This window comes from Rhizobium lentis (assembly GCF_017352135.1).
Lineage (GTDB): Bacteria > Pseudomonadota > Alphaproteobacteria > Rhizobiales > Rhizobiaceae > Rhizobium > Rhizobium lentis.
This window is the reverse complement of record NZ_CP071454.1, coordinates 620450-676527: the sequence shown is the minus strand read 5'-3', so window position 1 is coordinate 676527 and position 56078 is coordinate 620450. Positions and strand designations below refer to the sequence as shown.

Below are 56078 nucleotides of genomic sequence, written 5' to 3'. Positions count from 1 at the left end.
GGTCGCTCCGCAGAGGCTGCGCAAAATGTGAGCAGATGATTGCTTTTTACGCGGTCAAGCGGTTTGAGGGTGCATACGCTTCCTCCCTCTCGCCACCCGACCATCAGCGAAATTTCAAATAAGCATCAGTGCTTCGCCTTTGACTGTGACCGCCGGATGCCGCTATCAGCACGGCGAACTCTTTCCGCCGAGCAGCTCCATGTCCATCGATCGTTTTGCCCCCGCCGTCTTCGTTTTCCTTTGGTCCACGGGCTGGGTGGTGGCGAAATATGCAGCGCTGCATTCCGAACCATTCACCTTTCTGTCGATCCGCTACGCCCTGTCGGCGGTCGCCTTCCTGGCACTCTGTGTGGTGATGCGGGCGCAATGGCCGAAGAGCCGGGCGACGTGGCTCCGGGCCGTCTATTCCGGCTTCTTCCTGCATGGCTTCTATCTCGCTGGTCTGTGGTGGGCGATCGCCAATGGCGTGCCGGCCGGCATATCGGGCATCATCGCGGCGCTGCAGCCGCTGCTGACGGCAATGGCGGCTCCATTTTTCGTCGGCGAGCGGTTGCAGAAGGCACAGCAACTCGGTCTCGCTCTTGGCTTCACGGGCATTGCCGTCGCCATTTCGCCAAAGCTGCTCGATCCGGCGACGGCCGATCTCGCGCATGCCGCCCTGCCGCTGGCGATCAACCTCATTGCCATGGGATCCGTCACCTACGGGACGCTTTATCAGAAGAAACACCTGCAGTCGGGCGATCTCAGAACCATTGCGACGCTGCAATATATCGGCGCGCTGATCCTCACCCTGCCGCTTTCGCTCATTTTTGAGCGCCAGCATTTTGACGGCTCCGCGCAGGCCTATGGCGCTCTCATCTGGTCGGTCTTCGGCCTGTCGATGGGCGGCGTCGGGCTGCTGCTTCATCTCATTCGCCGCGGGCAAGTCTCGCGCGCAGCTTCGCTCATCTACTTGATGCCGCCGACGGTGGCGTTCGAGGCCTTCGTCGCCTTCGGGGAACCGCTGACGCTGCCGTTAGTCATCGGCACGGTAATTGTTGTCGTGGGCGTATATTTGACAAACCGAAGGGTCGTTCAGCAGGCCCAGGCAAGCGTCTAGGCTGAAGCCTGGACCTGCTGAACGACCGAGGTTGCTGAACCCATTTTGGCGGGAACATCCGCTACGTCCTGACAGCCGATCGGGCAGCGCTGCGAAGGACGAAAGGGGTGCCGTCACCTCGCAGTGGGGATTTGCAGACCGATGTAAGGTCGCCGACGATTGTCGGCGGCCTCATTTGCTGGCGCTTAGAGATTCCCACAGGCACTGCGCATTCTTCAATCCGGCTGCTGGAACCAACGATCAGCCGCGGGGCTGCAGCAGCGCCAAGGCAACCGTCGACGCCGCCAGGAGAGCGGTAAGCGTCAATGGTCCCACAGCGCCGTGGTGGTCGACGATATAGCCGCCAAGAACCGCGCCGATACTGATGGCCACCTGAAAAGAGACGACCATCAGGCTGCCCGCCGCCTCCAAAGCATCCGGCGCCGCGCGGGAGAGATTGGTCGGCAGCACTACGGGCGCCATGCCGAAGGCAAGGCCCCAAAGCGCGACGAGCGCAAACGCGGCGCCGATATGAGCGCCCCAAAGCACCAGAGCAAGTGCGGCAAACGCCATCAATACCGCCGTGACAGCCAGCGCGATGCGGATGCTCGCATCGGCCATCCGGCCGCCGGCTACATTGCCGATCACGGAGGCGATGCCAAAGCCGAGCAGCGCCAGGGCAATCGATCTGGTTTCAAGGAGTGTCACTTGTTCGAGGAACGGGCGCACATAAACCGACCCGGCAAAATGACCGGTCATCAGCAAAAGGATGGCAAGCATTCCCAGTTGAACGCCGCCCCGTCGTGTCAGCCGGAAAACATCAGCGAGACTATTGCTTGTGCTTGCGGGAAGCGTCGGCAGGCTGAGAAACTGCAGCAGCATGGCAAGCGCGGCAAGCCCGGCTGTCATTGCCATGGCGATGCGCCATCCCAGCCAATCGCTGATCAAAGCACCCATTGATGGTGCCGCTATCGTGGCGAGCGAAACGCCGAGGGTGACGATAGCCATGCCGCGACCTGTCGCGTTGGCGCCGACCAGCCTCGCCACGACGGCCACTGAAAGCGCCCAAAAGCCGCTGAGCGCGATGCCCAACCCGGCCCTGCCCAACAACAACAGCCAGAAATCGGTGGCCAACGATGCGAGAATATTGGAGCCGACCGCCAAAGCACTGAGACCGACCAGCACCGCCTTGCGGTTCAGCCTGCCGATGAGAACATTGCTCAGAAGGGCCGTGACAGCGCCGACGGAAGCGGTGGCGGTGACGACTTGTCCCGCCGTTCCCTCTGAAATGCCGAGATCGCTCGCCATTGGCGTCAACAAGCCTGCCGGTAGGAACTCAGCAGATACGAGTGCGAAGCTGGTGGCCGCCATCGAAACCACGGCAAACCAAGTCGCCCCGCTCCACGCGGATGGTTCAACCGTCTCCAGACCAATTGCGGCTTCGTCGAACTGTGATGTCGTGTCCGTCATTGAAGGATCTCCTATGTTCGGAGATTTCATAGACGAAGTTCGCAGGATGATATGTGTCCTAAAATCCGAAATCCATGTCCGTTCGTCCGGAACTTGTGCGGCGCACAATTCCGGGGGAGACGCTGGTAACGCGCTTGAACGCCCGCGAGAAAGACGCCTCGGACTCATAGCCCAGCCGGGAAGCAACCTCGGCGACCGACATGCCGCCTTGCGCCAGCAAATCGCGGGCAAGCTGCATACGCAGACGGGCGAGATAATGTGCCGCGCCTTCTCCCAAGATGGCGCTGAAGCGCTCGGCGAAGATTGAACGCGACTGGCCTGCCACTCCAGCAAGGCTTTCGAGGGTCCAGTTAAGGCCGGGATCCCGATGCATGGCCGCCAATACACGACCGATGTGGGGATCGCGGATGGCCGCGAGCCAGCCGGTGGTCGAGCCTCCGCTGCAGTTGACCCAGCAGCGGATAAGCCGCGCAGCGAGCAAGTCCGCCATGCGCGACAAGATCGTCGCGCTTCCCATCCGGGGCTGTGTCGCCTCCGCTGACATAGCGGCCAGCAGGGGTCCGACAATCGGGTCGTTACCGGCCACGTCGCAGCCCTTGATGATTGGCGGCATCAGGGCGATCAAGGGGTTAAGTGCATGGGCGCCCAAGGTCATGGAGCCACAGAACAGGGTGCTGGTGGCGCCCGTTCCCTCACGCAAGACTTCGCAGACGTTGCTCCCCAACCTCTTTATCTGACAGCTCTTAAGCGAGTCGCCCTCAACATCAGGCGCGCTCGCCAATCGGTGTGCAATGCCTTGCGGCAGCAGCACCAGATCGCCATCGTTCAACTCCTGCCACCCTTGGGCTTCGCTATGGATCCAGCACGGACCTTGGCTGACGAAGTGAAAACGAAGCAGTTGTTGTTGCGGAAAGGCAATGCTCCATGGATGCCTGAGTTCGCAGCGTCCATAATTGACTCCACTCAAGCGAAAGTCCTGCAGGACTTCACTGAGGGCATCCATTGGGATGGTTGAAGGCGGCAACGGTCGGGACGGATGGTCAAGCATGGAGCCAATTTAGGTCTTAAGGGTCCGGCATTCAAGCGGGTTGGCTTCGCGACTCCTCCGGGTGCGTAGCGGTCTGTTCAACCAAATAAGATCGATGGGCAGGCGCAACGCGATCGGCATGGCTTGCGATGTCGCTGATGAGGTGCCGGTCGCGCCGTCGCCGACCGCGCGGTCGACGAATATGGCTGCCGTCGCAGAGTTCGCCGCTGCTGTGCTCTGGCTATGCAGCCCAGCGGCGAGCTTCATCATCGGCGTCGCGATGCCCGTCGGCGGCGCCTTCACATCGCGCTGATTTGGCCAGACTTCCGTCGCCGCTGCGAAGGAGGCTTCGATTTTCTCAAGGATGCGTACAGAAACCGGGAACTGTGACCGTGTACGGCTGATGCGGTGATGCCATGACAAAACGAGAAAAAGGCCGGGCATCCCAACAGATGCTCCGGCCTCCCAATATTCAAGGCCAAAGGTCCGGCCTTTTCTCCTTTAAATCAATCGGCGTTCAGGCGCGTTCGCGGCGCTGGCCGCCGCCATTGCGAGAGCCCGAGCCGCCGCGGCGGTTGCCGCCGTTGCCGTCGCGCCGCTGTTCGCCGCCCTGGGCCTGGTGCTGGCCGCGGTCTTCGCCGTGCTTGCGAGCCGGGCGGCCGTGGGCATGACGGCCGTTACCGCGGTGATGACCGCTCGGCTCGCCATTGGCATGATGGCCATTGGGGCCGCCATGCGCGGGGCGCTGCTTCGCCGGGCGGAAATCGGAGGTCGAGACTAGATCATTGTCGGCGCCGAGATCCGGAGCCGCTTCGCTGCGGTGCTGACCGCGGAAATCCTCGTTGCGGCCGGTGCGCTCAGGGCGTGGGCGGCGTTCCTGACGGCTGCCGCGATGTTCCGAGCGGTTCTGGTCGCCACGGCCTTCGCCGCGACCATTGTTTTCGCGACCTTGACCGCCGCCGCGGTTGCGGTTGTTGCCATTGCCGCGACGCGGGCCACCGGCGCTGATATGGGCCGGCGGTTCACCGCTGGCTACCGCAATGTCGATGCCCATCAGGCGCTCGATATCACGCAGCAGCTTGGCTTCATCGGGGGCGCAGAAAGCGATGGCAATGCCATCGCGGCCGGCGCGCGCCGTGCGGCCGATGCGATGGACATAGGCGTCGGGCACTTCCGGCAGGTCGTAGTTGTAGACATGGCTGACGGCCGGGATGTCGATGCCGCGGGCGGCGACGTCGGTGGCAATCAGCGTCTTGATGCTGCCGTCGCGGAAGGCCTTCAGCGCCCGCTCGCGCTGACCCTGGCTCTTGTTGCCGTGGATCGAGGCGACGGAGTAACCGATATTGTCGAGATGCTTCATCAGCTTCTCCGCACCGTGCTTGGTGCGCAGGAAGACGATGGCGCGGCCGTCAGGGTTTTCTGTCAGCGATTTGCGCAGCAGTTCGGTCTTGTCGTTCTTGCCGCCGACGAAATGGACATATTGCTCGACCTTGTCAGCAGCCTTGCCGGGAGGCGTGACTTCGACCTTGACGGGATCGACGAGATATTCGCCGGCGAGATCGGCGATAGCCTTCGGCATGGTGGCCGAAAACAGCATCGTCTGACGCTTCTTCGGCACCAGCTTGGCGATCTTGCGCAGATCGTGGACGAAGCCGAGATCGAGCATCTGGTCGGCCTCGTCGAGCACGAGATAGCGCACCGTCGTCAGCGTAATGGCACGGCGGTTGACGAGATCGAGCAGGCGGCCCGGAGTGGCGACCAGGATGTCGGTGCCCTTTTCGAGCTGAAGCTGCTGCTTGTTGATCGAAACACCGCCGACAACGACGTTGATGCGCAGCGGTGACTTGCGGATGAACTTCTTCAGGTTCTCGGCGATCTGGTTCACCAGTTCGCGCGTCGGGGCAAGGATCAGCGTCCGCGTCGTGCGGTTATCGGGGCGGCGCTCGTCGGCAAGCAGCCTCTCGATGAGCGGCAGGCCGAAGGCGGCGGTCTTGCCGGTTCCGGTCTGGGCGAGGCCGATCAGATCGCGGCCTGAAATAAGGAGGGGAATGGCCTGTTCCTGGATCGGCGTCGGCGTTTCGATGCCGAGCTGGAACAAGGTGGCGACGATCGGCTTGGAGACACCAAGCGATTCAAAATTGGTCAAGTCATAACCTTTCGGGGCGCCACAACGAATATCGCCGGAACGCACCATGCGATCCGGTTTCATTCTGGCGTCAAGAACCCCGCGTGAAGTGGGAACTTGCAAGTTGGAAAAAAGCTTTCCAGCGCTTCTGGCCGCTCTTAGGAGTGCGGCGCTCTATCGAAATGCGCTTTTGTCCCTTCTTCCTGCGTTTCGTATTTTCGAGCAGGGGCACGCTCACGCGGCGGCCGGAAGGGTGAAAGCTGAGCCGCATTTGGGCTAGTTCTCAGGGAAAGTCAAGTGCAGCGCACAAAAAGCCTCAGCGCGGGGCGGGCGACGGCATCCTGAGGACGAAGCTTTGCGAGGCGCTTTCTACGCCGTTGACGAGGATGGCGATTCGGTGTTCGCCGGGATAATAGCGCCGCGTCGTGATCGGCCGCATGGCGTGGCGGCGCTCAATCGCGTGGCTTTGGCCGGGCGCGAGTGTGACGGTCTTGCATTTGAAAACCTTCGGCGAGAGTGACCCGTCGGCCTTCACGTGGTGGATGGCATAATCGATCATCAGCGCGTGCGTGGTTTCGCCTGAATTCGTCACGCGGATTTCGAAATCCAGCCCGTCGCCGAAGATGACCTCGTTGCTTGCGAGCCGCAATTCGCAGTCGAGGGAGGCCGCCGCGCCGAAGCCGAAATTGGCGAGCGCCTGCGCGTGGCCCTTCTTGAGCAGCGTGCGCGAGGCATGTTTCAGCAGCCAGCGGCGCTCGGCCGAGGCGCCCTCGATATGGCCGGCGATGAAGGCGGCGACCATATCCGGATGATCCTTTGCGATATCGTTCAAACTGTTGGCGACGGAGCGGCGCACGTAATCCTCCGGATCGTCCATCAGCGCGGTCAGGATGGGCAGGATCGGCGCCGGTTCCTTGACGAGCTGCGGCAGCCGCATCGCCCACGGTAGGCGCGGCCGCGTTCCCTCGCTTGCGAGACGGCGCACATGCTGATCGGGATCGCCGACCCAGCCGGAGATGATGGCGAGCGCGCGCTGCTGGTCACGATGGATAAAGGGGCGGATGCCATACTCGGCTGTGAAATGCCGCGTGAGCGCCTTCAAGAGATCGAGCCCGAGATCGAAATGATCAGGGCCGCGCGCGGCGATGAACTGGTTGACCGGCAGCAGCATCCAGCCTGAGAGTCCGGATCTGCCAGCTACAGGCAGACTCGCCTTCAGGATGGCGGCGGCTTCAGGAAAATCGCGGGGCATTGTCGCAAACAATGCGTCGCGGATCAGCGCCGAGCGTTCCATCAGTTCCAGAGCTGCGAGGCCATCGGTCGCCAGTGCCACAAAACGGTCCCGGTCGAAGGCGGGCGCGTGGGCGGCGATGCGATCGGACATGTCGCGGGCCAGCCCTTCATGCAACAGGTTCTTGAGCGGTTCCGGCATACTGATCCTCCTATCGGAGGATTGGACCGGCGCCGCCGGGAGGTCAAGCGGCGCCGGATGCGGTTTTCTATTCCGGGCAGACTTTCACGCGGTAGGGCTCGCCCCAGCGATCGTGCCGCCATTCGATATGGCAATAGGACGGCCGGTAATAGGTCCGGTAGACGGGATAGGGGCGATAGACGGGGTAGGCTGGATAAACAGGGTAGGCGGGGCGGGCGGCTTCCGAGAGCAGAGCGCCGCCGACGACGCCGGCGGCAAGGCCGCCCCAGAAGGCATCGCGCGGATGGGCATCGGCGGTGGTGGCAGTGGCGAGCGAGGCGCCGGCAAAGGTCAGCGCCATCAGGCCCGTTGCCATGGTCTTATGAAAAACGGACATAGTATCATCCTTATCTAGACTGGCTTCCATAAAGCCACGGCCAGACTCCGCCCCGATCGCGGCAGTGCGATGACCGCGCAAGCGGTTACCGCATTAAATTTTCGTCATGATTTCAATGGCCAACCAAGAATAAAAGCGCATCGCCGCCGATCGGATTTGCTGCCGATGACGGCATGCTTTGGGTCTCGTGCCGAAAACGGGGGCCGCTCCAGCTGGTAAGCCGGCTTGTAAAATTCCGCCCTCGAAATTTATGGTTAAAACCTTGTTAAAAGCCTTGGCGTTATAGTCTTTGTAGTTGATATTTCACTCATTGCGGGAGCGATAACTTCTTGAAATCAGCCGGGGACATACTGGAATTGGCCTGCCGCCGGATCGCCGATCTGGATACCCCGGCCTATGTCAAGAACAGCGAGTTGCGCTATGTCGCCGTCAACAAGGCCTATGCCGACTTCTTCGGCCGCGAGATTTCCGATTTCATCGGCAGGCGCAGCCGCGAACTGTTTGACCGCCCCGAGGAAGAGGATCGCGAAGACAGGGAACGTCGGGCGCTGGTGTTCGGCACTGAGGAAAGCGCCATCTGCTTCGACGCGGATAGCCGCCGTCACGAGCGCGTCCAGATCGAAAGTTTCTCGCCGTCGTCGGAGCGGATCTATGTGCTCGGCATTTTTGAAGCCCGCGAGCGCAGCGCCATTGCCGACAGGGGGGTTACCGGCAACTCTAAGACTGTAAACGATTCCGGAATTGCCGCCGATTTCGCTGAGGTGCGCGAAGCGCTGGAAAAGCTCGAGCATCCGATCGGCATCTTTGCGGCAGACGGCCGTCCGCTGGTCGTCAACGCCGCCTATCACAAGGGCGCGAAGCCTGCGGCCGCCGGCGAATCGGCCTGGGGGGAGAGCGTCAACGAACTCGACGTTCTGCGCACCGTCCTGGAGGACTTGCCGGTTGCCGTCTTCGTCCGCGACGACAAGCACCACCTGGTCTATGCCAATAAGTATTATGAGACCTTCAGCGGCCGCTCCCGCTCCGAGTATCTGGGAATGACCGAACACGAAATGTTCGGGCCGGAAGGCGCTGAGGCGATCTACCAGGAAAACCTGCTGGCGCTCAGGGACGGCATTTCGGTGGAGCTCGAGAGCGAGATGCCGAGCCAGAGCGGCCATGTCTATCCAGTCATCTCGCGCGTCAACCGCGTCGTGACGGCGGATGGGCGAACTTATGTTGTCGGCTCCTTTTCCGATATCTCGCCGCTCAAGGAACGCGAGAAGGCGTTGATTGAGTCACGCAAGCAGGAAGAAATACTGCATCGGGACATCGAGAGCATTCTGCGTTCGCTGCCGGTCGGCGTGCTGATCCTCGATAACGACCATCGGATTCTCTACGTCAACGACGAGTTCTACAGCATCTGGGAACTGCCGCTCGACGATCGCTTCGACGGTCGCCCTTTCCTCGACGTCATCCGCCGCAACAACGAGCTCGGCCGCTACGACGGAACGCAGGCGCCGGAGGAAATCTACGCCTTCCGCAAGCACCTGTTCGAAGCCGAAGTGCCGGAACCGATCGAACTCGGCTGGGCGGGCGGCAAATCCGTCATCTTCGACAGCCGCCGCATCTCCAACGACCGCATCCTGCTCACCTATTCCGATATTTCGGCGGTGCGCGAACGGGAAAAGGAGATCCACGAGACGCGGGCCGCGCTCGAGCGGCTCGGCGAAATGATGCGCGATGCGACGCATGCCATGTCCCAAGGCCTTGCCATCGTCCAGGACAGCATCATCAAGATGTCCAACGAGGCGATGGCCGACATCCTGCAGATCCCGCCCCATTATATTGAGGCTGGTCAGGGCTGGCTCGGCATGTTCGAATTCTGCGCGGCGCGCGGTGATTTCCACGATGCTGCAGACGAAATCCTGCAGGAGTGGCGCGCCAATATCGCGACCGGGCAGCCGATTTCCACCGTTTTCCATGTCGGCGGCGAGCGCTGGGTGAACATGGATGCGACGGTCAGCCGGGGACAGCATTGGGTCGCGCTTTTCACCGATGTCACCGAGCTCAAGAGCCGCGAGGCGGAATTGCGCGAGCTCCTGTCGCGCGCAGAAGCCGCCGACCGCGCCAAATCCGAGTTCCTTGCCAATATGAGCCACGAAATCCGGACGCCGATGAACGGCGTGCTGGGCATGGCGGAATTGCTTGCCAAGACCAATCTCGATACGCGCCAGAAGACCTTCATCGATATCATCGTCAAATCGGGCAATGCGCTGCTGACCATTATCAACGACATCCTCGACTTCTCGAAGATCGATGCCGGGCAGATGAAACTGCGGAAAGCCGCCTTCGATATCACCGAAGCGGTGGAGGACGTGGCGACGCTCCTGTCCTCGCATGCTGCCGAGAAGAATATCGAGCTCCTGGTGCGGGCAGCTCCGGATCTGCCTGCCGCCGTGATCGGAGACGCCGGGCGGTTCCGCCAGATCGTGACCAATCTGGTCGGCAATGCCGTCAAATTCACCGAACGCGGCCATGTCTTCGTCGATGTCGGCTTCGAGACGATCGCCGGCGGCGAGATCATGGCGAGCATCCGCATCGAAGATACGGGCATCGGCATTCCAAGCGAAAAGCTCGCATCCGTCTTCGACAAGTTCTCGCAGGTCGACGCCTCCTCGACCCGGCGGCATGAGGGAACGGGGCTCGGCCTTGCGATAACCGCTGGCCTCGTCGATCTCTTCGGCGGCTATATCAATGTCGAGAGCGAATGGGGCAAGGGTTCGATCTTCACCATCAACCTCCCCTTTGCGGTGGCGGCCGCCCGCCTCGAGCCGAAGCCGCTGCCGATCAATGTGCAGGGCGCGCGCATTCTCGTCGTCGACGACAATGAGGTGAACCGGCGCATCCTCACCGAGCAGCTTTCACTCTGGGGCTTCGACGGTGTGGCCGCCGAGGGCGGCGGCACCGGTCTTGCGATCCTGGAAGCGGCGGCCGATCTCGGCGTCACCGTCGATGCCGTCGTGCTCGACTATCACATGCCCGACATGAACGGCGCCGATGTCGCGCGTCGGCTGCGCGCCGATCCCCGCTTCGTCGAGCTGCCGATCATCTTCCTGACGTCGATGGATATTTCCGGCACGGAAAAGGAATTTGCAGCGCTGAACGGCCACGCGCATCTGATGAAGCCGGCACGCGCCAACGTGCTGCGCAACACCGTCGTTGAAGTGGTGCGCGCCCGACGTGTGAAACAGGCTTCGGAAGCCGAGATCGCCCGGCTGCAGGCGGAATCGGCCGTGCCGGCGCCCGCACCTGCGCCCGAGCCGCAGAAGCGGTCGGCCGAATTCGTCGACGTGCTCGTCGCCGAGGACAATGAGGTCAACCAGATCGTCTTTACCCAAATCCTGCAGTCGACGGGCCTTTCCTTCCTGGTCGTTGCCAATGGCAAGCAGGCGGTCGCCGCCTGGGAGCGGCACACGCCGCGCATCATCATGATGGACGTCTCGATGCCCGTCATGAACGGCCATGAGGCGACGCGGACGATCCGGGAACGGGAACAGGGACAGGGCCACCGGGTGCCGATCATCGGCGTCACCGCCCATGCGCTTGAAAGCGATCGCGAACTCTGCCTCGATGCCGGTATGGACGACTATATGTCGAAGCCGATCAGCCCGGAACTGCTGGAAGAGAAGATCCGGCAATGGCTCGGCAAGGACGAGTTCCAGCCGGAGCGCACCAGCTACTAATCTTTTATGCGCAGGAAGTCTTGATACCGCAGAGCATTTCGCGCTTGCCGGCGAAGCCTTTGCGGCGTTCGACTGTAAAACCGGCCGCGATGAGGTTGCGGCGCACGAAGCCGGCCGCGGCATAAGTTGCGAAGGTGCCTTCGGCAACGGTCTTTTCGTTGACCTCACGCATCAGTTCTTCCGACCACATGTCGCCGTTGCGCGAGGGCGCGAAGCCGTCGAGATACCAGGCGTCGAAGCTGGGCTTTGCTGCGGCAACGCCGTCCAGCGCTGGCCCGCAGACGACGCTGAGCTGCGTCTGGGCATCGACATCGAGTGAGACGGTACCATCAGGCATCTGCGGCCAGGCCGCGGTCAGGGCCTCGCGCTCGGCATCGATCTCCGACCAGTGCGAGAGTGCCCTGCCGATTTCTTCGCTGCGCATCGGATGGAGTTCGAAGGAGATGAAATGCAGATGCTGGCCACTCTCACGGTGCAGCTTCCATTGCCGCCAGGTTTCGGCAAAGTTCAGGCCGGTGCCGAAGCCGAGTTCGCCGATCACGAATTCCTGCCGCCCACTCCAGCGCTCGGGCAGGCCGTTGCCGGCGAGGAAGACATGGCCGCATTCCAGCCGTCCATCGGTCTGACAATAAAAATGATCGCCAAAGGCGGTGGAATAGGGCATATCGCCGTCGCGCCATTCGAGCGGCTGCGGCGCGCCCGCGCCAATCTGATCTGGATTCATCTCTGCCATGGAACAAGCCGATAGTCCTGCGCCGGCGTCCGGTCAATCTTCTTGCGACTTGCTGATCGTCGGCGGCGGCATCATGGGTCTCTGGGCGGCCGTCCACGCCGAGCGTCGCGGCATAAACACCATTCTCGCCGACGCCGGCAGCCTGGGCAGCGGGGCAAGTGGCGGCCTGCTCGGCGCGCTGATGCCGCATATGCCGGACCGGTGGTCGGAGAAGAAGCAATTCCAGTTCGACGCCCTGGTATCGCTCGAAACCGAGATCGCAGCGCTCGAAGCCGCGACCGGGCTTTCAGCCGGTTACAACAGGTCCGGACGGCTGATCCCGCTGCCGAAACCGCATCTCAACCGCATCGCCCATGGCCATTTTGAGGATGCCGAACGCCACTGGCGGGCAGGCGAGCGGCGCTTCCACTGGCACGTGCTCGACAGGCCTAATGTCGATGGTTGGATCGAGGCGTCCGCCGGCGAGAGCGGGTTCGTGCATGACACGCTTGCCGCCCGCGTCGCCCCCCGCTCGTTGATTTCGGCGCTGATCGCCTTTCTGCAGCGGACAAAATATGTGCGCATCATGAAAAATGCTCCGGTCGCCGATCTCGATCCGGATCGAGGCACGGCTGAGATAGGCAGCGAAACCGTTGCGTTCGGCCGCTGCATTCTGGCCGCGGGCTATCAGTCCTTTCCTCTGCTGCAGGGGCTGACGCCCGGCTTGACGCAGCCGCTCGGCCAGCCGGTCAAAGGGCAGGCGGCGCTGTTGAAAGCGGGTGTTGACCCGGCGCTGCCGACGATCTTCCTCGACGGGCTCTATGTCGTCGCGCATGAGGCTGGGCATGCGGCGATCGGCAGCACCAGCGAGAACCGCTTCGACGATCCCTTTTCGACAGATGCCCAGCTCGATGCGCTGATCGAGGCGGCGCGGGCCATCGTGCCGGCGCTCCGCAACGCGCCCGTCGTCGAACGCTGGGCAGGGCTTCGCCCGAAGGCGATCGACCGCGATCCGATGATCGGCCGCCATCCCGACCATCCCCGACTTGTCGCATTGACCGGTGGCTTCAAGGTCAGTTTCGGGCTGGCCCACCGGCTGGCGGAGGCGGCGGTCTGTATCGCGGCCGATACAGCGTGTGAATTTTTGCTGCCGGAAAGCTTCGCAATTTCAAGCCATATTGCTGTCGCTTCACGTTAAACGTGAATTAGATACAGCTGCGTTTCGTTATTCTGTCATGCAAATCACCTATCAGCTTGCGCATCGGCAGCGCCTGAAGTTACCGGCGCTCACTTCCTTGATGGAGGAAATTGCATGCGCTATGCCATTTGCTTCACGCCTCCGGCGAGTGACCCCCTTTCGCTCGTGGCTGCTAACTGGCTTGGCCGAAACGTGTTTTCGGGCGAGATGGTCGAGCCTCCGGCCGTCCGCGGCCTCGGCATTCACGAGTTCGCCTTTCATACGGCCGTGCCGCGGCGCTATGGTTTTCACGGCGTCCTGAAAGCGCCTTTTCACCTGTCCCCCGACATGTCGGAAGCGCAACTTCTGCGCGACCTGATGCGTTTTTCCGGGACTGTCCCTCCCTTCCGGCTGCCGCGCCTCGAAATCGCCCGGCTCGGCAATTTCTATAGCCTGCAGCCGAGCGCTCCCTGCGAACAGATCCAGTATCTCGCCTCGGCGATCGTGCAGGAATTCGACCGTTTCCGTGCGCCGCTCAGCGAAGCCGAGATCGAGCGGAGCGACCCGGACGGGCTGTCGGCCGCGCAGTTCGCCAATCTCCATCGCTGGGGCAATCCTTACGTGATGGAGGAGTTCCGCTTCCACATGCCGGTAACGGGTCCGGTCAACGCGGTCGACATACCCCGCATCGAGCCGGCGCTGCGGACGATCTTCGGGCCTGTGATCGGCGAGCTGGTCATGGTCGCCAATGTGGCGCTGATGATCGAAGAGGGTGCCGGCGGTCCGTTCCGCGTTCACTCGCTGCATCCGATGGGCAAGGTCAGCGCACGCAGGATCGCCTGAACAGGCCTCAAGCTAAGTAATTGTGCAGCAAGGGTAAATTCTTCTGCTCAGTTTCCGTCTCGACATTCCAGCTGCGGATGATACCGTTCGCCGTCTTTTCAGAAGGTGATTTAATGGTATCTGAGACCTATCCGCGCAATCTCGTCGGCTACGGGCGCCAGACGCCCGATCCGAAATGGCCGGGCGAGGCATGCGTTGCCGTGCAGTTCGTCATCAATTACGAGGAGGGCGGCGAAAGCTCGATCCTCGACGGCGATCCGGCGTCCGAAAACCTGCTGTCGGAGATCGTCGGCGCGGCAGCCTGGCCCGGGCAGCGCAACCTCAACATGGAATCGATCTATGAATATGGATCGCGCGCCGGTTTCTGGCGGCTCTGGCGGATGTTCACCGATTTCAAGGTGCAGGCGACCGTTTACGGCGTGACGCTGGCGATGGCGCGCAACCCGGAAGCCGTCGCCGCCATGAAGGAGGCCGGCTGGGAGATCGCCAGCCATGGCTACCGTTGGCTGGAATACAAGGATTTCCCCGAGGATCTCGAGCGCAAGCATATTCTAGAGGCCGTGCGCCTGCACACCGAACTGACCGGCGAGCGGCCCTACGGCATGTATCAGGGCAAGCCTTCCGACAACACGCTGCGACTGGTGCAGGAAGAGGGCGGTTTCCTCTATTCCTCCGATTCCTATGCCGACGACCTGCCTTACTGGGTGAAGGGCGTCGACGGGAAACCCTTCCTGATCATTCCCTATACGCTCGAAACCAACGACATGCGTTTTGCCACGCCGCAGGGTTTCAACGCCGGTGATCAGTTCTTCACCTATCTGAAGGATGCTTTCGACACGCTTTATGAAGAAGGCAAGGCCGGCAAGCCGAAGATGATGTCGGTCGGGCTGCATTGCCGTCTCGTCGGACGCCCGGGCCGGGCGGCGGCGCTGAAGCGATTCATCGAATATGTGCTGAAGCACGACAAGGTCTGGATACCGCGCCGCATCGAGATCGCCGAGCATTGGCACAAGCACCATCAGCCGGATGCACTCTGATGTTGTCGCGCCAGGATTTCGTTTCCCGCTTCGGCGGTGTCTTCGAACATTCGCCTTTTATCGCAGAGCGCGCCCATGACGCAGGCCGCGTGACGGAGCCGCTGACGGCGGCCGGCGTGCACGCGGCGCTCGTCGCCGCCTTCCGCGCGGCAAGCCATGAGGAGCGCCTCGGCGTGCTGCGTGCCCATCCGGATCTTGCCGGTCGTCTTGCGATATCGGGCGAACTGACCGAGGACAGCCGGAAGGAGCAGGCCGGCGCCGGCCTTGATCGCCTGAGTGTGGCTGAACATGCCCGCTTCACGGAACTTAATTCGGCCTATGTCGAAAAATTCGGCTTTCCCTTCATCATCGCCGTCAAGGGACTCGGCAAGGACGACGTCCTGTCGGCCTTCGAGAAACGGATCGGCAATGGTCGAGACGAGGAATTTGCGACGGCGGCCGCGCAGGTCGAGCGGATTGCGCTACTGCGCCTGACATCAATGCTGCCGGAGGCTGAATGAAAGAGTGGCGTGCGATCGACTATCTCAATGAGATGTATGAGGCGGCGTCGGAAGCGCTGTCTTTCGCCGGCGGAATGGATGGGGCAGCCTTCGCCGGAGACAAGCTTACCTTCAAGGCGGTTGCCTTTTGCCACTTCACCATTGGTGCTGCGGCGTCCCGCCTGCTGGTGTCGCATCCGGAATTTGCGACCGAGCATCCCGATCTGCCCTGGACGAAAATCTGCGGCACGGGCAACCGTATCCTCGAGGACGTCTTCGATCTCGATCCGGTCGAGCTCTGGGAGGCGACTTATCGCACGCTGCCGGAGCTTCTTTCAGCGATCGATGCCATCCGTAACTGGCATGCCCAAGGCGAGTGAAGCCATGTCCGAATTTCTCGACATCCGCCCGCTCACTCAATCCGCCTTCGCCCGCTTCGGCGAGGTGATCGAGGCCGATCCGGCCTCGATGCGGCTCATCAATGGCGGCACGACGGAGCGCTTCCATGCCTTGGCCGTAGCGGAAGCGGCAGGCGAGGGCGCGCGTGTCATCATCAATCTCTTCCGCGGTCAGCCGCGCAGCTTTCCCTATGCGGTTGACATGATGGAGCGCCATCCCTTCGGCAGCCAGAGTTTCTCGCCGGTTTCCGGCCGTCCCTTCCTCGTCGTCGTCTCCGAGGACGAGAACGGGCGTCCCGCCAGGCCTGAGGTGTTTCTTGCGCGCGGGGATCAGGGGGTGAACTACCGCCGCAACGTATGGCATCATCCGCTGATGGCGCTCGGCGAACCCTCGGAATTCCTGGTCGTCGACCGCAACGGACCAGGCAACAATCTGGAGGAGTTCTTCTTCGAGACCCCCTTCATCATCAAAGAGCCAGCCCTATGACCGGACTGACAACCCATGTTCTCGATACCGCCTTGGGCAAACCGGCCGAAGGCTTGAGGATCGATCTCTTCCGGATCGACGGCGAGATGCGAAGGCATCTGACGACTGTTATGACCAATGCCGATGGAAGGGTCGACGGCGGCCCGATTCTCGTCGGCGAGAACTTCCACGTCGGCACCTACGAATTGGTCTTCCACGCCGGCGATTATCTCAGAGCCTGCGGCACGCCGCTGCCGCATCCGGCGTTCCTCGATCTCGTGCCGATCCGCTTCGGCATTGCCGATGTCAACGCGCACTACCATGTGCCGCTGCTGATCTCGCCCTACGGCTATTCCACCTATCGAGGCAGTTGAATGAGGTTCGCCGCGATCGCCGATATCCATGGCAACCATCTGGCGCTTGCGGCGGTGCTTGCGGATATTCAGGCACAGGGCATCGAGGAGATCGTCAATCTCGGCGATTTCTTCAGTGGCCCGCTGGAGGCCGGCCGGACGGCTGATATGCTGATGCCGCTCGGCCTGACCTCGGTTCGGGGCAATCATGACCGCTATCTGATCGAGCAGGACCCGGCCGCGATGCATGCCTCGGATGCCGCCGCCCATCGGAAACTGACGCCAACCCATCTCGACTGGCTGCGCAGCCTGCCCTTCGATACCGTCTATCGCGGCGAGGTCTATCTCTGCCATGCCACGCCCAAGGACGACAATCTCTACTGGCTGGAGTCCGTCTCGCCGGAGGGGCACGTCTTCCTGAAGCCGATCGAAACGATCGAGGCGCTCGCCGAAGGCATCGACCTGCCGCTCATCCTTTGCGGCCACAGCCACCTCCCGCGCGCCGTCCGGCTGTCCGACGGCCGCCTCATCGTCAATCCCGGCAGCGTCGGCTGCGCGGCCTATGACGACGAGCTGCCCTATTACCATAAGGTGGAAGTCGGCCATCCGCTGGCGAGCTACGCCATTCTGGAAAAAACGGCTGCCGGATGGATATGGCAATTCCGAACCGTCGCCTATGACCATATGGCGATGTCGGCACTGGCCGCCGAGAGGGGCCGTGCCGACTGGGCGAGCGCACTGGCGACGGGCTGGGTGAGATAGCCAGCCCGCCGACGTTGTCGTTATTCCTTCTTCGGCGCCTGAGGGGCGATCGTCTTTGCCGGACCTGCGGCCGGTGCAGCAGGCTTCACCGGGGCGGCGGCCGGCATTGCCGGCTTTGGCGCGGCGGCCTGCTTTGCCGGTAGTGGGCTATCGAGATTTCCAAGGAGGGATGCGATGGCGTCGTCGCCGTCGAAGCCGGCCTCCTTCAATAGTTTGTCCAGGATCGGCTTGTTGGCCTGATAGGAGAGGAGCTGGCCAGCCAGCCCTTCGCCGAGGCCGATGCCGTTTCCACCAGCCGCGCCGTTTCCGCGGCCGAGCATGCCGCCGGTGTCGAAGATCCTGATATCGGAGATCTTCTCGATCGGCTTCACCGCCTCGGCGAGCGCTTCGGGAATGATGCGGATGCGCTCGCGGGTGATTTCGAACTCGATGATGGCAGCGCTCAGCTTATTGCGGGCGTCGTTGAGAAGCGCTTCGCTTTCAGCCTGAGCCCGACCGGTTTCCAGAATGCCCTTGGCCTTGATGATTGCGGCATCCGCTTCTGCGGTCGCAAGCGTCTTGATGGCTTCCGCCTGGTCGCTCGCCGCCTGTTTTTCGGCCTCCGCGCCGACGGTAACGGCGGTCGCTTCGGTTTCGGCCTTCTTGCGCGCGTCGATCACGGCGATCTGCTTTTCGCGTTCTGCGATTTCGATCGCCTTGGCGGTGCCGACCTTCTCCTCTGCCGCGATTGCCCGGGCGCGGGCCATTTCGGCAGTCGCCTTCGCCTCGGATTCTTCGCGGCTCTTGTTGGCAACGGCGATGGCGCTTTCCTGGGCGACGATCTGAAGGTCGCGCTTGGCTTCGGTATCGCGCTGTTGGACGGCGCGGGCGGCATCGATGTTGGCGCTTTCGCGCGCCTGCTTGGCGGCTGCCTCGCGCTCGGCGATCGCCTGTTCGGAGGCAATACGGGCTTCCTCCTCGGCGCGTTTGGCCGCCTGCTCCTGCTGGGCGGTTTCGGCGCGGGTCGCGGCGGATTTGTTGGCGATGTCGCGTTCCTGGTTGAGTTCGGCTTCCCGCTTGGTCCGCTCGATGGCCAGCGACTGCTGGCGGGCTTCCAGATCCTTCTGGGCTATGGCGACTTCAGTGTCGCGGACGATTTCGTTTCGCTCCTTCTTGCGGCCTTCGGTGATGCGGGTCAGCGCCGCAAGACCCTGGGCATCGAAGAAGTTGTTGGCGTTGAAATGCTTGATGTCGGTCTGGTCGAGGCGTGTAAGCGACACGGATTCAAGCTCGAGACCGTTCGACTGGAGGTCGGCGCCGACGGCTTCCTGCACGGCCTTGACGAAATCCATGCGCTGTTCCTGCAGTGCGTCGAGGTTCATGGTCGCCGCCACCGAGCGAAGGCCGTCGACGAATTTCGCCTCGATCAGGATGCGAAGCGCCTCGGCGTCGTTTGTGCGATCGCCGAGCGTCTGGGCGGCCAGCGCGATCGACGAGCCGTCGGGTTTGACGCGGACGTAAAATTCGGCGCCGATATCGACGCGCATGCGGTCCTTGGTGATCAGCGCATCGCCTTCGCCGCGGCGGACTTCGAGCCGCAGCGTCTTCAGATTCACCCGGGCGATCGAGTGGAAGATCGGCAGCACGACGGAGCCGCCGTCGAGCACGACCTTCTGGCCGCCGAGGCCGGTACGTACATAGGCCTCGTCGCGGCTGGAGCGCGTGTAGAGAGAGGCGAGAACAAAACCGATGCCGAAAATGAGGACGATGGCAATGACGGCCGGTAGAATAATGTCATACATCATGGCTGCTCCCTGAAAGATTGATTGTCCGCTCCGGCCGGATCGGCCAGCGCGGGAATGGCGATAAATACATCTGCCTTGCGATCGACGAGGAGAACCTCGGTGCCGATCTTCATTGGGTTCTGGCCTTTGGCCGCCTTGGCTCTCAGCACATGCCAGTTGCCATGCTGGTCCTTGACGCGGACGCGCCCCGGCAGTCCCTGGTCGAGCGGGCCGAGCGACACTTCGGCGGTTCGGCCGATGAGCGCGTCGAGATCGACGGCATAGGTCTCGTCGTGCGGCACGATCCGCGCCACCGTCCGGCTGGATGCCCTGACCATTGGGAAGGTGACGAGGACGGCGGGAATGGCGGCGACGGCGGCGGGCAGCGGCGCCCAGAAAGCGCCGGCGACCGCCTGGATGGCAAAGCCGGCAATGGCGAAGAAGCCGAGCGCCATCATCAGGAGAATGAGCAGGGGAACACCGCCGACATTGAGCCAGGAGAGATAGCCGGCGAGGCCGTCATGGCCGTTGAGATCCGGTTTTCCGACAAGCTCCGTTATCGAAAATCCCATGACGGTCGCCAGCATCTCGATCACGGTCAGGCCGGCAAGGACGACGGCGGCGATCGCAAAGGGAAGGCATTCGGGGGCGAGAAGAAGTCCCATGGGCGTTACCGGTTATCCGCCTTGAAGCGCGCGAGGCGGGCCTCGATCGCCTGCTCGCGGTGCAATCGGTCGAGTTCGTCCAGTTCGGAACTATGGGCATGTTCGGCTGACGGAACGCCGGTGAGCCGCGAGACCGCCGCGGCAGCGCGGGCCGCACCCGCGCCTGGCGCGGGCCTTCCGTGGCCGGCCGCGGCCTGTTCGGGATGCTGGGCGATGCTGCGCTTGAAATCGGCAAGGCGGGCGTCCGCCTCGCGGCGTGTGGCGAGCACGGCCTGCAAGGCTTTCTGGCCCTCGTCCACCTGCTCTCTGGCATCGGCCAGCGCCTTGTCGAGCGCGGCGATCTGGGATTCGAGATCGATCTGCCGGGCGACGCCGGCCTTTGCGAGATCGTCGCGCCCGGAGGAGACGGCGAGCCGGATCTTTTCATCGAGCGCGTTCATGTCTTCGACAATTTCGTCCCGGCGGCTCTGGATGCGATATTCCTCGGCACGTGCCTTGCCGAGATCGGTGCGCGCCTCGTCGGCCGCCGCATCGATCTCGCGGATCGCCTGTTCGATGACGGCGATCTTGTTGACGCCTTCCGCCTTGTCGATTGCCGCATTGGCGATGCCCGCGATCAGGCGACCCATGCGTGAAAGAATGCCTTCATTCGTCATGTTTTCCTCCATCCGAGCGGAATTCGGCGTGACGCCGATGTGAATCTCGTAGTGATCCGGACCGGCAACGAGATAGGCCGGAAAAATGCTCTCCCATCCCTTCGAGTAACCCGCGACGTCGAAGGGTACGGCGACACGTCCATGCACCGTGGCGATCGTCAGGTCGGCGGGTCCCTTGATGGCGAAGAGCTTGTCGTCAAGCGGCAACTGCGGCGGATCGGCAATGACACCGCGATTGGCGGCGAAATCGCGAAGGCCGAGCGTCACCAGTCTTGCCGGCAGGCCCGTCTGTTCGCGGACGGTTTCATAGGCAAGCTCATGCAGGACGACCAGATTGGCGCCCGCCTTGTCGTCGATGCGCTCGGCAAGGATGTCGATCATCCTGCGATAAGCAGCAATGGTGTCGTCAAGCGCCTGCCGGGCCTGGTCGTCAGGAGCCAGGATGTAGCGCAGAAGCGATGGATGCAGTGTTTTGCTCGTCGTAGCCATGAGTGAATACATAAAGCACCGCTTTTGTGCTTTCAAGAGACCCGCGCTAAAAAATTACAACCTGACTTAACGTACGGTTGAAAGAACAAGCAGCGTTCGACACAGTTTCGGGATCACGCCCATTGAGAGAACCGGCAGTAGATCGGCCGATTCCTATGGGGCGACCGTGTTCGCCTCGCGAATACCGGCGCGGATACGGTTGATGATCGTCCATACGAGAAGGAGAGCCACCACTGCCCAAAGCCACGACGTCCATCCTGCAAATTCACCGCCAACCGCGACATAGATGCCGAGCGCGGCGAAAAGCACCGCACGGTCGCTCTTGCCCAGTGGTCCGTCGTAACGCCGGCTTGCCCCGACCGTTTGACCCAAAACGCCGGCAAACTCCGTCAGCGCCGAGAGGAATATGACTGATATCGCCAGCATCAAGCCGTTCGGATCGATGAGCGCAAACGGCAAATACAGGGCGACATCCGACACGACATCGCCGATCTCGTTCAGATACGCGCCCAAAATGCTCTTCTGCCCATGTTCGCGCGCGAGCATGCCGTCTATGGCATTGAGGGCCATGCGCAGGAGAAACCATGCAGGCACCAGCAGGAACCAATGCGGAATGGGGGCGACGCTCAGAAAAAGGCCAAGTAGAACAGAGACGGCGGCGGCAACTGAAGTCACCTGATTGGCCGTGACGCCTCGCGCCGCGAGGGATCGCACCAGAGGGCGGAGAATATTCTGAAATCGGGACTTCAATTGATAAACGGACATGCTACCTCAGTGGAATTTCGCGGCGTTGGAAAAGTCTATCCTTGCTCGGACGGTGCAGATCGTAGTGCTTGTGAAGAAGCCCATACTTCCTGTCGGTTCTCGCATAAGACTTACATTTGCGACTAGACTTCTGCAATAAATTCAAATCACTGTTCCGCCAATGGTTGCAATCCATCCACCCATCAGAATTGGAGAAGACCGTGCTGCAAACTGCCGATAGCCTGCAACCGTCCTCGACGGCCAGACCAGTGCGTGAATCCGAATTTCTATCGCATGACGGCACTCGACTCTTTTATCGGACATGGCCTGCGATCGGCGCTTCACCGAAGGGCGCAATCATTCTTCTCCACCGTGGCCACGAGCATAGCGGCCGCGTCGCGCATCTCGCGACCGAACTCGGCCTCGATGATTTTGCCTTCTACGCCTGGGACGCACGCGGCCACGGGCGTTCGCCGGGAGAGCGCGGCTATTCGCCATCCTTTGCCGCCTCGGCGCATGATCTCGATTGCTTCGTCCGCCATGTCAACGAGACCAGCGGTACTTCAGTCGAAAACATTGCCGTCATAGCGCAAAGCGTCGGCGCTGTGCTCGCCACCACCTGGGTGCACGACTATGCACCGCCGATCCGCGCGCTCGTGCTGGCCTCGCCGGCCTTCAGCGTCAAGCTCTACGTGCCTTTTGCCAAGGAAGGCATTGCGCTCTGGGAAAAGCTCAAGGGGACATTCTTCGTCAATTCCTATGTCAAGGCGAGGTTTCTCACGCATGATCCCGAGCGCATCGCCTCGTTCGAATCCGACCCGTTGATATCTAGGCCGATTGCCTCCAACATTCTGGTCCAGCTCTATGAGGCGGCAGCCCGCGTCGTCGACGACGCCCGCGCCATCACCGTTCCGACCCAGCTGCTGATCTCCGGCAGCGACTGGGTGGTGCGACGCTCGCCGCAGCACCGGTTTTACGAAAACCTCGGCAGCCGCATCAAGGAACGGCACATGCTTGCCGGCTTCTACCATGACACACTTGGCGAAAAGGACCGCGCGATTGCGCTCGCCGAGGTTCGCCGTTTTATCGATGCACGTTTCGCCGAGCCCCGGGCGCCTGCCGACCTTCGCACCGCTCACATCCAGGGCTATACCAAGGACGAGGCCGACCGGCTCGCGAGCCCTCTGGACGCCACATCCCCGCGCGGCATCTACTGGGCGCTCAGCCGTCTCAATATCAGGCTCGGCGCGCTGGTGTCCGAAGGCATAAAGACCGGGGTCAAGACCGGTTTTGATTCCGGTTCGACGCTCGATTACGTCTACGAGAACAAGCCGCGCGGGCTCGGCCCCGGCGGGCGGTTGATCGACAAGGTGTTCCTCGAGGCGATCGGCTGGCGCGGCATCAGGCAGCGTAAGCTGCACTTGCAGGAGCTGATCGACCTTGGGCTGCAGCGCCTGAAAGCCGCCGGCCGCAGTACCCATATGCTCGACATAGCGGCCGGGCACGGTCGTTATGTCCTTGATGCGATCGAGACGGCTGCGGTGCGTCCCGATAGTGTGCGGTTGCAGGATTATTCCCCCATCAACGTCGAGGCCGGCCGCAACAGCATTGCCACGCGTGGACTGGGTGATTTCGTGAGCTTCGGCCAGCAGGATGCGTTTGACGGCGAGGGGCTGGCCGCAATCACGCCGGCTCCGGATCTCGCGATCGTCTCCGGCCTCTACGAGCTGTTTTCCGACAATCAGATGATCGCCGCTTCGCTCGACGGGATCGCCCGCGCGGTGCAACCCGGCGGTCTGCTCGTCTATACCAACCAGCCATGGCATCCACAACTGGAGATGATCGCCCGCGCCCTGACCTCGCACCGGGGCGGGCAGGCGTGGGTGATGCGGCGGCGGACGCAAGAAGAAATGGACCAGCTGGTCGCCGCTGCCGGGTTCCGCAAGATCGAACAGCGCATCGACCAGTGGGGCATTTTCACCGTCTCGCTGGCGGAGAGGGTCTGAGGGCAAAGCGTTGGGGCAGGCACATTCGACTCTTTCGCAGGCAGCGCCGGTCCTGAAGCGGGCGGCACTCTGGCTCGTCTTGCTGGCGCCGTTCTTCTATCTGAGTTATGGCGGCGCCAATTGGCTGGCATCGCAGCGCGCCCATGTGCCGAACATCGCCTTTGCATGGGAAAGCGCCATTCCGTTCCTTGCATGGACCATCATTCCATATTGGTCGATCAATCTGTTCTACGCGCTCTGCCTGTTCATCAATACGACGCCGCGCGAGGTGGATATGCTCGCGAGGCGCTATTTGACGATCCAGTTGATCGCAGTCGCCTGTTTTATCGCGTTTCCGCTCGAAGCAATCTTCCTGCGGCCGGCCACGAGCGGCCTGCCCGGTTTCATGTTTGCTGTCCTCGGTGGCTTCGACAAGCCGTTCAACCAGGCGCCGTCGCTGCATATCGCGCTGCTGGTGGTGATCTGGGACCATCTGCGCAGCCGGCTGCCGCGCAGGGCCCGGCTTGTCTGGCACTGCTGGTGCTTCCTCATCGGTGCCTCCGTGCTGACGACGTGGCAGCATCACGTCATGGACATACCGACCGGCGTGCTGCTCGGTCTGTTTGCCGCCTGGCTTTTCCCAGCCGATGCCGGTTCGCCTCTTGCCAATTTTGCGTTGAGCGACGACCCGAAGTCGCGCCGTCTCGGCATCTATTATTTGTGCGGTGCTCTCGCATTTCTCGGCCTTGCAGCGCTCCTTACTCCTCTGTCGGCCGCAGCGCTTCTGTTGCTCTGGCCGGCGGTTGCCCTGGCGATCGTCGCAGCCGGATATCTCGGCGCCGGCCCGCAGATATTCCTGAAACGCGCCGATGGCCGGGCCGCGCTTGCCAGCCGCTGGCTACTGGCGCCCTACCGGCTCGGCGCTGCCATCAATGTTTGGCTCTGGACACGCAGAATGCCGGCATCCGTGGTGATCGCCGATGGTGTCCATCTCGGTCGTTTTCCGCGTCGCCATGAGGCCGACCGTTTTGCCGCCGTGATCGACATCACTGGGGAATTTCAGCGTCCGAGTGGGACACTCGCGCGCTGGTCCAGCTTTCCGACCCTCGACCTGACGGGCCTCGACAAGACCCAAACGCTCGCTGCGGCGAACCTCATCGACGTTGCGCGCCACCAGGGGCCGGTGCTCGTCTGCTGTGCGCTCGGCTTCCAGCGGAGCGCTGGCGTCATCGTACGTTGGCTGCTCATCAGCCGACGTTGCGAAGATCCAGCCGAAGCATTGCGGCTGATCGAACGGGCAGGGTGGCGTGTTTATCTACCCGCGGAAAGTATCCATGCCGTGGCGGAGGGCTTGCAATGACGCAGTGGAATTCTGCAGCTTCGGCGGCGGCGCAAAATCTCGGCCGCAATTCAATCTTCTGCGGGCTGACAGCCTTGTTGCCGCTGATTGTCGGCCCGATCACCGTCGAATTTCGAGGCTTCGCTCCACTGCTCGGCTGGCTATCGATGCTCGCTTTCTGCCTGGTCGTCCTGGGGCTGGCGATCCATCTCCTCTTCGATGCGCTGTTGTTTCGCCTCGCGTCGAGCCACGAGACGGAGGCCGCCGGTCTTGCCGCCGTCGACGACCTACTGTCCCGGATGCAGCTTCGCAAGCCTGACGGGACATCGCGTGGCCTCGATATGCGGATTGCCGGATCGCGCCGCATCATCTGGCGGCAGCGTTTTGCGCTCGCCATCTACCTCGTGATTTTCGCGATCCTTCTGCTCGCTGCAAGCAACGGCCAGCCGCTATGCTGAATTGAATGCCGAAGCAGGTCTTGCCCGCGCCATCGGCGCGTTCAACCAGTGCCGATTTCTACAACCGCCTGTTCGCAGCGCTGACAAGCGAAGGGCTCTCGTCGTGTCCGAAAGCACATGCTGCCACTCCGGCCCGGCCGCGCAGAGAGCGCGGCCGTGTTCTTCCAGCCGTCAGTGAGCCATGAGGATAGGCATGTTGCTTTGCTCTATCATGTTGCGCGTGACACCTCCGAACAGCGTTTGCTGCCAGCGAGGGTGATTGTATGCGCCCATGACGATCAAATCGGCATTCACATCCATCGCATGTTGCCTCAGGATCTCGTCGGCCCTGTTTCCGCCGCTTGCCACGCGATCCACCTGAACCTTGACCCCGTGACGGGAGAGGAAGCTCGCGATGTCGGCGCCTGGTTCTTCTCCATTCACCCGCTCTCGCGAGACCGGATCGACCATCGTCACGTAGACGCAGTCCGCCGTCTTCAACAGGTCCAGGGCCTGCCTTGCGGCACGCGACGCCTCGTCGCTCGAATCCCATGCCAGTACGATTGATTTGGAAGTGGAAGAGAGCGGCCGCCGTCCGCGGTTGATGATGACCGGCGTCGGCGTCTGGAACAGAGCGCCATCCATGACCCTTTTCTGCAGTTCCTCGTCCTTGCACGCTTGGCGGCCGACGAGAACGACATCGGCATAGAGCGCCCGTTCTGCAATGTCCTCCCGCGCAAAGGCGTATTCCGTATAGATGTCCTGCACGTCGTAGGACAGCCCAGTGCGCGAGAGATACGCCTTGATCTCTTCGGCTTTCTTGACGAGTTCCTCAATTTCGCGCTGGCGTTCTTCCACCCAGACGGTCGACAGGGAGTTGTATCCTCCCATCATCGGCGACGCGCCCATGCAGATCACGACCGCGCTGAGATGCGCTCCGGAGGCTCCGCAAAACTCGACGGCGGCCTTCAGGTCTTCGTCGAAATATTTGGAAGTCAGGATGCTCAATACCGTGCGAATGGACATTTCGATCACCTCTCTTGTTGAATATCGAGAGGATAACGGCACTTTCGGCGAGGTCTTTGATCTTCCTCAAGCAACACGGAACGAACGATCGCGGCGTCTCCGGGAGAAGAACTTGTCGACCTCGGTCACGAGAACGAGTGAGCTCGCCAGCAGCATGCTGAGACACCATTCAAGAGGCGTGATGGGCGAAAGAGCAAGTGTTGTGCTGAGCCATGGCACGTACATCGCCGAGATATGGATAGTCTGGGCGGTCAACACGCTGAGGAGCAGGAACCGGTTCCGAAGAATATCGGCCGAAAATATCGATCGTCTTTCGGAGGAGCTTGCTAGGGTCTGGACGTTCTCGAACATCACGAAGATAAGCAGCGTTATATTGCGGGCTTCGGGAACCCCATATCCGTGTGCAAGCATCCACTGGAAAGCCAGGAACGCTGCCCCGCCGATGACGACCGTCGATTGGACGACGCGCCGGATCATCGCGCGGTCGAGGACAGGCTCGAGCGGAGAACGTGGCGGGGCCGCCAGCTCGTCTCCTTCCGGGCTTCCGCCTGCAAGGGCGAGGTCCTGTATGCCGTTTGTCACGAGATTGAGCCACAGGAGTTGAACGGCGAGGAGTGGCATGGGCAGTCCGAATGGCAGCGCGAGCATGAAGAGCAGGACCTCCGCGGCGCCCGTTGCGACTGACATCAGCACCACCTTACGGATGTTGCGATAGGCCGCTCGGCCTTCTGCGATCCCCGCAACGATGGATGCGAAGTTATCGTCAGTGATGACGAGATCGGCGCTCTCCTTCGCGACCTCGGTTCCCCTGAGCCCCATTGCGACGCCGACATGCGCCCTCTTCAACGCTGGACCGTCGTTCACACCGTCTCCTGTTACGGCGACGATATGGCCGTTCCGGATCAGGGATTCGACGATCGCCGATTTCTGCGCCGGCTGCACGCGGGCGTAGATGCGGGCCCTACTCGTGATTTCGTCCAGCCGCCGGTCGCCCGCTCGTTCAGCTTCATCGATGTCGTGGCCCGAAACGACCTGGCTGGGGTGAATGTTCAAGCCGGCGTCTCTGGCAATCGCGGCCGCAGTCCGCGGATCATCCCCGGTCACCATTACGACCTCCACGCCCGCTGCGCGGCAGTCTTTCATGGCGTTTGGTACTTCAGGCCGGACCGGATCCTGTAGTCCGGCCAGCCCCAGGAACACGAGATCGACAAGGTGACCGTGTCCAAGGCTTTCGGCGGGAGTCGCGCCAACCTCCCCTTCCGCGAACGCAAGAACCCTGAGCCCTCGAGTGGTCATCTGTTCCTTCTGCGCCAAAAGCCAAGCGCGATCAATGTCGACGGCGCAGCCCGCGACGTCCATTCGATCCGCCATCTCGATGAGCACCTCCGATGCCCCCTTGACGAAGACATGAATCCGATCGTTGCCGTGATGGAATGATGCAGCATATTTGCGCTCGGGCTCGTAGGCGATCCTTGCCGCCAGCGGGTATCGGTCGTTCAGTTCTTCCAGCCCAATCCGCGCCTTTCGTCCTGCTGCAAGAAGCGCCACATCGACTGTGTCTCCGGCGGCCACCCAGAGATCGTCCCGGCGAACGAGGCTTCCTTCGTTTGCGAGCAGTGCAGCGCGCAGCAACCTGCGCGCCCTCTCGCGGACAAGATCGCCGTCCAGGCCGTTCGCCCTGATCTCGCACCTGTCAAGATCGGCATGGGCGTCCAGAACGATGTCCGTTCCGTCCGGCAGGCGAATTTCGGTCACCGTCTGAACGTTGCTGGTCAAAGTCCCGGTCTTGTCCGTGGCGATCAGCGTGGTCGAACCCAGGGCCTCGACGGCCGGCATGCTTCGGACGATGACGTTGCGGGCGGCCATCCGCCGCATGCTGACGGCAAGCGCGACGGAGATCGCGATCGGAAGCCCTTCGGGGACAGCGCTCACCGCCAACCCCACCGACATCATGACAAGATCGTGCAGAAGGAGCCCCCGCATGAAGCCCGCGAGGACCAGCACCAATGCTGCCAGTCCAACGAAGACCGCGAGCGCGTTCGTGAATTTCGCGAGACGGGCGACGAGGGGAGGCTGCGACGAGCTGGCTCTTCCCAGCTCGACGGCGATGCGGCCAAGCATTGTCGCCGCACCAGTAGCGGTCACGACGCCTTTGGCTCGCCCGCGCGTCACCAGAGCGCCCGCGAGCAGCAGCAAGGAACTGCCTGTTTCATCTGGCGAGCCCTCGACTGTTTCACCTTTGGGGACCGGCATCGACTCTCCAGTTAGAAGCGACTCGTCGCACCGGAGGTCGCTCGCATCGACAAGCGTCAGATCGGCAGGGATTCTGTCACCGGATTCCAGAAGAACGAGATCGCCCACGACCAGTCGCTTGGCCTCGATCCGGCAAGCCACGCCGTCCCGGATGACGTTGGCCAGCGGCTGCTCAAGCTTCCGAAGGGCGGCGGCCGCCCGATCCGCTGAATATTCCTGGTACGTGCCTATGGAGGCATTGATCAGAAGCACGACGAGAATGAACAGGGCGTCTTCGATCCTCCCGGTCGCAAACGAGAGCGCCGATGCCAGCAAAAGGATGAAGATGATCGGGTTGCGAAATTGAACGAGGAAGACCTTCAGCGGCGATGGGGGTTCAGGGTTGGGCAGCGTGTTAGGTCCAAGCTCGGCGAGCCGTTCTTCGGCCTCGCTGCTTGTCAATCCGATCAACGCAGGCGTCGTCGGAGTTGGTGTATGCGCCTTGAGATTCATCATAGGCTCGGGGCTTTTCGCGACGAATTCTTTGAATGGTGGGGCGACAGCCTATGTGCACCCGCGCACGACGCATTGACCGGGATCAAGGAGCTCCGATCGGACTGAGATATGCTTCAGATGATTTGCGGCCGCGGCGGTCACTGGGCTTCGAAGGCACCGTGCTTGCATCGGTATTCCGGCGGCGGCGCGTTTGGACCAGCGCTGATACGGCAAGATTGAAAGGCAATGAAATGAATAAAGGCTCAATACAGACGGCGTTGCAGTCGATGAAGGATGACCTTGTCCGTCGCCTCGAAGCGATCGATGCGGATCTCTGCGTGGCGCTCGAGAAGGACAGCGAGGAGCGCGCGACCCAGGTTGAGAATGATGAAGTTCTTCGGGAGATGCAAGCTGAGGGACGCAACCAGATCGCGGCCATCGACGCGGCGATCGGCAGGCTGAATGACGGCAAATATGGGCAATGCACCAAATGCCATCAGCCGATCGGCAAGGAACGGCTGACTGCGGTTCCCTATACGCCGTTCTGCATCGACTGCGCACAATCGTTCCGCTGATTTCTGAATTTGTGAAGGTGATTGATGGCTACGGCGGCGGCGTGGTGGGCTGGTAGGTGGACGTGGCCCCAGGGCGGGATATCGCAACTGGGGAAGGCAGGCCCCCGGTCGGGCCTTCTGGTAGTGTCATCGCTCCTTGCGCTTGCGGCCGCACTCGTCTTCTATCTCGTGGGTCACGTCCCTGGATATCGGTTAGTCCTGCTAGGCTGCACCGGCCTGATTCTGCTATCCCTTTGTATCGAGATTGCAAAGAAGCTGCAAAATGAGGAATACGGCCTGGACCTGATCGCCGCCCTGGCTATGGGGTCCTCTTTATGGTTCGGCGAATATCTTGCAGGAGCGATTGTCGGCCTCATGTATTCCGGCGGTCAGTTTCTGGAGGCATACGCACATCGTCGCGCCGACGAGGGCATGTCGGCATTGCTGGCGGAGGTCCCGCGCACGGCCCTGCGGCTGGCCGGGAGCGGTTTCGAAGAAATTCCGATCGAGAAGATCGCGGTCGGCGATGTGCTTCTGATACGCAAGGGCGACGTCGTACCGGCCGACGGGACGCTCGTCGGCGAATTCGCGAGGATCGACCAGGCGGTACTGACCGGAGAACCTTTCCCGGTGCGCATCGCAAGGGGTGGCAACATTTCGAGCGGCGCCACGAATGAGGGCGACGCGATCGAAATCCGCGTTCTAAGCCGCGCCGAAGATAGCACCTATGCCGGAATAGTCAGGCTCGTGGAAGCGTCGAGGCGTTCCAAGGCGAAGCTGATGCGCCTGGCCGACCGGTTCTCGGTCTGGTTCCTGTTCGCAACGATCGCGGTGGCCGGGGTCTCGGCATACATGTCCGGAGACATGTCACGGATCGTGGCCGTGCTGGTCGTCGCCACGCCCTGTCCGTTGATCCTGGCCGTACCCGTCGCGCTTGCCGCCGGCACCTCAAAAGCCGCCAAGGAGGGCGTTCTGGTGAAGGGCGCGGGACCTCTCGAGGCTCTCGCCCAAGCCACCGTAGCGGTTTTCGACAAGACCGGGACGCTCACGGCGGGGCAGCCGGAAGTCGGTCACATCGATGGCCCGGAGCATCCCGACAGGATCCTGCGGCTGGCCGCCTCGCTGGACCAGGCCTCGGGCCATGTGGTCGGACGCGCGCTGGTGGACGAGGCGCGCAGACGCGGACTGGTACTAAGTCGTCCATCGGAGGTGACCGAGACCGCCGGATCCGGAATCTCCGGCGTAATTGATGGCGTGCGGGTTAGCGTCGGAGGAGACACGTATTTCGGAGAGGCTGCGCCGTCAGGGTCGAATGGTTCAAGCAGCGCGATGCGTGTAAAGGTTCTCTTTGATGGTACGCTCGCTGGCACGATCACGCTCGAGGACCGTCTTCGCAAGGACGCTGTCAAATTCGTCACCCAGCTCAGGGCATCAGGGATCTCTCGGGTCGTACTCGCTTCCGGTGACGAACTGCCCATCGCGACAGCGATAGCTCGCTCGCTGGGCTTAGACGACGTCGCGGCGAGGCTTGATCCCTCCGACAAAGTCGAAGTCATTGAGAAGGAGCGAGTCAAGGGGAGAGTGCTGATGGTCGGCGACGGAGTGAACGACGCGCCAGCGCTGGCAGCAGCAGACGTCGGAATCGCTGTCGGCGTCGAGAAACTTGCCGCGGCCGCGGAGGCTGCGGATATCGTTCTCGTCCGGGACGACCTGACCAGGATAACCAAGGCGATCGCCATCGCGCGTCGTTCACGCAAGATCGCGCTCCAGAGCATCTATGCGGGCATAGGTCTCTCGCTCCTCGCAATGGGCTTCGCGGGAGCGGGCTACCTTCCGCCCGTCGGCGGCGCATTGCTGCAGGAGGCCATCGACGTGGCGGTCATCCTGAATGCCCTTCGCGCTCTCTAGTGGGCGAGAAGCACCGGCAGCTCCGCCTTAGCGAGCAGTTCGCGAGTAACGCCGCCGAGGATAAATTCACGAAGCCGGGAATGGCCGAATCCGCCCGCTACCAGAAGGTCTGCTTTACGTTCCAGCGCGGCCGATTGGATGGCGGCGGCAGCGGTCTCTCCGGCTGCCTGGATCGACACGTCTTCTACGTCGAATCCCGAATGCTTCAAGGACGAGATCAGGAGCGCGCGGTTCTCCTTGTTGATCTCCTTGTCGTCGGTGATCGAGATGACCTGCACCTTGGTCGAACGTTCAATGAAAATCCGAGCGCAGGATAGGGCGCGCGCGGCAGTGGCGCTGCCGTCCCAGGCAACGGCGATCGTGTCTATACGAGAGCAGACGCTCGTGGCGGGAAATAGCACGAGGGGACGGCCGCTTCCGAACAGCAGCGTCTCGGAAAGCTGGCGGGAGAGCTCCGAGGCCTCGACGATGGACAGGTCGTGGCACCTGGTGATTTCGGAAAAGCGTTCAAACACGAACGGCTCCGTGGCCTCGAATCCATGGATGCGCACTTGGACGCCAGTCTCGGAAACAGCGCGGGAGATATGTTCCCGCAGCGAAGTCCCACTGTCCCGGCTATATCGCTCTGCTTGCCCCCGCCACGTGTCGACATCGATCACTGTGGGAAAGGGCTGATGGACCTGGGGGATTCGGACTTGCGGGATGCTGGCGACGAGATGGGCGTCATTCTGCCGAGCCAGATCGACGGCATTGTCGATAATGGTGAAGGAACTCGCGTCGGGATAGGTCGACAATGGGAGATGGAACTGCGGCTTCACGATGGCCTCCTGAGGTTAAACCAGCCGTCATGATGCGTGCCGCAGAGAGAGTTTGCATTGCGCTTCGTCAAGGCGCCGGCGCAACGAAGCTCTTATCATCGTGCCCTCACTAAAGCTGGAGAACACGGCCATGACGATCGAGCTGACGGAGATCAACCCAGGCGAATGCTACCGGATCCTTGAGAACGAGCGCTTCGGTCATCTCGCATGCTGCAAGGATGGCCAGCCTTATGTGGCGGCAATCTACTTCGCCTTTTCCAGCGGCATCGCCTATAGCTTCACGATGCCAGGCAAGAAGCTCGACTGGATGCGGGGGAACCACAAGGTCTGCCTTCACGTGGAGCAGCGTTCGAGCGGTGGCGGGTGGACGAGCGTCGTCGTCGAAGGCAGGTTCGAGGAGTTTCCGGACAGCGACGCGCGTGGAAGCGAAAGGCTCCATGCGTGGTCGCTTCTCCAAAAGTATTCGGACTGGTGGGAGATCGGCTCCATGAAGCCCCACGAGGTCCCCATGCTCGATGGCTCGCCTCACGTCTTCTACGGCATTCTCGTAACCGCCGTGACGGGACGGAGGGCGGTGAGGGCGGACTGATCCGCTGTCCCGCGCGTTGAAATCCCGATGATAGGTCGCTGGCTTTCCGCCTCGAGGCCGTTATCGGCAGCGGTGTGTAGGCGCGACCGCTTCGACGAGCTCGAGTATGCGTTGCGGGGTCTCCGACTGATGGCGCAGACGACGGTGGTGAACGGGTCAGTAAATATCCTTACCTGACAGGCTGACGAACTCTGTCGTCAATCCTTCGGCGTGCGCTTCCTTGAGAAGACGATCAGCGCTCATGATGTCGAGACACATGCTGCCGTTGAAGGATTGCCGGAGCGCGCAGCAGAAATGGTCCCTCGTCCAGGCCAGGCCTCGTGGCGTCATCGCCGTCACCTCCCAGCGATCCTCGTCCCGACGATCGAGAACAAGGTCTGCGGACGTCCGTTCGACCTGCCCGATCGGTGTCCCGGCGCCCGTTGGTGCCTTACAAGTTGCTTCTTGTCCGCGCATGTCCGTCTCCTTTGGATGAGGTCGTGGCGCTCTGTCAGGAGCCTATCGGATCCGCGGCATTCGTTCTTTGACGAGCATCAATCTGGATGCTTGACCGGGATCAAGTCGAGGTAGTGAATGTGGTGATACGACTAGCGCGGTGGTACATGCCGATGGAGGGCGACGTGAGGGCGATGGTACTCGAAAGGGTGGGGCGGCCGCTCCGTCTCATGGAGCTGCCGGATCCGCCAACGCCGCACGGTCAGATCGTCGTCAAGGTCGAAGCCTGCGGCGTCTGCCGCACGGACCTTCATGTCTGCGACGGAGATCTCTCCAAGCCAAAGCTTCCCCTCGTTCCAGGGCATGAGATTGTTGGCTCCGTAATCGCAACTGGGGAAGGCGTTCCCATTCGACTCGTCGGTCGAAAAGTCGGGGTTCCATGGCTGGGCCACACCTGCGGCCACTGCGCATATTGCTGTGAAGGTCGCGAGAACCTTTGCGACGAACCCGGCTTCACGGGCTACACGATCGACGGCGGCTTCGCGACGCATGCGATCGTCGAGGCGGGCTACGCGTTCGAGCTTCCTGACGATGCGGACCCGGTGGCGACCGCGCCTCTCCTCTGCGCGGGCCTCATCGGGTGGCGATCACTGAAAATGGCGGGCGAGGGGAGGACGATCGGCATCTATGGATTCGGCGCAGCCGCCCACATCCTGGTGCAGGTGTGCAAACATCAAGGCAAGAGCGTCTACGCATTCGTGCGCCCGGGAGATGAGGCCGGACGCAAGTTTGCGCGTGATCTTGGCGCCGTCTGGGCAGGATATTCCGGCGATACTCCTCCGGTCCAACTCGACTCGGCCATCATCTTCGCACCGGCCGGCGAGCTCGTGCCGATGGCGCTCAACGTAGTGCGGAAGGGCGGAACCGTGGTCTGCGGCGGCATCCACATGTCAGACATTCCGAGGATGCCCTACCGCCTGCTCTGGGGCGAGCGGCGGGTGGTCTCGGTGGCGAACCTGACCCGGAAGGACGGAGCCGAATTCTTCTCGATCGCCAAGGCGGCCAAAGTAGGATGCGTCACCAGCACCTACGCTCTCGAGCATGCGAACGACGCCCTCGACGACCTGCGCTCAGGCCGGTTTACTGGCGCCGCTGTCATCGTTCCGTAGCCGAGATTCTAGTTGCCGAGGATCAATGCGAATTATCCGTGCAACACGGAAGCTTCCCCGGTGACGGATGTCGGCCAACTAATCGCAATTCTCATGAAGGAGCATGCCCGCGCGCTCGTCACGATCTAAGGAACGGCCACCGTCTCTTCGTTGCTGCCGACATGCCGGTTTCGAACATTGCGATGGATCAAACCATTTCTATGCTTCAAGGCGCCGAGAACGGACCGATCGCCTTCGCGCGGCGCAATGACTGCGACGCCGCCACCTGCGTCACCGGGGTATGATCGCGGCTGAAGCGATGCCATCAGCCAGCGCCTGATCGTGGTCCGGCCCTCGTGACGCTGCCACGCCCGCAGTTCGATCATGATCGAGCGCCGGATTGCTCAAGGTTCGAGACTGTAAACCCGACGAGGACGATCATCGTGTCACGAGATCGTTTCCTCGCTTCTTTCTCCGCCGACGTGTTCCACCAAAAAGTCGATGAACGCGCGAATACGAGCCGCAAGATGGTCGTGTCCGGCAAAAACTGCGTGAATCAATTCGATGTCTTCGGGATTGTAGTCTTCAAGCACGGGGATCAGCAAACCAGAGTCGATGTCTGGTTGGACATGGAACAGCCCAACTCGTCCGAGCCCGCTGCCGGCAAGACAGAGCCTGCGAATGATCATGCCGCTGTTGACCGATGTATTGCCCGAAATAGGCAGACGGTAGACCTCGGATGATCCTGGGTTGCGGAACGGCCACTCATTGAGGCTGCGTCGGAAATTGAAGCTGAAGCAGTTATGATCCGCAAGATCCTGTGGCGTTTTCGGTACGCCATGCATTTTGAGGTAGGCAGGAGAGGCGACGATCACGCGCCGGCTCTCCAGCAATTTCCTCGCCTTCAGTGCCGAGTCGCTCATGGGGCCCGAACGTATGGCGATATCGGTACGCTCCTCGATCAGCCCGATGACACCGTCTGTTAGCGAGACATCGAGCTGGACTTCGGGATAGAGCTCCAGAAACGCTGGAATGAGTGGCAGCAGGTATCGCTCACCAAAGCCCACAGACGCGTTGACCCGAAGAAGCCCGCGCGGAACCATCCTGCCGCCGCCCGCGACGATCTGCTCGGTTTCGGCAATCTCCGCGAGAATGCGCTGCGCCCTTGCAAGATAGATCTCACCTTCTGGGGTGAGCTTTATCGCCCGGGTGGAACGGACCATAAGGCGGGTACCGAGCCGATCCTCGATCCGGGTGATGAGCTTGCTGACCGCGGACGGCGAGAGTTCCAGCCGCCGTCCCGCAGCCGAAAAGCTCTGCAATTCCGCAGTCGCTACAAAAACTTCCATTTCTCCTGCCCGATTATTCATGCAAGTTTACCTATGAATTGAGTTCAAAGGTATTTTCTCAATCCTCTGGATTATCGTGCAAGTCCTTTTCAGACACATTGCACCGCAGCAGTCAATCAACCGACAGCATTGCTGTCTCAGCCCCCCTCACACGGTGAGGCGGAGAGGAATTTGTCATGCCCTTAGCCATCTTTGCCCTAACGATCGCTGCTTACGCGATCGGCACCACCGAATTCGTGATCGTCGGTCTTTTGCCGACGGTCGCAAACGACCTCCACATCAGCCTGCCACTTGCCGGCCTGATCGTCAGCGTTTATGCGCTCGGCGTCACCTTCGGCGCGCCGATCCTGACGGCCTTGACAGGCAAGGTCGAACGCAAGCCGCTGCTGCTCGGCCTGATGGCCCTGTTCATCATCGGCAACACGGTCGCGGCGCTGTCGCCGAGCTACGACCTTCTGCTCGTCGCCCGCGTGCTGGCGGCCTTCGCCCACGGCGTCTTCTTCTCGGTCGGCTCAACCATCGCGGCCGATCTGGTGCCGGAAAACCGGCGCGCCTCCGCCATCGCCATGATGTTCATGGGCCTGACGGTCGCCATCGTCACCGGTGTACCGCTCGGCACCTATATCGGCCAGATCCTCGGCTGGCGTGCGACCTTCTGGGCCGTTGCCGGACTTGGCGTCATCGCATCGCTTGCCATCGCGGCGCTTTTGCCGAACAACCTGAAGAAAGCGCCTCCGGCAAGTCTGCTCGACCAGGTCCGCGTCCTCGGTTCCGGCCGTCTGCTGATCGTCTTCGCCATGACCGCGCTCGGCTACGGCGGCACCTTTGTCGCCTTCACTTTCCTGGCCCCGATCCTGCAGGAAATCACCGGCTTCTCCCAGCAGAGCGTCAGCCTAATCCTGGTGCTCTATGGCATCGCAATCGCTATCGGCAACATCGCTGGCGGCAGGATCGCAAACCACAATCCAGTCAAGGCGCTGATCGGCCTGTTCATCCTGCAGGCAATCGTGCTGGTCATCCTGACCTTCACCGCTGTATCGCCGGTCTTGGCGATTGCTACCCTTGCGGCGCTCGGCTTCCTCCAGTTCGGCAACGTGCCGGGTCTGCAGATCTATGTCGTGAAGCTCGCCAAGGAACACCGTCCCGGAGCTGTCGATGTCGCCTCGGCTCTCAACATCGCAGCCTTCAATCTTGGCATCGCCATCGGTGCATGGCTCGGCGGTCTGGTCGTCGAATCACCCCTCGGTCTGGGTGCGACCCCCTGGGTCGGCGCGATCCTCGTCGTCGTCGCCCTGTTCCTTACCATCTGGAGCGGCGCCCTTGATCGCCGGACAGCCCCAGTCCTGACGGCAGCCTGAGTGCTTTTGACCCGGCGTCTTCAGCGCCGGGCCAGATTCGATCTCACTTAGGAGAATTCCCATGTCTACGTTCAACGCAGGCCAATTCTTTGCGCTCGACTGCATCCGCAGGCCGCAAGGCGGCATGACGCTCGGCATCGAGCTTCCACTTGACAACGACTGGTCGCCGGAACGGGAAGAGCAGCGCGTGAGAAAGGGACACCGCTTCGGCGTTCCGGATCTCACAAACTATCCCGACCTCCTCCGCCAGGTCGACCGTTCCGGTTTCGCAGCCGTCTGGATGCGCGACGTGCCGGTGTTCGATGCCAACAATTTCGGCGACGCCGGGTCCATCTACGATCCCTTCGCCAACCTCGGAGTGCTGCTCGCAAGGCCCTCGGCCTGCCGCGCGGTGTCTTCGTCAGCGCTTCCCAACTTGATCTCGCCGAAGATCCAGCGGAGCCGGCGGCGCCTCGCCGCTTTGGCGCGCGCATCGGGCGCAACGCCTTCATCGACCATCTGCAAGCTTTAGAAGACGCCGGCATTGATCATCTGTCGCTTCTTCTGCGGCCGTCGCGACGGCCGCTCGACGAGGTCATCGATCAACTGGCGCGCGATGTCCTTCCCGTTCTCAAAAACCAATCCTCTCCAGCGAAGAGCGCTGCGGAGTAACCCAAGGAGCTAACCATGCATAACGTGACCGCCAATGGAGCCACCATTCCCGCGCTCGGCTTCGGCACTTTCCGCATGCCCGGCCCGGATGTCCTCAGGATCGTGCCGCATGCGCTGAAGGTCGGCTTCCGGCACGTGGATACCGCCCAAATCTACGGCAATGAGGCCGAGGTTGGAGAAGCGATCGTCAATTCCGGCGTGGCGCGGGGCGATATCTTCCTGACCACGAAGGTCTGGGTCGAGAACTACAGGCACGACGCCTTCCTTGCATCGGTCGACGAAAGCCTGAAGAAGCTGAAGACCGACTATGTCGACCTGCTTCTGCTGCACTGGCCGAACGAGGCGGTGTCGTTCGCCGAACAGATCGGTGCGCTGAACGCGGTCAAGGAGGCCGGCAAGGTCCGACACATCGGTGTATCCAACTTCAACACCGACCTGATGGCCGAGTCAGTCAAGCTCTCCAAGGCGCCGATCGTCACCAATCAGATCGAGTACCACCCCTATCTGAACCAAGATATCGTCATCGGGGCTGCCAGGAAGGCCGGCATGGCGATCACCGGCTATTACAGCATGGCCGACGGCAAGGTTTTCACCGACCCTGTTCTAAAGGACATCGCTGCCAGGCACGGCAAGTCGGTGGCGCAGGTCGTGCTGCGCTGGCTCGTGCAGCAGGACGGCGTCATCGCGCTGTCCAAGACCGTCGGCGAGGCCCGTGCCGCCGAAAACTTCGCGATCTTCGACTTCGCGCTGTCCACCGATGAAATCGCCGCAATTCACGGTCTTGCAAAGACCGACGGCCGCATCGTCTCTCCAGACGGCCTCGCACCCGTCTGGGACAAGGCCGCCTGAGAGATAAAGCGGGAGGGGTGCTGCGCTCCTCCCCTTTTTCATTTTCACTGTTTAGCATTCTTCGAAGGCTGGGTTTTCGAATGAACGGCACCGTTAGTCGCTATGAGACTGTAGTTGCATAGCTTCAAACCGTGACGTTTCTGAACTACTTACTCATTTGCTTGAGTCTTGCCTCGATATGATCGATGCGTTCACGTCCTTGATATCGCGCTTGCCGCAGAGGGCCATGGTGATGTCCATCTCCCTGCGGATGATGTCGAGCGCCAGCGTCACGCCTTCCTTGCCCATGGCGCCGAGCCCATAGAGGAAGGGGCGGCCGATATAGGTGCCTTTCGCGCCGAGCGCCACGGCCTTCAAGACGTCCTGGCCGGAGCGGATGCCGCCGTCGAGATGGACCTCGATTCGGTCGCCGACGGCCTCGACGATGGAAGGCAGCATGCTGATCGAGGATGGGGCGCCGTCAAGCTGGCGGCCGCCATGGTTCGAGACGATGATCGCATCGGCGCCGGTGTCGGCGGCGGCCCTGGCGTCTTCCGGGTCGAGCACGCCCTTGATGATCAGCGGTCCGCCCCATTGCTCCTTGATCCATGCAACATCAGCCCAGGATAGCCGCGGGTCGAATTGCTCGTGCGCAAATTTGGGCACGGAGGCGACATTGGCGACGTTCTTCGCATGGCCGACGATATTGCCGAAGTATCGGCGCTTCGTTTGCAGCATCTCCAGGCACCAGAGGGGCCGGGTCGCCATCTGCCAGATATGTTTTGGGGTCAGTTTCGGTGGGGCCGAGAGACCGTTGCGCAGGTCCTTGTGGCGCTGGCCGAGGATCTGCAGGTCGGCCGTCAGCACCAATGCGGAGCATTTTGCGGCCTTGGCGCGACGGATGAGGTCGAGGACGAAATCCTTGTCCCGCATCACGTAGAGCTGGAACCAGAAGGGCCGCGTCGTCACCGATGCGACGTCCTCGATCGAGCAGATGCTCATTGTCGACAGCGTGAAGGGAACGCCGAATTCTTCGGCCGCGCGCGCCGCCAGCATCTCGCCGTCGGCATGCTGCATGCCGGTCATGCCGGTCGGCGCAAGAGCCACCGGCATGGACACTTTCTGGCCAATCATCGTCGTCTCAAGCGTGCGGTTGGTCATGTCGACCAGCACCCGCTGGCGCAGCTTGATCTGGCTGAAATCGCTCTCATTCGCCGCATAGGTCGACTCTGTCCAGGCGCCTGAATCCGCATAGTCGAAAAACATCTTCGGAACACGGCGCCGTGCGAGCTTCTTCAGGTCGGCGATGGTGAGCGGAGTGGACATGAATCGACTTTCTTCACATCTGAATGCCAGCCTCGCCCATAACACGAATCCTCGAAGAAGCGTTATGAGAAACAATCGGCCCCAGGCGGTTTTCGCCTTACATCTTTAGGGGTGCCAATATCCTCAAAGCCCCGCTTTGGAGGCAATCCCTGCCACGTAGGTTTCTGCGACCGCGCGGTCGTCGCCCATCGTCTGCAGGAGGAAGAGTTCCTCGGGCAGTGTCTTCACCGTCTCCATCTTCAGCGCCATGGCCGGGGTCGCTGATGCATCGAGAACGACAAGGTCTGCTTCGGTGCCGGGTTCCAGCGTGCCGATCCGGTCGGCCAGCGACAGCGCCTCGGCATTGCCGCGTGTCATCAGGTAATAGCTTTCCAGCGGGTTCAGCCGTTCGCCGAGCAGCTGCTGGATCTTGTAGGCCTCGTCCATCGTTTTCAGCATCGAATAGCTGGAGCCGCCGCCGATATCTGTGGCGACGCCGATGCGGACCGGCTTTTCGCGGCGCGAGAGCGCCTTAAGCGGAAACAGGCCGGAGCCGAGGAAGAGGTTCGATGTCGGGCAGTGGACGGCGACCGCACCCGTCTCGCTCATGACGTCGGCTTCGCGTTCGGAGAGATGGATGGCATGGCCGAAGAGGCTTTTCGGTCCGAGCAGGCCGTAGCGGGCGTAGATGTCGGTATAATCGATCGCCTCGGGATAGAGCTCGCACGTGAATTTGATCTCGTCGTGGTTTTCCGAAAGATGCGTCTGGATGTGCAGGTCGGGAAATTCGCGGGCAAGCGCTGAGGTCGCCTCCATCTGCGCCGGCGTCGAGGTGATGGCGAAGCGCGGGGTGATGGCGACGTGGTTGCGGCCCTTGCCGTGCCAGTCCGCGATCACCTGGCGCGTCTCGTCGTAACCCATCTCGGGCGTGTCGAGCAGGCCCTGGGGGGCGTTCCGGTCCATCATCACCTTGCCACCGACCATGCGCATGTTGCGCTTCATCGCCTCGGCGAAGAAGGCGTCGGCGGAGGTCTTGTGTACGGAGCAGTAGGCGACGGCCGTCGTCGTGCCGTGGCGGATCAGTTCGTCGTAGAAATGCCCGGCGATCCTTTCAGCATGAGCGCTTTCGACGAAGCGGCATTCCTCCGGAAAAGTGTAGGTGTTCAGCCATTCGAGCAGGTTGGCGGCATAGGAGGCGATCACCTGCATCTGCGGAAAATGCAGATGCATGTCGATGAAGCCGGGCATGATGAGATGCGGCCGATGGTCGATCTCGGCCGTGCCCTCGGCCACCTTCGCCTTGACTTCGGCATAGGGGCCGACCGCGGAGATACGCCCATCCTCGGTCAGCAGGCCGCCGTCCTCCTCGTAGAGATAGCTCTGGCTGTCGGTCAGGCTCAGCGGCGCGCGATGGAAGGAAAGCAGGCGGCCGCGGAGAAGTGTCGTCGTCATTGTTTCTTGCCTTCGACTGCGCTTTCGAACCAGGCGACGAGCAGCCTGCGTTCGTCCGGCGTAATATCGGTCACGTTACCGGGCGGCATGGCATGGCTGCGGCCCGCCTGTATATAGATTTCCCGGGCGTGGGCGGCAATTTCCGCGTCGCTTTCAAGTGCCACACCCTTCGGCGGCCGCACGACACCCTCATAGGCGGGCTCGGCGGCGTGGCACATGGAACAGCGTGTCGAGACCAGTTGCTTGACGGCGGGAAAATGCGGATCGCCGGCGAATTGCTGGAAGGCGGGCGCCACTGCGGCAGCATCCGTCTCGCCGGTCAGCAGCTTCGGCGCGGTTGAAAGCCACATGATCACGATGAAGAGGATGACGGTGACGATCCAGGTCCAGGTGGGGCGGCCCTTCCGGGCGTGGGTGGTATTGAACCAATGGCGGATCGTCACGCCCATCAGGAAGACGAGCGCCGCGATCACCCAGTTGAAGGCCGTGCCGAAGGCGAGCGGATAGTGGTTCGACAGCATGAAGAAAATGACAGGCAGCGTCAGGTAGTTGTTGTGCAGCGAACGCTGCTTGGCGACCTGCCCATATTTCGGATCGGGCGTGCGCCCGGCAATGAGATCGGCGACAACGATCTTCTGGTTCGGGATGATGATCATGAAGACGTTGGCCGACATGATTGTCGCGGTAAAGGCGCCGAGATGCAGGAAGGCGGCACGGCCGGTGAAGAGCTGCGTATAACCCCAGGCCATGAAGACGAGCACGACATAAAGCACCGCCATCAGCCCCCAGGTGTTGCGGCCAAGCGGCGACTTGCACAGCAGATCGTAGACGAGCCAGCCGAAGGCGAGCGAGGCCAACGAGATCAGGATCGCGACGGGCGGACTGATGTCGAGGACGTGGCGATCGATGAGGAAGAGGTCGGCGCCGCCGTAATAGACGATGCAGAGCATCAGGAAGCCGGAGATCCAGGTGAAATAGCTTTCATATTTGAACCAGGTCAGGTGTTCCGGCATCTGCGCCGGCGCCACGAGATATTTCTGGATGTGATAGAAGCCGCCGCCATGGACCTGCCATTCCTCGCCATAGGCGCCGGGCGGCAGATGCGGGCGTTTCACCAGTCCGAGATCGAGCGCGATGAAATAGAAGGACGATCCGATCCAGGCGATCGCGGTGACGACATGGAACCAGCGCGCCGCGAAGGCGAGCCATTCCCATGCTATGGCATATTCATACATCGAGTTCCCCTATCTTCCTCCGACTCGCGACATTGCGGAAATTTTGCCGGGGAGGGAAGAGGAGATTGAAGGACTGGAGGTCGCCTGTTACCGCAAACGGTGACGAGGCCGAAGGAGCAACGGAGTGATCACCGCGCTCTACAGCGACCAACTTGTCGCCGAAAACGCGCCGATGGACCGGCGGGTTGCCGAGCTTGTTCTCTCGGGGCGATTTTGATGACGCCGACGATCGCGGCCGACGCGCCCTTTTCCGGCGGTTCGCCCGATACGGTGCGGGATGGCGCTGCCCCCGGTCTGGTGCCTTCGAGTTCTTTCCGCATTTGAACGGCGATCCCGGCAATCTCCCCGCGTTGCTGCGCTACCGCGAGATGACGGCCAACCCCATTCTCGCATGTCGGGACGGCGAAGGTCTGATCCTCGCCAGCGGGCTCGTCGAAATCTTCGGCGCGCTCCTCTGATGATTTCCGACGGTTTTGTAGAGGCTGTCGATCGTTGCCGGATCGCCGATCTGCTGTCCCGTGCCTAAAAGCTGCCGAGAAGGCTGTGCATTATCTCCGACTTATAGTCGGTTTGCTGATGCAGCAGATCTTGAAACTGTTACGATCCGATGACAGTTATGTTTAAGGCCGCCGGAATGAAACAAGAACAGTAGATCAGCGGCGGCGCATTCATCGACGGAGAAGATGCCCATGCGCAGTATTCTGACGTGTATGATGATTGCGTATGCGTCGCTGGCGACGGCTCACGACGCACCCACGGGGTGGAGTTATGACCCCTATTGTTGCAATGGCGATAGCCACAATGGCGATTGCCAGATGATCCCTTCGAAAAGCGTGGCCGTGACGCCGGGCGGATATCGTGTGACACTACTGCCGGGAGATCATCGGCTGGTCACGCATGCGCACGTCTTCCTGCTGCCGATGACGAAGGCGATGCAATCCGGCGACAACGACTATCATCTCTGCCTGTTCCCGAACGAGGACACGCCGCGCTGTTTCTATGCGCCTGAGATGGGATATTGATGCTCGGCTATATGCATCGGACCCAGCAGATCGGGTCCGATACATGTGGCTTTAGTTTTCGGCTACTTTCATCTCTTCGAGGATCCAGTTGCGAAAAGCCTTGATTTTGGGAACGTTGCGGCGATTTTCGGGGTAGGCGAGCCAGTAGGCCTTGCCATCGCTGCGGGTCAGTTCGAAAGGCTGATAGAGCCGGCCGAGGGCGATCTCAGCCGCATAGAAGGCCGGATGGAGGATGGCGACGCCGTGGCCGGCGATGGCCGCGTCGGCTTCCACCGCCTGGGAGCCAAGCTGATTGCGCGGGCGCCGGTCGAGATCTGTCTCCGTGACGCCGGCTGCCTCGAACCATTGTTTCCACCAGATGTCGCCAGCGTCGAAGAGATCGAATTTCAGGAGATCACGCGGCTCTCTGATGCCGCCCGCCGATTCCGCCAGCTTCGGGCTCAGCATCGGGGTGAACTCAAGGCCCATCAACCGGTGCAGCGTCAGCCCCGGCCAGTTGCCGTCACCCCAGCGGATGCCGACATCGATCTGCTCGCGCGTGAAATCGATGATGTCGGAGCTTGCCTGAAGGCGCACTGCGATCGCCGGATGCTTCAGGTGGAAAGAGCCGAGGCGCGGCGCCAGCCATTTCGACGCGAAAGTATGGGTCGAGCTGATGGCCAGCGTTCCTTCGACGCTGTCGCGCGCCGTCGCCATCGCGTCATGCAGCATCGCGAAGGCTTCGGTCACCTTCGGCGCCAGCCGCTCGCCGGTCCCCGTCAGGGCAATCTGACGGGGACGACGCAGGAAGAGCGGCTCGCCGACATTCTCCTCCAGCAGCTTGATCTGATAGCTGACGGCCGTCTGCGTCATGCCGAGCTCGTCTCCGGCCTTGGTGAAACTGCCGAGGCGGGCGGCGGCCTCAAAGACGCGCAGCGCATTCAGTGGAAACTGTTTTGAAAGTTTCATGGATAAGTTCTCTTGATGCAGGCAGACGGTCGTTCGATTGGAATTGCAGCATTTTCAGCGGCAAACTGCAACTCATACCATCAATCTGACGAGGTGATGTCATGGATTGCTATGCTATCGAAGAGAGCCGGTCGCAGCGGAGCACCGGCACTTTCCGACGCCTTGCCGGCTGGCTGGCGGGAAGCGCTGGGCGCTTCTGCCGCCTGCCGCGGCTCGATCTTTCCGCCACGCCGGACCGCGTCAAGCGCGATCTCGGTTTCCTCGACGGGCGCGATCCCTATTACGAAGACGAGCGCATGCGATAGTTTGAAAGTGCCATCAGGATTTCGGCGGCGGTCATGGCGGCGATGACTTCAGGGCGCTTGTCTCTGACCGCGTAGCCGCCGATCGGCAGCGTCAATCGCTCGATGGAGCCGCGTTCTCCGCCTGCTTCGCGCAAAAGCCAGCGTGCGAAGGTGGCGCGCTTGGTCGCCGAACCGATCATGCCGGTGTAGGCGAGGTCGGTTCTCTCAAGCGCTTCGCGGGCGATGAGAAAATCAAGCGCGTGATCATGCGTCAGGATGACGACCGCGCCGCCGGCCGCGATATCCTTCACCAATGCTTCGGGCATCGGCACCAGCCGGGTCTTGGTTTGAGACGGCAGGTTGGCGAGTTCTTCCTGTCGGGTCTCGACCACCGTTACCGATAAGGGCAGCGGCGCTAGAGCCGAGGCTAGCGCCCGGCCGACATGACCGGCGCCGAACAGATAGACGTCTGGCAGGCGCTCGATCTCGCCGGCAAGCCTCTCGTCGAGCTCATCTTTCAGCGCCTGCGTCAGCCGCCGAAACCGCAACTGCGTGCGCCCACCGCAGCACTGGCCGATCTCGGGGCCGAGCGGAATGTCCATAGTAAGTGCCCCGCCGGTTCCCGCTAACATCTCCCGTGCATTTGCGATCGCCATAAACTCGAACTGCCCGCCGCCGATGGTGCCCCATAATGCGGTTGGCGACACGAGCATGAAGGCGCCAGCTTCACGCGGGGTGGAGCCTTGGGTGCCGGTGATGTCGACGAGGATGCTGTCGGGGTGGGCGGTGAGGAAAGCGGGGAGGGTGGTCATGGGTAAGCTGATGGGTGTGGGGGTGTGTCACCCCCTCTGTCCTGCCGGACTGAGGGGGGTGCAATTTGCTCCAGCCTCTCCGCCCGTCCTGCTCAAACATGAAATCAGCCGGACGCATCCTACACCCGCTTCATCCGCTCCACTGCCATCAACACCCGCTCCGGTGTCGCCGGTGCGTCGAGTCTCGGGCAGACTTTGTAATCGGCGACGCTCGCCACCGCCATCGACAGGGCTTCCAACACCGAGATCGCCAGCATGAACGGCGGTTCGCCGACGGCCTTGGAGCGGCCGATGGTCGCTTCTATATTCTCGGACCATTCGGCAAGCCGCACATTGAAGATCTTCGGCCGGTCAGAAGCGAGCGGGATCTTGTAGGTCGATGGCGCATGGGTGCGCAACCGGCCCTTGTCGTCCCACCAGAGTTCTTCCGTCGTCAGCCAGCCCAAGCCCTGGACGAAGGCGCCCTCGACCTGGCCCATGTCGATCGCCGGGTTCAGCGAGCGGCCGACATCGTGGAGGATGTCGGTGCGGTCGATCAGATATTCGCCGGTCAGCGTGTCTATCGAGACCTCGGTGCAGGCGGCACCATAGGCGAAATAATAGAAGGGCGTGCCGCGGCCGGCCTTGCGGTCCCAGTGGATCTTCGGCGTCTTGTAGAAGCCGGCGGCGGACAGCTGGACGCGGGCAAAATAGGCCTGTTTGATGAAATCAGGGAAGGGGATCTCGATCTCGCCGACGCGCACTCGGTTCGGCAGGAAGGCGACGTCGGAGGGTGGCACATCCCATTTCTCGGCGGCAAAGGCCACCAGCCGTTCCTTGATCTGGCGGGCGGCGTCATAGGCAGCCATGCCATTCAGGTCCGAGCCTGAGGAGGCGGCGGTGGCCGATGTGTTCGGGACCTTGGCGGTCGTCGTCGCGGTGATCTTCACCCGGTCGATATCGACCTGGAAGCTGTCGGCCAGCACCTGCGCCACCTTCGTGTAGAGACCCTGGCCCATTTCGGTGCCGCCATGGTTGAGGTGGATCGAGCCGTCCTGGTAGATATGGACGAGGGCGCCGGCCTGGTTGAAGGCGGTCATGGTGAAGGAGATACCGAATTTCACCGGGGTCAGCGCGATGCCCTTTCGGATGTAGCGGCTGTCGCGGTTGAAGGCGATGATCGCATTGCGCCGCGCCCGGTACTCTGCCGTTTCCTCCAGCTCCTCGACGACGCGGGCTATGATGTTGTCCTCGACCTCCTGATGATAGGGCGTCAGCGTGCGCCCGGAGCCCGGCTGACCGTAGAAATTCAGCTTGCGGATATCGAGCGGGTCCTTACCGAGGGCGTAGGCGATCTCCTCGATGACGCGCTCGGCGCCAAGCATGCCTTGCGGCCCGCCGAAACCGCGGAAGGCGGTGTTGGACACTGTGTGCGTTTTCAGCGGTTTCGATTGCAAATGCACATGCGGATAGAAGTAGCTGGAATCGGCATGGAAAAGTGCGCGGTCGGTGACCGGGCCGGAGAGATCGGAGGAGAAGCCGCAGCGCGCCGCATATGTTGCGTCGACGGCGTGGATGCGGCCTTCGCCGTCGAAGCCGACCTCGTAATCGACGAGAAAATCGTGCCGTTTGCCGGTGGCGCTCATGTCCTCGTCGCGGTCCGGGCGAAATTTGATGGCGCGACCGAGCTTCTTGGCGGCAATTGCCGCAAGCGCCGCGAACTGATTGCCCTGCGTCTCCTTGCCACCGAAGCCGCCGCCCATGCGGCGCACATTGACGGTCACGGCGTTGGACGGGATGTCGAGCACGTGGCCGACGATGTGCTGGATTTCGCTCGGATGCTGCGTCGAAGACCAGACGGTGACCTCGTCGTCCTCGCCGGGGATCGCCACGGCGATGTGGCCTTCGAGGTAGAAATGCTCCTGTCCCCCGATGCGCATCTGCCCTTTGAGACGCATCGCGGCATTCGACATTTCGGTTTCCGGCTCGCCGCGTTGCAGCGTCATCGGGCTTACGACCAGCGGACTGCCATTGGCGAGCGCGCCGTCGACATCGTGCCAGTGTGGCAGGTCGCGATAGTTGACCTTCGCCATCCGTGCGGCCCGGCGCGCGGCATCGCGCGTTTCGGCGATGACGGCAAAGATCGGCTGGCCGTGGAACTGAACCAAAGTTTCGGCAAGCAGCGGCTCGTCGTGGCTGCCGTTGGAGCTAACGTCGTTGACACCAGGCACGTCCCTGCCGGTGAAGGCCCAGACGACGCCGGGATGGGCGGCGACCGCGGAGAGATCGATGCTGAGGATTTCGGCATGAGCCCGGTCGGAGAGGCCGAGCGCGCCGTGCAGCAGGCCTGCGGGTTCGGGGATATCGTCGATGTAGTCGGCGGTTCCGGTCACATGTTTATGCGCGGAATCATGTCGCAGCGAACCGTGCATCTGCCCGGAGATGATGGCTTTACGGTCTTCGAAGGTGGACTTGTCCATTAGATGAGTCCTCCGCGAAGGGAGGAAAGGAATGAGGGAGCGGAGGAGACCGCGACTATTCCCAGCAAGGTTTGCACTCGGGGCGTTCCGATCAATGCGTCCATCACGCCACCTCCTCGAACCGCTTCAGCTCCGCCGGCGCGCCGACCGTTTCCAGATAGAACCGCGTCAGCAGGTTCTTCGCCGTCAGTTGGCGGTATTCCGCCGTGGCGCGCCAGTCGGTGAGCGGCTGGAAATCGGTGTCGAAGGCAGGACGGGCGGCGTCGATCGTTGCTTCAGTCCAGGGTTTGCCAATCAGTTCGGCCTCCACCATACGGGCACGTTTCGGTGTCGCTGCCATGCCGCCGAAGGCGATGCGGATGTCGGTGACCATCTCGGCATGGTCGAGGGTCAAAAGGAAAGCGCCGAGCACGGCAGTGATGTCCTCGTCGCGGCGCTTGGTGACCTTGTAGGCGGCAAAGCGGCCGGTCGCGGGATAGGGTACGAAGACGCTTTCGACGAATTCGCCTGGCCTGCGGTCCTGCTTGCCATAGGCGATGAAGAAATCCTCGAGCGGCATCTTGCGCTGACCTTGCAGGGAGCGCAGTGTCAGCGTCGCGCCGAGCGCGATCAATGGCGGCGGACTGTCGCCGATCGGCGAGCCGTTGGCGATATTGCCGCCGATCGTGCCCATATTGCGCACCTGCTCGCCGCCGATGCGGTCGATCAGCCGTCCGAGCGCCGGAATTTTCTTCGAGATCGCTTCAAAGGCCCTGGTGTAGCTGACGCCGGCGCCGATGGTGACGCCATCCTCGCTTTCGATGATCGACTGCAGTTCGCTCAAATGATTGATGAAAACGACAGGGCTCAGCCGTCGCATCTGCTTGGTTACCCAGAGGCCGACATCGGTCGCGCCGGCGACGATGGTCGCATCAGGTTCCTGCGACAGCACTTCAGCCAATGCCTGGACAGAGGCCGGAACGATCAGCCGGTCTTCGCCCGTCCCAATCCGGATGGTGCCGCTCGCCTGCATTGCCCAGAGGCGCGCGATGATTTCCGATCGTGTCCGCTCCAGCGGGTCGAAGAGGGCGCTCGGGCGCATCAGGCTCACCCGCTCGGCGGCCTTGACGATCGGCTCATAGCCGGTGCAGCGACAGAGATTGCCTTGCAGCGCCTTTTCGATCTCACGGCGGCCGGGCTTTTCCGTCGTGAGCCATAGGCCGTAGAGCGACATGACGAAGCCCGGGGTGCAGAAGCCGCATTGCGAGCCGTGGCAATCGACCAGCGCCTGCTGCACCGGGTGCAGCGCGCCGTCCCGGCCGGCCAGGTGCTCGACCGTCACCACGTGGGTTGCGTGCAGCGAGCCCATGAACCGGATACAGGCATTGACGGATTCATAGGCGAGCTTGCCGTCTGCGAGCCGCCCGACGAGCACGGTGCAGGCGCCGCAATCCCCCTCGGCACATCCTTCCTTGGTGCCTGTCAGGCGCCGCTTTAACCGCAGAAAATCGAGAAGCGTCTCGGTTGGCCCGACCTCGGTGAGCGCGATGTCCTCGCCATTCAGGATGAAGCGGATGCTGTCGTTCATGATGTTCCTGTTATTGTTTTTCCAAATGGTTAAGCCGCCGTCCAGCCCCCGTCAATCGAGATATGCGTTCCCGTAACCTGACGGGCGGCGTCGCTGGCGAGGTAGAGCGACAAGCTACCGATCTCCTCGGCCTTGACGAATTCGTGCGTCGGCTGCGCCTTGAGGATGACCTCGCTCTTCACCTGTTCCTCGGTTATGCCGCGGGCCTTGGCGGTGTCCGGGATCTGTTTTTCCACGAGCGGCGTCAGCACGTAGCCAGGGCAGATGGCGTTGACGGTGACGCCGAACTCGGCAAGTTCCAGTGCCGCTGTTTTCGTTAGGCCTAATATACCATGTTTCGCCGCGACATAGGCGGATTTGAAGGGGGAGGCGACGAGGCCGTGGGCCGAGGCGATGTTGATGATGCGGCCATGCTTCTTCGCTTTCATCAACGGGATGGCGGCGCGCATAGTGTGAAAGGAACTCGACAGATTGATCGCGATGATCTGGTCCCACTTCTCGATCGGGAAATCCTCGATCTTCTCGACATGCTGAATGCCCGCATTATTGACGAGGACATCGACGGTGCCGAAGGACTTCGCAGCCGTCTCGATCAGATCGGCGATCTCGCCGGGCTTGGTCATGTCGGCCGGATGGTGGATCACGCGAGCCTTGGACATAGATTGAAGCCGCTCGATGATCGCCTTGATTTCATCGGCAGTTCCGAAACCGTTGATGACGACATTGTCGCCGGTTTCGGCGAAAGCGGTGGCGATCGCAAGGCCAATGCCGCTGGTGGAACCGGTAACGACGACTGATCTGCTCATGCTGTTTCTCCTGACACTGCGATGTTGCGTTGCAACGTTAGCGGCGAGGTTATGCCCAAAGCCGGCAGGCTGGCAATTCCGCTTTATTCGCTTTTCTCGCCTGCGTCCGTGTCCTATTGATTTGTTACGATAATCATATGCTTGAGGAGGATTTCATGGGTGGATATGTTCTGGCGATTGATCAGGGGACGACATCGACGCGGGCGATCGTCTTCGATGGCGACATGCATGTCGCCGGCAAGGGCCAGAAGGAATTCACCCAGATTTATCCGCGCTCCGGCTGGGTCGAGCACGATCCCGAAGAGATTTGGGATTCGGTCGTCTCGACCATCCACATGGCGCTGCGCGACGCCGGGATCGCGGCCAAGGATGTCGCCGCACTCGGCATCACCAACCAGCGCGAGACGGTTGTTGTCTGGGAACGCGAGACGGGCCGGCCGATCCAGAACGCTATCGTCTGGCAGGACCGGCGCACGGCAAGCTATTGCGACAACCTGAAACGGCAGGACCTCGAGCGGGTCTTCACCAGGAAGACGGGGCTTATCCTCGATCCGTATTTTTCCGGCACGAAGCTTTCCTGGATGCTCGCCAACGTGAAGGGCGCAAGGGCGCGTGCTTCCCGGGGCGATCTCTGCTTCGGCACCATCGATACCTTCCTGATCTGGCGTTTGACCGGCGGCAAGAGTTTCGTGACCGACGCGACCAACGCTTCGCGCACGCTCATGTACAACATTGCGGAAAACGCCTGGGACGAGGACCTGCTCGACATTCTGCGAGTGCCGTCCGCCATGCTGCCTGAGGTCAAGGATTGTGCCGCCGATTTCGGCATGGTCGATGCCGATATCTTCGGCGCCGAGATTCCGATTCTCGGCGTTGCTGGCGACCAGCAGGCGGCGACCATCGGACAGGCCTGTTTTGCGCCCGGCATGCTGAAATCGACCTACGGCACCGGCTGCTTCGCGCTGCTGAACACCGGCGCCGACATGGTGCGTTCGAAAAACCGACTGCTGACGACCATCGCCTACAGGCTCAACGGTGAGACGACCTACGCGCTCGAGGGCTCGATTTTCATCGCCGGTGCTGCCGTGCAATGGCTGCGCGACGGGCTTCGCATCATCGGCAGTGCCGCCGAGTCCAACTCGCTCGCTGAAAAGGCAGATCCCACGCAGGAGGTCTATCTTGTGCCCGCCTTCACCGGGCTTGGCGCACCGCATTGGGATGCCAAGGCGCGGGGCGCGATTTTCGGGTTGACGCGCAATAGCGGCCCGGCGGAACTTTCCAGGGCCGCGCTCGAAGCGGTCTGCTACCAGACCCGCGATCTCCTCGACGCCATGCAGAAGGACTGGAAGAATGCCGGCGACGACACCGTGCTGCGTGTCGATGGCGGCATGGTTGCCTCCGACTGGACGATGCAGCGTCTCGCCGACCTGCTCGATGCTCCCGTCGACCGCCCGGTCATCCTGGAGACGACGGCGCTGGGCGCCGCCTGGCTCGCGGGCAGCCGGGCAGGGGTGTGGCCGGACAAGGAGGGCTTTTCGGCGACGTGGAAACGGGATCGCCGTTTCGAGCCCGACATGGACGAGAAGCTACGCGCGGCAAAACTGAAGGGCTGGAAGAGTGCGGTCCGGCGGACGCTGAGCGAGGGGTAGGGCGATCAGAGCGGGGACACGGTGCCTTTCCGCTGCCGCGTGTCCGGCTTTATTCTTCCGCCGAGGAGCCGGCGCGCCGCAGAGCTTTGACTCTGCCTCCCAATGATTTTTTTGATGCGGCCTGTCGGCCAAGACGGTACTCCTTCGTCATTCGGAAAGAGGAGTGACCCGATGCTTTATGCAATCCTTTGTTACGCCCATGAGGAAACCGTCTTCGCCTGGACCCAGGAGGAAGAGGCTGCCGTCATGGAGAAGCTTTACGCCGTGCAGGAGCCGTTGGCCAAATCCGGCAAGCTCGGCCCCGTCGGGCGGCTGATGCCGACAACGGCTGCGACCACCGTGCGCAAAGGCAAGGACGAGCCCCTGGTCATCGACGGGCCTTTCGCGGAGACGAAGGAGGCGCTTCTCGGCTTCTACGTCGTTGACTTCGAGACGCTTGAGGAGGCGGTTGCCTTCTCGAAACAGCTTTCCGCCGTCAATCCCGGGTCCACCTCTTACGAAATTCGGCCTTTCTACGTCTTCAGGCCGGGAGATGCTGCATCATGACTGATATTGCCTGGATCGACCTTGCCCTTGCCTCGGCCCGCCCGAAGGCGCTTGGTGCGCTGTTGCGCTATTTCCGCGACCTCGATACCGCGGAAGAGGCGTTTCAGGAGGCATGTCTGAGGGCGATCCGGACATGGCCGGAGAAAGGACCGCCGCGCGATCCGACGGCCTGGCTGATTTTCGTCGGGCGCAACAGTGGCATCGATGCCGTGCGCAAACGGTCGAAGCTTCAGGCGCTGCCGGATGAGGATACGATCTCCGATACCGAGGATGCCGAAAGCGGTATTGCCGAGCGGCTTGATGATTCCAACTATCGCGACGATATCCTGCGGCTTCTCTTTATCTGCTGCCATCCCGATCTGCCGGCGACCCAGCAGATTGCACTGGCGCTGCGCATCGTGTCCGGCCTTTCGGTGCAGCAGATCGCGCGCGCTTTCCTGGTTTCGGAAAGTGCCATGGAACAGCGCATCACGCGGGCCAAGGCGCGTGTCGCCAAGGCGGGTGTGCCTTTCGAAACGCCTAGCCCGCAGGAGCGGGCGGAGCGGCTTTCGATCGTCAGCACGATGATCTACCTCATCTTCAACGAGGGCTACAGCCAGGCCGATCCCAAGCATGAGGCGGCCGCCTTCAGCGATGAAGCGATCCGGCTGGGACGCCTGATGCTGCACATCTTTCCGTCCGAACCGGAACTGATGGGGTTGCTTGCGCTGATGTTCCTGCAGATATCTCGCCGCCCGGCGCGCTTCAGCGCCGAGGGCGAGATCGTGCTGCTCGAGGATCAGGACCGCTCGCTCTGGAACCAGCTTTTCATCAATGAGGCCTTGGCGCTGCTCGACAAGGCGCTGCGCCACCGGCAACCCGGTCCCTACCAGCTTCAGGCGGCCATAGCCGCCATTCATTCCCGCGCGAAACGCGCCGAAGACACTGACTGGACGGAGATCGATCTGCTCTACCGGGCGCTGGAGCGTGTTCAGCCTTCGCCTGTCGTCACGCTTAATCGCGCCGTCGTTGTTTCCAAGCTGCACGGACCGCAGGAGGCGCTGGATCTCATCGAGCCGCTGGCTGAGAAGCTCGGCGGCTATTTCTATTATCATGGCCTGCGCGGCAATCTGTTGAAACAGCTCGGCCGCAGCGGCCAGGCGCGCGAAGCTTTCGACCGCGCCATCGCGCTCGCCCAGTCTGCGGCGGAGGCTGCTCATATCCGTCACCAGATCGACAAGATGCAGGAGGAGGCCGCGCAGCCGGTCGCAAATTAATTTAAGCCTGCTGTCGGAACAGCTGATGTCGACACGTCTTTGTAACAACCTGATACGAAACAGGTTTCATTCTAACGGAGAGATGTTGAAATGACCGCCAGCACGCAACATGAACTCGTCCTCGTTCGCGAATTCGACGCCCCGCGCGAGAAGATCTTCAAGGCATGGACCGATCCGGATCTTGTGAAGCAGTGGTTCGTCCCGCGCCCGTGGAGTGTGGCAGACGCGACGCTTGATGTGCGCCCCGGCGGCGCAAGCGTTGTCGTCATGCAGGATCCCGAGGGCAATCGGTATCCGAACTATGGCGTCTATCTCGAGATAGTCGAAAACGAGAAGATCGTCTTCACCGATGCCTATACCAGCGCCTGGGTGCCTGCCGAAAAACCCTTCTTCACCGGCGTCATCTTGCTCGAAGATCTCGGCAACGGCAGGACGAAATATACGGCCAGGGCGCTGCACTGGCGCGCCGAGGACAAGGAAGCGCATGAGAAGATGGGCTTCCATGAAGGCTGGGGCAAGGCCGCCGACCAGCTGGCGGAATTGTTGGCGAAAATGTGAATGTCAGGGACGGCGTGGTGGAGGCCGCGCCGTCCCGATGCTTCAAGTGCGGTGTGAGGCAGCTTGGAAGATGATTCCGCTGAGGCTACCAAGCCTTTGAAATCAGATTCGAATTGATGGTGCGCGTGGGCCGGCGTCGCCGTCGACGCGGGATCTATCCTGTGCCAATCTGCTGGCATGAAGGGATACGTCTACATCCTCGCATCCAAACGCAACGGCACGCTCTATACCGGTGTGACGCGTGACCTTCCCGGCCGGCTATATGAGCATCAAAATGAGCTGACGCCAGGGTTCACGTCGAAATACGGCGTCAAGACTTTGGTGTGGTTCGAGGAGCATGATTTGCTGACGGCTGCGATCACGCGCGAGAAGACGATCAAGAAATGGCCGAGGCAGTGGAAGCTCAATCTGATCGAGCGGGAGAATCCGGAGTGGGAGGATATCTCCTTTCATCTTCTTGGTCTGTGATGAGCTGTGTCCCTCGTCGCGCAGACGCGCGACTGCTGGATTCCTGTGACAAGCACGGGAATGAGGGAGTTCTTGGCGTTCGCAGAGGTCAACAACCACCGTTAGCGCAGTTCCGCATCTGAAAAAACGCTTTGAATGATACGGGATTTGGGTGGCGAGGTGATCACCACTTGCTCCCTCATTCCTGTGCTTGTCACAGGAATCCAGCAGCGCCATGTCCATGGCGCAGGGACTCTTTGCCATCCTACGATGTTTGCTCGGCTAGATGTGGCTGAAGGTCCCATCGAGCCCTTAAAAACTTCCGCTGCCTATCGAAATTCTCGAACATTCAGTTCCACAATTTATGTTTGCGCTGCATCCCTGCCATGCTTATCTCAGCCTGGAATTCAACGAGATGCCGACGATGGAACTGGGCCTTTACACATTTGCCGACGTCAATCCGAACCCTTCCCGCGGCAAGGGAGCGGAAGGGGCCGAGCGGCTGAAGCATCTGATCGAGGAGATCGAGCTTGCCGATCAGGTGGGGCTCGACGTCTTTGGGCTCGGCGAACACCATCGGCCGGACTATGCGGCCTCGGCGCCCGCCGTCGCGCTGGCGGCGGCAGCCGTCAAGACCAAAAACATCCGGCTGACCAGCGCCGTCACCGTGCTGTCTTCCGATGATCCGGTGCGCGTCTTCCAGCAGTTTTCGACCCTCGACCTGATTTCCAATGGCCGTGCCGAGATCATGGCGGGGCGCGGCTCTTTCATCGAGTCGTTCCCGTTGTTCGGCTACAATCTCG

Annotated in this window: 52 protein-coding genes and 1 pseudogene (1 of these 53 cut by a window edge); 29 read left to right on the top strand and 24 right to left on the bottom strand. The window is 61.7% G+C overall.

Features of this window, described 5'->3' with window-relative positions:
- The first annotated feature begins 199 nt into the window (after positions 1 to 199).
- The gene (locus tag J0663_RS03350; protein ID WP_207243057.1) at positions 200 to 1099 is read left to right on the top strand and encodes a DMT family transporter; all 900 of its coding nucleotides are present in this window, start codon (positions 200 to 202) and stop codon (positions 1097 to 1099) included.
- Positions 1100 to 1339: 240 nt separating this feature from the next.
- Here J0663_RS03350 and J0663_RS03345 read toward each other — a convergent pair whose 3' ends face one another.
- From J0663_RS03345 to J0663_RS03320, 6 genes are all read right to left on the bottom strand, one after another.
- On the bottom strand, positions 1340 to 2548 hold the full coding sequence (locus J0663_RS03345) for an MFS transporter (RefSeq protein WP_207243056.1): 1209 nt from the start codon (positions 2546 to 2548) through the stop codon (positions 1340 to 1342).
- A 58-nt stretch (positions 2549 to 2606) separates the two neighbouring features.
- The gene (locus J0663_RS03340) at positions 2607 to 3596 is read right to left on the bottom strand and encodes an AraC family transcriptional regulator (RefSeq protein WP_207243055.1); all 990 of its coding nucleotides are present in this window, start codon (positions 3594 to 3596) and stop codon (positions 2607 to 2609) included.
- Between the two features lie 9 nt (positions 3597 to 3605).
- Positions 3606 to 4019, bottom strand: a complete 414-nt coding sequence (locus J0663_RS03335) for a hypothetical protein (protein WP_207243054.1) — start codon at positions 4017 to 4019, stop codon at positions 3606 to 3608.
- Positions 4020 to 4092: 73 nt separating this feature from the next.
- Complete coding sequence (locus J0663_RS03330; RefSeq protein ID WP_207244410.1) at positions 4093 to 5769, bottom strand: DEAD/DEAH box helicase; 1677 nt, start codon at positions 5767 to 5769, stop codon at positions 4093 to 4095.
- A 247-nt stretch (positions 5770 to 6016) separates the two neighbouring features.
- On the bottom strand, positions 6017 to 7132 hold the full coding sequence (locus tag J0663_RS03325; protein WP_207243053.1) for a DNA alkylation repair protein: 1116 nt from the start codon (positions 7130 to 7132) through the stop codon (positions 6017 to 6019).
- 67 nt (positions 7133 to 7199) lie between these two features.
- Positions 7200 to 7508 (bottom strand): hypothetical protein, encoded by a 309-nt coding sequence (locus tag J0663_RS03320; RefSeq protein WP_207243052.1) that lies wholly within the window; start codon positions 7506 to 7508, stop codon positions 7200 to 7202.
- 329 nt (positions 7509 to 7837) lie between these two features.
- Between J0663_RS03320 and J0663_RS03315 the strand changes: the two genes are divergently transcribed.
- Positions 7838 to 11233 (top strand): response regulator, encoded by a 3396-nt coding sequence (locus tag J0663_RS03315; protein WP_207243051.1) that lies wholly within the window; start codon positions 7838 to 7840, stop codon positions 11231 to 11233.
- 4 nt (positions 11234 to 11237) lie between these two features.
- Here J0663_RS03315 and mnmC2 read toward each other — a convergent pair whose 3' ends face one another.
- Complete coding sequence (gene mnmC2 / locus J0663_RS03310; RefSeq protein WP_207243050.1) at positions 11238 to 11966, bottom strand: tRNA (5-methylaminomethyl-2-thiouridine)(34)-methyltransferase MnmC2; 729 nt, start codon at positions 11964 to 11966, stop codon at positions 11238 to 11240.
- Here mnmC2 and J0663_RS03305 point away from each other — a divergent pair.
- The 8 genes from J0663_RS03305 to J0663_RS03270 all read left to right on the top strand — a co-directional run bounded on the left by J0663_RS03305 (position 11965) and on the right by J0663_RS03270 (position 17460).
- On the top strand, positions 11965 to 13143 hold the full coding sequence (locus J0663_RS03305) for an NAD(P)/FAD-dependent oxidoreductase (RefSeq protein WP_207243049.1): 1179 nt from the start codon (positions 11965 to 11967) through the stop codon (positions 13141 to 13143). The two genes, mnmC2 and J0663_RS03305, sit on opposite strands and share 2 nt — an antisense overlap.
- 114 nt (positions 13144 to 13257) lie before the next feature.
- Positions 13258 to 13965, top strand: coding sequence for a DUF1045 domain-containing protein (locus J0663_RS03300; RefSeq protein ID WP_207243048.1), 708 nt, complete (start codon positions 13258 to 13260; stop codon positions 13963 to 13965).
- 113 nt (positions 13966 to 14078) lie between these two features.
- Positions 14079 to 15002 (top strand): allantoinase PuuE, encoded by a 924-nt coding sequence (puuE, locus tag J0663_RS03295; protein WP_207243047.1) that lies wholly within the window; start codon positions 14079 to 14081, stop codon positions 15000 to 15002.
- Positions 15002 to 15502 carry a 2-oxo-4-hydroxy-4-carboxy-5-ureidoimidazoline decarboxylase gene (uraD, locus tag J0663_RS03290; RefSeq protein WP_207243046.1) on the top strand — a complete coding sequence of 167 codons (501 nt, stop codon included), beginning with the start codon at positions 15002 to 15004 and terminating at the stop codon, positions 15500 to 15502. Before puuE ends, uraD begins: the two co-directional genes overlap by 1 nt.
- Entirely contained in the window at positions 15499 to 15861 is a 363-nt protein-coding gene (locus J0663_RS03285; protein WP_207243045.1) for a HepT-like ribonuclease domain-containing protein, read from the top strand. Before uraD ends, J0663_RS03285 begins: the two co-directional genes overlap by 4 nt.
- Positions 15862 to 15865: 4 nt before the next feature.
- Positions 15866 to 16366: an ureidoglycolate lyase gene (locus J0663_RS03280; RefSeq protein ID WP_246590362.1), complete on the top strand. Its 501-nt coding sequence runs from the start codon at positions 15866 to 15868 to the stop codon at positions 16364 to 16366.
- Positions 16363 to 16719: a hydroxyisourate hydrolase gene (gene uraH / locus J0663_RS03275; protein ID WP_207243043.1), complete on the top strand. Its 357-nt coding sequence runs from the start codon at positions 16363 to 16365 to the stop codon at positions 16717 to 16719. The genes J0663_RS03280 and uraH overlap by 4 nt, the downstream gene beginning before the upstream one ends.
- Complete coding sequence (locus J0663_RS03270; RefSeq protein ID WP_207243042.1) at positions 16720 to 17460, top strand: metallophosphoesterase family protein; 741 nt, start codon at positions 16720 to 16722, stop codon at positions 17458 to 17460. It abuts the gene before it with no gap.
- 20 nt (positions 17461 to 17480) lie between these two features.
- Here the strand turns inward: J0663_RS03270 and J0663_RS03265 are convergent, their stop codons facing one another.
- The 4 genes from J0663_RS03265 to J0663_RS03250 all read right to left on the bottom strand — a co-directional run bounded on the left by J0663_RS03265 (position 17481) and on the right by J0663_RS03250 (position 21798).
- A complete protein-coding gene (locus J0663_RS03265) occupies positions 17481 to 19244 on the bottom strand; it encodes a flotillin family protein (RefSeq protein ID WP_207243041.1) in 1764 nt (587 codons plus the stop codon).
- The gene (locus J0663_RS03260; RefSeq protein WP_207243040.1) at positions 19241 to 19888 is read right to left on the bottom strand and encodes an OB-fold-containig protein; all 648 of its coding nucleotides are present in this window, start codon (positions 19886 to 19888) and stop codon (positions 19241 to 19243) included. Before J0663_RS03260 ends, J0663_RS03265 begins: the two co-directional genes overlap by 4 nt.
- A gap of 5 nt (positions 19889 to 19893) precedes the next feature.
- On the bottom strand, positions 19894 to 21033 hold the full coding sequence (locus J0663_RS03255) for a PspA/IM30 family protein (RefSeq protein ID WP_246590361.1): 1140 nt from the start codon (positions 21031 to 21033) through the stop codon (positions 19894 to 19896).
- Between the two features lie 153 nt (positions 21034 to 21186).
- Positions 21187 to 21798, bottom strand: a complete 612-nt coding sequence (locus tag J0663_RS03250) for a CDP-alcohol phosphatidyltransferase family protein (RefSeq protein WP_207243038.1) — start codon at positions 21796 to 21798, stop codon at positions 21187 to 21189.
- A gap of 200 nt (positions 21799 to 21998) precedes the next feature.
- Between J0663_RS03250 and J0663_RS03245 the strand changes: the two genes are divergently transcribed.
- The 3 genes from J0663_RS03245 to J0663_RS03235 are packed head-to-tail and all read left to right on the top strand — an operon-like array spanning position 21999 to position 25559.
- Complete coding sequence (locus J0663_RS03245; RefSeq protein WP_207243037.1) at positions 21999 to 23783, top strand: bifunctional alpha/beta hydrolase/class I SAM-dependent methyltransferase; 1785 nt, start codon at positions 21999 to 22001, stop codon at positions 23781 to 23783.
- Positions 23784 to 23793: 10 nt separating this feature from the next.
- Positions 23794 to 25122, top strand: coding sequence for a phosphatase PAP2/dual specificity phosphatase family protein (locus J0663_RS03240; protein ID WP_207243036.1), 1329 nt, complete (start codon positions 23794 to 23796; stop codon positions 25120 to 25122).
- Positions 25119 to 25559: a hypothetical protein gene (locus tag J0663_RS03235; RefSeq protein WP_207243035.1), complete on the top strand. Its 441-nt coding sequence runs from the start codon at positions 25119 to 25121 to the stop codon at positions 25557 to 25559. The genes J0663_RS03240 and J0663_RS03235 overlap by 4 nt, the downstream gene beginning before the upstream one ends.
- Before the next feature lie 171 nt (positions 25560 to 25730).
- Here J0663_RS03235 and J0663_RS03230 read toward each other — a convergent pair whose 3' ends face one another.
- Together J0663_RS03230 and J0663_RS03225 are read right to left on the bottom strand one after the other, a co-directional pair.
- Positions 25731 to 26564: a universal stress protein gene (locus J0663_RS03230; RefSeq protein WP_207243034.1), complete on the bottom strand. Its 834-nt coding sequence runs from the start codon at positions 26562 to 26564 to the stop codon at positions 25731 to 25733.
- A gap of 66 nt (positions 26565 to 26630) precedes the next feature.
- Positions 26631 to 29312, bottom strand: a complete 2682-nt coding sequence (locus tag J0663_RS03225) for a cation-translocating P-type ATPase (RefSeq protein ID WP_207243033.1) — start codon at positions 29310 to 29312, stop codon at positions 26631 to 26633.
- Between the two features lie 230 nt (positions 29313 to 29542).
- On the opposite strand from J0663_RS03225, the gene J0663_RS03220 reads away from it, so the two are divergent.
- A complete protein-coding gene (locus tag J0663_RS03220) occupies positions 29543 to 29866 on the top strand; it encodes a TraR/DksA family transcriptional regulator (RefSeq protein WP_207244409.1) in 324 nt (107 codons plus the stop codon).
- 24 nt (positions 29867 to 29890) lie between these two features.
- Entirely contained in the window at positions 29891 to 31753 is a 1863-nt protein-coding gene (locus tag J0663_RS03215) for a heavy metal translocating P-type ATPase (protein ID WP_207243032.1), read from the top strand.
- Here the strand turns inward: J0663_RS03215 and J0663_RS03210 are convergent.
- On the bottom strand, positions 31750 to 32571 hold the full coding sequence (locus J0663_RS03210; RefSeq protein ID WP_207243031.1) for a universal stress protein: 822 nt from the start codon (positions 32569 to 32571) through the stop codon (positions 31750 to 31752). The genes J0663_RS03215 and J0663_RS03210 overlap by 4 nt on opposite strands.
- A gap of 130 nt (positions 32572 to 32701) precedes the next feature.
- Here J0663_RS03210 and J0663_RS03205 point away from each other — a divergent pair, with 130 nt between their 5' ends.
- A complete protein-coding gene (locus J0663_RS03205; RefSeq protein ID WP_207243030.1) occupies positions 32702 to 33160 on the top strand; it encodes a pyridoxamine 5'-phosphate oxidase family protein in 459 nt (152 codons plus the stop codon).
- A 156-nt stretch (positions 33161 to 33316) separates the two neighbouring features.
- Here J0663_RS03205 and J0663_RS03200 read toward each other — a convergent pair whose 3' ends face one another.
- Entirely contained in the window at positions 33317 to 33616 is a 300-nt protein-coding gene (locus J0663_RS03200; protein ID WP_207243029.1) for a hypothetical protein, read from the bottom strand.
- Positions 33617 to 33780: 164 nt separating this feature from the next.
- Between J0663_RS03200 and J0663_RS03195 the strand changes: the two genes are divergently transcribed.
- Positions 33781 to 34764 carry a zinc-dependent alcohol dehydrogenase family protein gene (locus tag J0663_RS03195; RefSeq protein WP_207243028.1) on the top strand — a complete coding sequence of 328 codons (984 nt, stop codon included), beginning with the start codon at positions 33781 to 33783 and terminating at the stop codon, positions 34762 to 34764.
- 425 nt (positions 34765 to 35189) lie between these two features.
- Here the strand turns inward: J0663_RS03195 and J0663_RS03190 are convergent, their stop codons facing one another.
- Positions 35190 to 36113: a LysR family transcriptional regulator gene (locus J0663_RS03190; protein ID WP_207243027.1), complete on the bottom strand. Its 924-nt coding sequence runs from the start codon at positions 36111 to 36113 to the stop codon at positions 35190 to 35192.
- Positions 36114 to 36268: 155 nt separating this feature from the next.
- On the opposite strand from J0663_RS03190, the gene J0663_RS03185 reads away from it, so the two are divergent.
- The 3 genes from J0663_RS03185 (at position 36269) to J0663_RS03175 (ending at position 38950) form a co-directional block, all read left to right on the top strand.
- Positions 36269 to 37450 (top strand): MFS transporter, encoded by a 1182-nt coding sequence (locus tag J0663_RS03185; RefSeq protein WP_207243026.1) that lies wholly within the window; start codon positions 36269 to 36271, stop codon positions 37448 to 37450.
- 61 nt (positions 37451 to 37511) lie between these two features.
- Positions 37512 to 37961 carry an LLM class oxidoreductase gene (locus tag J0663_RS03180; protein WP_246590360.1) on the top strand — a complete coding sequence of 150 codons (450 nt, stop codon included), beginning with the start codon at positions 37512 to 37514 and terminating at the stop codon, positions 37959 to 37961.
- A gap of 155 nt (positions 37962 to 38116) precedes the next feature.
- The gene (locus J0663_RS03175) at positions 38117 to 38950 is read left to right on the top strand and encodes an aldo/keto reductase (RefSeq protein WP_207243025.1); all 834 of its coding nucleotides are present in this window, start codon (positions 38117 to 38119) and stop codon (positions 38948 to 38950) included.
- Between the two features lie 153 nt (positions 38951 to 39103).
- Here the strand turns inward: J0663_RS03175 and J0663_RS03170 are convergent, their stop codons facing one another.
- From J0663_RS03170 to puuD, 3 genes are all read right to left on the bottom strand, one after another.
- A complete protein-coding gene (locus J0663_RS03170; protein ID WP_207243024.1) occupies positions 39104 to 40255 on the bottom strand; it encodes an alpha-hydroxy acid oxidase in 1152 nt (383 codons plus the stop codon).
- Between the two features lie 123 nt (positions 40256 to 40378).
- Complete coding sequence (gene guaD / locus J0663_RS03165; protein ID WP_207243023.1) at positions 40379 to 41686, bottom strand: guanine deaminase; 1308 nt, start codon at positions 41684 to 41686, stop codon at positions 40379 to 40381.
- Positions 41683 to 42921 (bottom strand): urate hydroxylase PuuD, encoded by a 1239-nt coding sequence (gene puuD, locus J0663_RS03160; RefSeq protein ID WP_207243022.1) that lies wholly within the window; start codon positions 42919 to 42921, stop codon positions 41683 to 41685. Before puuD ends, guaD begins: the two co-directional genes overlap by 4 nt.
- A gap of 198 nt (positions 42922 to 43119) precedes the next feature.
- On the opposite strand from puuD, the pseudogene J0663_RS31695 reads away from it, so the two are divergent.
- A pseudogene (locus J0663_RS31695) lies at positions 43120 to 43447 on the top strand (Type 1 glutamine amidotransferase-like domain-containing protein); the annotation flags it as partial.
- A gap of 163 nt (positions 43448 to 43610) precedes the next feature.
- Positions 43611 to 43943: a hypothetical protein gene (locus J0663_RS03150; RefSeq protein ID WP_207243021.1), complete on the top strand. Its 333-nt coding sequence runs from the start codon at positions 43611 to 43613 to the stop codon at positions 43941 to 43943.
- Between the two features lie 51 nt (positions 43944 to 43994).
- On the opposite strand, the gene J0663_RS03145 is transcribed toward J0663_RS03150, so the two are convergent.
- On the bottom strand, positions 43995 to 44891 hold the full coding sequence (locus J0663_RS03145; protein WP_207243020.1) for a LysR substrate-binding domain-containing protein: 897 nt from the start codon (positions 44889 to 44891) through the stop codon (positions 43995 to 43997).
- Positions 44892 to 44992: 101 nt separating this feature from the next.
- Here J0663_RS03145 and J0663_RS03140 point away from each other — a divergent pair, with 101 nt between their 5' ends.
- A complete protein-coding gene (locus tag J0663_RS03140) occupies positions 44993 to 45196 on the top strand; it encodes a hypothetical protein (protein ID WP_207243019.1) in 204 nt (67 codons plus the stop codon).
- On the opposite strand, the gene xdhC is transcribed toward J0663_RS03140, so the two are convergent.
- The 4 genes from xdhC to J0663_RS03120 all read right to left on the bottom strand — a co-directional run bounded on the left by xdhC (position 45172) and on the right by J0663_RS03120 (position 50819).
- On the bottom strand, positions 45172 to 45987 hold the full coding sequence (gene xdhC / locus J0663_RS03135; protein WP_207243018.1) for a xanthine dehydrogenase accessory protein XdhC: 816 nt from the start codon (positions 45985 to 45987) through the stop codon (positions 45172 to 45174). The two genes, J0663_RS03140 and xdhC, sit on opposite strands and share 25 nt — an antisense overlap.
- A gap of 119 nt (positions 45988 to 46106) precedes the next feature.
- On the bottom strand, positions 46107 to 48446 hold the full coding sequence (xdhB, locus tag J0663_RS03130) for a xanthine dehydrogenase molybdopterin binding subunit (protein ID WP_207243017.1): 2340 nt from the start codon (positions 48444 to 48446) through the stop codon (positions 46107 to 46109).
- A gap of 103 nt (positions 48447 to 48549) precedes the next feature.
- The gene (xdhA, locus tag J0663_RS03125; protein WP_207243016.1) at positions 48550 to 50013 is read right to left on the bottom strand and encodes a xanthine dehydrogenase small subunit; all 1464 of its coding nucleotides are present in this window, start codon (positions 50011 to 50013) and stop codon (positions 48550 to 48552) included.
- A 29-nt stretch (positions 50014 to 50042) separates the two neighbouring features.
- Entirely contained in the window at positions 50043 to 50819 is a 777-nt protein-coding gene (locus J0663_RS03120) for a 3-hydroxybutyrate dehydrogenase (RefSeq protein ID WP_207243015.1), read from the bottom strand.
- Between the two features lie 155 nt (positions 50820 to 50974).
- Between J0663_RS03120 and glpK the strand changes: the two genes are divergently transcribed.
- The 6 genes from glpK to J0663_RS03090 all read left to right on the top strand — a co-directional run.
- Positions 50975 to 52468 (top strand): glycerol kinase GlpK, encoded by a 1494-nt coding sequence (glpK, locus tag J0663_RS03115; protein WP_207243014.1) that lies wholly within the window; start codon positions 50975 to 50977, stop codon positions 52466 to 52468.
- A gap of 171 nt (positions 52469 to 52639) precedes the next feature.
- Entirely contained in the window at positions 52640 to 53014 is a 375-nt protein-coding gene (locus J0663_RS03110) for a YciI family protein (RefSeq protein ID WP_207243013.1), read from the top strand.
- The gene (locus J0663_RS03105; protein ID WP_207243012.1) at positions 53011 to 54270 is read left to right on the top strand and encodes an RNA polymerase sigma factor; all 1260 of its coding nucleotides are present in this window, start codon (positions 53011 to 53013) and stop codon (positions 54268 to 54270) included. Before J0663_RS03110 ends, J0663_RS03105 begins: the two co-directional genes overlap by 4 nt.
- 90 nt (positions 54271 to 54360) lie before the next feature.
- The gene (locus tag J0663_RS03100) at positions 54361 to 54828 is read left to right on the top strand and encodes an SRPBCC family protein (protein ID WP_207243011.1); all 468 of its coding nucleotides are present in this window, start codon (positions 54361 to 54363) and stop codon (positions 54826 to 54828) included.
- Positions 54829 to 55005: 177 nt separating this feature from the next.
- On the top strand, positions 55006 to 55296 hold the full coding sequence (locus J0663_RS03095) for a GIY-YIG nuclease family protein (protein ID WP_207243010.1): 291 nt from the start codon (positions 55006 to 55008) through the stop codon (positions 55294 to 55296).
- 403 nt (positions 55297 to 55699) lie between these two features.
- Positions 55700 to 56078, top strand: the 5' end (the start) of a protein-coding gene (locus tag J0663_RS03090; protein WP_207243009.1) for an LLM class flavin-dependent oxidoreductase. The gene runs 680 nt beyond the window's last position; 379 of the gene's 1059 nt are visible here — the first part of the coding sequence; the start codon lies at positions 55700 to 55702; its stop codon lies beyond the right edge, outside the window.

What these genes read in the sequence shown, in the direction of transcription:
- J0663_RS03185 (WP_207243026.1), top strand. Translation starts at nt 36,269, where the DNA reads ATGCCCTTAGCCATCTTTGCCCTAACGATCGCTGCTTACGCGATCGGC.
- J0663_RS03335 (WP_207243054.1), bottom strand. Translation starts at nt 4,019, where the DNA reads ATGCCCGGCCTTTTTCTCGTTTTGTCATGGCATCACCGCATCAGCCGT.
- J0663_RS03100 (WP_207243011.1), top strand. Translation starts at nt 54,361, where the DNA reads ATGACCGCCAGCACGCAACATGAACTCGTCCTCGTTCGCGAATTCGAC.
- J0663_RS03190 (WP_207243027.1), bottom strand. Translation starts at nt 36,113, where the DNA reads ATGAATAATCGGGCAGGAGAAATGGAAGTTTTTGTAGCGACTGCGGAA.
- J0663_RS03095 (WP_207243010.1), top strand. Translation starts at nt 55,006, where the DNA reads ATGAAGGGATACGTCTACATCCTCGCATCCAAACGCAACGGCACGCTC.
- glpK (WP_207243014.1), top strand. Translation starts at nt 50,975, where the DNA reads ATGGGTGGATATGTTCTGGCGATTGATCAGGGGACGACATCGACGCGG.
- J0663_RS03300 (WP_207243048.1), top strand. Translation starts at nt 13,258, where the DNA reads ATGCGCTATGCCATTTGCTTCACGCCTCCGGCGAGTGACCCCCTTTCG.
- J0663_RS03285 (WP_207243045.1), top strand. Translation starts at nt 15,499, where the DNA reads ATGAAAGAGTGGCGTGCGATCGACTATCTCAATGAGATGTATGAGGCG.
- J0663_RS03320 (WP_207243052.1), bottom strand. Translation starts at nt 7,508, where the DNA reads ATGTCCGTTTTTCATAAGACCATGGCAACGGGCCTGATGGCGCTGACC.
- puuD (WP_207243022.1), bottom strand. Translation starts at nt 42,921, where the DNA reads ATGTATGAATATGCCATAGCATGGGAATGGCTCGCCTTCGCGGCGCGC.
- xdhC (WP_207243018.1), bottom strand. Translation starts at nt 45,987, where the DNA reads ATGACCACCCTCCCCGCTTTCCTCACCGCCCACCCCGACAGCATCCTC.
- mnmC2 (WP_207243050.1), bottom strand. Translation starts at nt 11,966, where the DNA reads ATGGCAGAGATGAATCCAGATCAGATTGGCGCGGGCGCGCCGCAGCCG.
- J0663_RS03170 (WP_207243024.1), bottom strand. Translation starts at nt 40,255, where the DNA reads ATGTCCACTCCGCTCACCATCGCCGACCTGAAGAAGCTCGCACGGCGC.
- J0663_RS03280 (WP_246590362.1), top strand. Translation starts at nt 15,866, where the DNA reads ATGTCCGAATTTCTCGACATCCGCCCGCTCACTCAATCCGCCTTCGCC.
- J0663_RS03110 (WP_207243013.1), top strand. Translation starts at nt 52,640, where the DNA reads ATGCTTTATGCAATCCTTTGTTACGCCCATGAGGAAACCGTCTTCGCC.
- J0663_RS03330 (WP_207244410.1), bottom strand. Translation starts at nt 5,769, where the DNA reads ATGGTGCGTTCCGGCGATATTCGTTGTGGCGCCCCGAAAGGTTATGAC.
- J0663_RS03350 (WP_207243057.1), top strand. Translation starts at nt 200, where the DNA reads ATGTCCATCGATCGTTTTGCCCCCGCCGTCTTCGTTTTCCTTTGGTCC.
- J0663_RS03205 (WP_207243030.1), top strand. Translation starts at nt 32,702, where the DNA reads ATGACGATCGAGCTGACGGAGATCAACCCAGGCGAATGCTACCGGATC.
- J0663_RS03325 (WP_207243053.1), bottom strand. Translation starts at nt 7,132, where the DNA reads ATGCCGGAACCGCTCAAGAACCTGTTGCATGAAGGGCTGGCCCGCGAC.
- J0663_RS03250 (WP_207243038.1), bottom strand. Translation starts at nt 21,798, where the DNA reads ATGTCCGTTTATCAATTGAAGTCCCGATTTCAGAATATTCTCCGCCCT.
- J0663_RS03260 (WP_207243040.1), bottom strand. Translation starts at nt 19,888, where the DNA reads ATGGGACTTCTTCTCGCCCCCGAATGCCTTCCCTTTGCGATCGCCGCC.
- puuE (WP_207243047.1), top strand. Translation starts at nt 14,079, where the DNA reads ATGGTATCTGAGACCTATCCGCGCAATCTCGTCGGCTACGGGCGCCAG.
- J0663_RS03145 (WP_207243020.1), bottom strand. Translation starts at nt 44,891, where the DNA reads ATGAAACTTTCAAAACAGTTTCCACTGAATGCGCTGCGCGTCTTTGAG.
- xdhB (WP_207243017.1), bottom strand. Translation starts at nt 48,446, where the DNA reads ATGGACAAGTCCACCTTCGAAGACCGTAAAGCCATCATCTCCGGGCAG.
- J0663_RS03180 (WP_246590360.1), top strand. Translation starts at nt 37,512, where the DNA reads ATGTCTACGTTCAACGCAGGCCAATTCTTTGCGCTCGACTGCATCCGC.
- J0663_RS03150 (WP_207243021.1), top strand. Translation starts at nt 43,611, where the DNA reads ATGCGCAGTATTCTGACGTGTATGATGATTGCGTATGCGTCGCTGGCG.
- J0663_RS03270 (WP_207243042.1), top strand. Translation starts at nt 16,720, where the DNA reads ATGAGGTTCGCCGCGATCGCCGATATCCATGGCAACCATCTGGCGCTT.
- J0663_RS03235 (WP_207243035.1), top strand. Translation starts at nt 25,119, where the DNA reads ATGACGCAGTGGAATTCTGCAGCTTCGGCGGCGGCGCAAAATCTCGGC.
- J0663_RS03255 (WP_246590361.1), bottom strand. Translation starts at nt 21,033, where the DNA reads ATGGCTACGACGAGCAAAACACTGCATCCATCGCTTCTGCGCTACATC.
- J0663_RS03105 (WP_207243012.1), top strand. Translation starts at nt 53,011, where the DNA reads ATGACTGATATTGCCTGGATCGACCTTGCCCTTGCCTCGGCCCGCCCG.
- xdhA (WP_207243016.1), bottom strand. Translation starts at nt 50,013, where the DNA reads ATGAACGACAGCATCCGCTTCATCCTGAATGGCGAGGACATCGCGCTC.
- J0663_RS03220 (WP_207244409.1), top strand. Translation starts at nt 29,543, where the DNA reads ATGAATAAAGGCTCAATACAGACGGCGTTGCAGTCGATGAAGGATGAC.
- J0663_RS03345 (WP_207243056.1), bottom strand. Translation starts at nt 2,548, where the DNA reads ATGACGGACACGACATCACAGTTCGACGAAGCCGCAATTGGTCTGGAG.
- uraD (WP_207243046.1), top strand. Translation starts at nt 15,002, where the DNA reads ATGTTGTCGCGCCAGGATTTCGTTTCCCGCTTCGGCGGTGTCTTCGAA.
- guaD (WP_207243023.1), bottom strand. Translation starts at nt 41,686, where the DNA reads ATGACGACGACACTTCTCCGCGGCCGCCTGCTTTCCTTCCATCGCGCG.
- J0663_RS03225 (WP_207243033.1), bottom strand. Translation starts at nt 29,312, where the DNA reads ATGATGAATCTCAAGGCGCATACACCAACTCCGACGACGCCTGCGTTG.
- J0663_RS03140 (WP_207243019.1), top strand. Translation starts at nt 44,993, where the DNA reads ATGGATTGCTATGCTATCGAAGAGAGCCGGTCGCAGCGGAGCACCGGC.
- J0663_RS03120 (WP_207243015.1), bottom strand. Translation starts at nt 50,819, where the DNA reads ATGAGCAGATCAGTCGTCGTTACCGGTTCCACCAGCGGCATTGGCCTT.
- J0663_RS03175 (WP_207243025.1), top strand. Translation starts at nt 38,117, where the DNA reads ATGCATAACGTGACCGCCAATGGAGCCACCATTCCCGCGCTCGGCTTC.
- J0663_RS03265 (WP_207243041.1), bottom strand. Translation starts at nt 19,244, where the DNA reads ATGATGTATGACATTATTCTACCGGCCGTCATTGCCATCGTCCTCATT.
- J0663_RS03200 (WP_207243029.1), bottom strand. Translation starts at nt 33,616, where the DNA reads ATGCGCGGACAAGAAGCAACTTGTAAGGCACCAACGGGCGCCGGGACA.
- uraH (WP_207243043.1), top strand. Translation starts at nt 16,363, where the DNA reads ATGACCGGACTGACAACCCATGTTCTCGATACCGCCTTGGGCAAACCG.
- J0663_RS03215 (WP_207243032.1), top strand. Translation starts at nt 29,891, where the DNA reads ATGGCTACGGCGGCGGCGTGGTGGGCTGGTAGGTGGACGTGGCCCCAG.
- J0663_RS03340 (WP_207243055.1), bottom strand. Translation starts at nt 3,596, where the DNA reads ATGCTTGACCATCCGTCCCGACCGTTGCCGCCTTCAACCATCCCAATG.
- J0663_RS03305 (WP_207243049.1), top strand. Translation starts at nt 11,965, where the DNA reads ATGGAACAAGCCGATAGTCCTGCGCCGGCGTCCGGTCAATCTTCTTGC.
- J0663_RS03230 (WP_207243034.1), bottom strand. Translation starts at nt 26,564, where the DNA reads ATGTCCATTCGCACGGTATTGAGCATCCTGACTTCCAAATATTTCGAC.